General features: G+C 45.2%; 58 protein-coding genes, 4 tRNA genes, 5 rRNA genes and 1 pseudogene (2 of these 68 only partly in view). 9 read left to right on the top strand and 59 right to left on the bottom strand.

Annotated elements, in window-relative coordinates; genetic code table 11:
* A protein-coding gene (locus SWP_RS09155) for a YceB family lipoprotein (protein ID WP_020912170.1) crosses the window boundary here: on the top strand, nt 1-348 show its 3' portion. 195 nt of this gene lie to the left of the window's left edge; the window shows 348 of its 543 coding nt (coding positions 196-543); its start codon lies off the left edge, out of view; its stop codon occupies nt 346-348.
* A gap of 69 nt (nt 349-417) precedes the next feature.
* Here SWP_RS09155 and SWP_RS09150 read toward each other — a convergent pair whose 3' ends face one another.
* From SWP_RS09150 to SWP_RS09115, 8 genes are all read right to left on the bottom strand, one after another.
* Nucleotides 418-1,692, bottom strand: coding sequence for a CinA family nicotinamide mononucleotide deamidase-related protein (locus tag SWP_RS09150; RefSeq protein WP_020912169.1), 1,275 nt, complete (start codon nt 1,690-1,692; stop codon nt 418-420).
* 297 nt (nt 1,693-1,989) lie between these two features.
* Nucleotides 1,990-2,105 (bottom strand): 5S ribosomal RNA (gene rrf, locus SWP_RS09145).
* A gap of 202 nt (nt 2,106-2,307) precedes the next feature.
* Nucleotides 2,308-5,202, bottom strand: a 23S ribosomal RNA gene (locus SWP_RS09140).
* 371 nt (nt 5,203-5,573) lie between these two features.
* Nucleotides 5,574-7,116 (bottom strand): 16S ribosomal RNA (locus SWP_RS09135).
* Together the 16S, 23S and 5S rRNA genes form the textbook arrangement of a ribosomal RNA operon.
* A 632-nt stretch (nt 7,117-7,748) precedes the next feature.
* Nucleotides 7,749-8,315 (bottom strand): TlpA disulfide reductase family protein, encoded by a 567-nt coding sequence (locus tag SWP_RS09130; RefSeq protein ID WP_020912168.1) that lies wholly within the window; start codon nt 8,313-8,315, stop codon nt 7,749-7,751.
* Nucleotides 8,312-8,794, bottom strand: coding sequence for a heme lyase NrfEFG subunit NrfF (nrfF, locus tag SWP_RS09125; protein WP_020912167.1), 483 nt, complete (start codon nt 8,792-8,794; stop codon nt 8,312-8,314). The genes SWP_RS09130 and nrfF overlap by 4 nt, the downstream gene beginning before the upstream one ends.
* Entirely contained in the window at nt 8,791-9,345 is a 555-nt protein-coding gene (locus SWP_RS09120; RefSeq protein WP_020912166.1) for a DsbE family thiol:disulfide interchange protein, read from the bottom strand. The genes nrfF and SWP_RS09120 overlap by 4 nt, the downstream gene beginning before the upstream one ends.
* Before the next feature lie 15 nt (nt 9,346-9,360).
* Entirely contained in the window at nt 9,361-11,340 is a 1,980-nt protein-coding gene (locus SWP_RS09115) for a heme lyase CcmF/NrfE family subunit (RefSeq protein ID WP_020912165.1), read from the bottom strand.
* Nucleotides 11,341-11,772: 432 nt separating this feature from the next.
* Between SWP_RS09115 and ccmI the strand changes: the two genes are divergently transcribed.
* Entirely contained in the window at nt 11,773-13,026 is a 1,254-nt protein-coding gene (gene ccmI, locus SWP_RS09110) for a c-type cytochrome biogenesis protein CcmI (RefSeq protein ID WP_020912164.1), read from the top strand.
* A gap of 62 nt (nt 13,027-13,088) precedes the next feature.
* Here the strand turns inward: ccmI and SWP_RS09105 are convergent, their stop codons facing one another.
* Nucleotides 13,089-13,382 (bottom strand): c-type cytochrome, encoded by a 294-nt coding sequence (locus tag SWP_RS09105; protein ID WP_020912163.1) that lies wholly within the window; start codon nt 13,380-13,382, stop codon nt 13,089-13,091.
* 321 nt (nt 13,383-13,703) lie between these two features.
* Between SWP_RS09105 and ccmA the strand changes: the two genes are divergently transcribed.
* From ccmA to SWP_RS24145, 6 genes are all read left to right on the top strand, one after another.
* Nucleotides 13,704-14,354: a cytochrome c biogenesis heme-transporting ATPase CcmA gene (gene ccmA, locus SWP_RS09100; protein ID WP_020912162.1), complete on the top strand. Its 651-nt coding sequence runs from the start codon at nt 13,704-13,706 to the stop codon at nt 14,352-14,354.
* A 9-nt stretch (nt 14,355-14,363) separates the two neighbouring features.
* On the top strand, nt 14,364-15,050 hold the full coding sequence (gene ccmB / locus SWP_RS09095; protein WP_020912161.1) for a heme exporter protein CcmB: 687 nt from the start codon (nt 14,364-14,366) through the stop codon (nt 15,048-15,050).
* 1 nt (nt 15,051) lies between these two features.
* Nucleotides 15,052-15,798, top strand: a complete 747-nt coding sequence (locus SWP_RS09090; RefSeq protein ID WP_020912160.1) for a heme ABC transporter permease — start codon at nt 15,052-15,054, stop codon at nt 15,796-15,798.
* On the top strand, nt 15,798-15,995 hold the full coding sequence (ccmD, locus tag SWP_RS09085; RefSeq protein ID WP_020912159.1) for a heme exporter protein CcmD: 198 nt from the start codon (nt 15,798-15,800) through the stop codon (nt 15,993-15,995). The genes SWP_RS09090 and ccmD overlap by 1 nt, the downstream gene beginning before the upstream one ends.
* Nucleotides 15,995-16,489: a cytochrome c maturation protein CcmE gene (gene ccmE, locus SWP_RS09080; protein WP_020912158.1), complete on the top strand. Its 495-nt coding sequence runs from the start codon at nt 15,995-15,997 to the stop codon at nt 16,487-16,489. Before ccmD ends, ccmE begins: the two co-directional genes overlap by 1 nt.
* 666 nt (nt 16,490-17,155) lie before the next feature.
* Nucleotides 17,156-17,311, top strand: coding sequence for a hypothetical protein (locus SWP_RS24145; protein ID WP_187148544.1), 156 nt, complete (start codon nt 17,156-17,158; stop codon nt 17,309-17,311).
* 49 nt (nt 17,312-17,360) lie between these two features.
* Here SWP_RS24145 and rplQ read toward each other — a convergent pair whose 3' ends face one another.
* The 44 genes and pseudogenes from rplQ to SWP_RS08865 all read right to left on the bottom strand — a co-directional run bounded on the left by rplQ (nt 17,361) and on the right by SWP_RS08865 (nt 49,794).
* A complete protein-coding gene (gene rplQ / locus SWP_RS09075) occupies nt 17,361-17,753 on the bottom strand; it encodes a 50S ribosomal protein L17 (protein ID WP_012153479.1) in 393 nt (130 codons plus the stop codon).
* Nucleotides 17,754-17,792: 39 nt separating this feature from the next.
* Nucleotides 17,793-18,782, bottom strand: a complete 990-nt coding sequence (locus SWP_RS09070; RefSeq protein ID WP_020912156.1) for a DNA-directed RNA polymerase subunit alpha — start codon at nt 18,780-18,782, stop codon at nt 17,793-17,795.
* 24 nt (nt 18,783-18,806) lie between these two features.
* The gene (gene rpsD, locus SWP_RS09065; RefSeq protein ID WP_012153477.1) at nt 18,807-19,427 is read right to left on the bottom strand and encodes a 30S ribosomal protein S4; all 621 of its coding nucleotides are present in this window, start codon (nt 19,425-19,427) and stop codon (nt 18,807-18,809) included.
* A 36-nt stretch (nt 19,428-19,463) separates the two neighbouring features.
* Nucleotides 19,464-19,856: a 30S ribosomal protein S11 gene (gene rpsK, locus SWP_RS09060; protein WP_012153476.1), complete on the bottom strand. Its 393-nt coding sequence runs from the start codon at nt 19,854-19,856 to the stop codon at nt 19,464-19,466.
* A 14-nt stretch (nt 19,857-19,870) separates the two neighbouring features.
* Nucleotides 19,871-20,227: a 30S ribosomal protein S13 gene (gene rpsM / locus SWP_RS09055; protein ID WP_012153475.1), complete on the bottom strand. Its 357-nt coding sequence runs from the start codon at nt 20,225-20,227 to the stop codon at nt 19,871-19,873.
* Nucleotides 20,228-20,342: 115 nt separating this feature from the next.
* Complete coding sequence (gene rpmJ / locus SWP_RS23435; RefSeq protein ID WP_006083579.1) at nt 20,343-20,456, bottom strand: 50S ribosomal protein L36; 114 nt, start codon at nt 20,454-20,456, stop codon at nt 20,343-20,345.
* Nucleotides 20,457-20,479: 23 nt separating this feature from the next.
* On the bottom strand, nt 20,480-21,820 hold the full coding sequence (gene secY, locus SWP_RS09050) for a preprotein translocase subunit SecY (RefSeq protein ID WP_020912155.1): 1,341 nt from the start codon (nt 21,818-21,820) through the stop codon (nt 20,480-20,482).
* Nucleotides 21,821-21,827: 7 nt separating this feature from the next.
* A complete protein-coding gene (gene rplO, locus SWP_RS09045) occupies nt 21,828-22,262 on the bottom strand; it encodes a 50S ribosomal protein L15 (RefSeq protein ID WP_020912154.1) in 435 nt (144 codons plus the stop codon).
* A 1-nt stretch (nt 22,263) separates the two neighbouring features.
* On the bottom strand, nt 22,264-22,449 hold the full coding sequence (rpmD, locus tag SWP_RS09040) for a 50S ribosomal protein L30 (RefSeq protein ID WP_020912153.1): 186 nt from the start codon (nt 22,447-22,449) through the stop codon (nt 22,264-22,266).
* A gap of 6 nt (nt 22,450-22,455) precedes the next feature.
* Complete coding sequence (gene rpsE, locus SWP_RS09035) at nt 22,456-22,959, bottom strand: 30S ribosomal protein S5 (RefSeq protein ID WP_020912152.1); 504 nt, start codon at nt 22,957-22,959, stop codon at nt 22,456-22,458.
* 13 nt (nt 22,960-22,972) lie between these two features.
* Entirely contained in the window at nt 22,973-23,323 is a 351-nt protein-coding gene (gene rplR, locus SWP_RS09030; RefSeq protein WP_020912151.1) for a 50S ribosomal protein L18, read from the bottom strand.
* Nucleotides 23,324-23,333: 10 nt separating this feature from the next.
* Entirely contained in the window at nt 23,334-23,864 is a 531-nt protein-coding gene (gene rplF / locus SWP_RS09025) for a 50S ribosomal protein L6 (protein WP_020912150.1), read from the bottom strand.
* A 10-nt stretch (nt 23,865-23,874) separates the two neighbouring features.
* Entirely contained in the window at nt 23,875-24,267 is a 393-nt protein-coding gene (gene rpsH / locus SWP_RS09020; protein WP_020912149.1) for a 30S ribosomal protein S8, read from the bottom strand.
* A gap of 24 nt (nt 24,268-24,291) precedes the next feature.
* Nucleotides 24,292-24,597 carry a 30S ribosomal protein S14 gene (rpsN, locus tag SWP_RS09015; RefSeq protein WP_020912148.1) on the bottom strand — a complete coding sequence of 102 codons (306 nt, stop codon included), beginning with the start codon at nt 24,595-24,597 and terminating at the stop codon, nt 24,292-24,294.
* A gap of 10 nt (nt 24,598-24,607) precedes the next feature.
* On the bottom strand, nt 24,608-25,147 hold the full coding sequence (gene rplE / locus SWP_RS09010) for a 50S ribosomal protein L5 (protein WP_020912147.1): 540 nt from the start codon (nt 25,145-25,147) through the stop codon (nt 24,608-24,610).
* A 12-nt stretch (nt 25,148-25,159) separates the two neighbouring features.
* Nucleotides 25,160-25,474 carry a 50S ribosomal protein L24 gene (gene rplX / locus SWP_RS09005; RefSeq protein ID WP_020912146.1) on the bottom strand — a complete coding sequence of 105 codons (315 nt, stop codon included), beginning with the start codon at nt 25,472-25,474 and terminating at the stop codon, nt 25,160-25,162.
* Nucleotides 25,475-25,485: 11 nt separating this feature from the next.
* Nucleotides 25,486-25,854 carry a 50S ribosomal protein L14 gene (gene rplN, locus SWP_RS09000; protein WP_011863976.1) on the bottom strand — a complete coding sequence of 123 codons (369 nt, stop codon included), beginning with the start codon at nt 25,852-25,854 and terminating at the stop codon, nt 25,486-25,488.
* A gap of 181 nt (nt 25,855-26,035) precedes the next feature.
* Nucleotides 26,036-26,284, bottom strand: a complete 249-nt coding sequence (gene rpsQ / locus SWP_RS08995) for a 30S ribosomal protein S17 (protein ID WP_020912145.1) — start codon at nt 26,282-26,284, stop codon at nt 26,036-26,038.
* Nucleotides 26,284-26,475, bottom strand: coding sequence for a 50S ribosomal protein L29 (gene rpmC, locus SWP_RS08990; RefSeq protein ID WP_012144642.1), 192 nt, complete (start codon nt 26,473-26,475; stop codon nt 26,284-26,286). Before rpmC ends, rpsQ begins: the two co-directional genes overlap by 1 nt.
* Nucleotides 26,475-26,885, bottom strand: a complete 411-nt coding sequence (gene rplP, locus SWP_RS08985; protein ID WP_020912144.1) for a 50S ribosomal protein L16 — start codon at nt 26,883-26,885, stop codon at nt 26,475-26,477. Before rplP ends, rpmC begins: the two co-directional genes overlap by 1 nt.
* 11 nt (nt 26,886-26,896) lie before the next feature.
* Nucleotides 26,897-27,586 carry a 30S ribosomal protein S3 gene (gene rpsC / locus SWP_RS08980; protein WP_020912143.1) on the bottom strand — a complete coding sequence of 230 codons (690 nt, stop codon included), beginning with the start codon at nt 27,584-27,586 and terminating at the stop codon, nt 26,897-26,899.
* Nucleotides 27,587-27,595: 9 nt separating this feature from the next.
* Entirely contained in the window at nt 27,596-27,928 is a 333-nt protein-coding gene (gene rplV, locus SWP_RS08975) for a 50S ribosomal protein L22 (RefSeq protein WP_012144645.1), read from the bottom strand.
* 15 nt (nt 27,929-27,943) lie between these two features.
* Nucleotides 27,944-28,222, bottom strand: coding sequence for a 30S ribosomal protein S19 (gene rpsS, locus SWP_RS08970; protein WP_006083596.1), 279 nt, complete (start codon nt 28,220-28,222; stop codon nt 27,944-27,946).
* Nucleotides 28,223-28,233: 11 nt separating this feature from the next.
* A complete protein-coding gene (gene rplB / locus SWP_RS08965) occupies nt 28,234-29,061 on the bottom strand; it encodes a 50S ribosomal protein L2 (protein WP_020912142.1) in 828 nt (275 codons plus the stop codon).
* A 16-nt stretch (nt 29,062-29,077) separates the two neighbouring features.
* Nucleotides 29,078-29,380: a 50S ribosomal protein L23 gene (gene rplW, locus SWP_RS08960; RefSeq protein ID WP_020912141.1), complete on the bottom strand. Its 303-nt coding sequence runs from the start codon at nt 29,378-29,380 to the stop codon at nt 29,078-29,080.
* Nucleotides 29,377-29,982, bottom strand: coding sequence for a 50S ribosomal protein L4 (rplD, locus tag SWP_RS08955; RefSeq protein ID WP_020912140.1), 606 nt, complete (start codon nt 29,980-29,982; stop codon nt 29,377-29,379). Before rplD ends, rplW begins: the two co-directional genes overlap by 4 nt.
* 17 nt (nt 29,983-29,999) lie before the next feature.
* Nucleotides 30,000-30,638: a 50S ribosomal protein L3 gene (gene rplC / locus SWP_RS08950; protein WP_020912139.1), complete on the bottom strand. Its 639-nt coding sequence runs from the start codon at nt 30,636-30,638 to the stop codon at nt 30,000-30,002.
* 24 nt (nt 30,639-30,662) lie between these two features.
* Nucleotides 30,663-30,973 (bottom strand): annotated as a pseudogene (rpsJ, locus tag SWP_RS08945) (30S ribosomal protein S10).
* Nucleotides 30,974-31,333: 360 nt separating this feature from the next.
* Complete coding sequence (gene tuf, locus SWP_RS08940) at nt 31,334-32,518, bottom strand: elongation factor Tu (RefSeq protein WP_020912136.1); 1,185 nt, start codon at nt 32,516-32,518, stop codon at nt 31,334-31,336.
* Between the two features lie 85 nt (nt 32,519-32,603).
* Nucleotides 32,604-34,700 (bottom strand): elongation factor G, encoded by a 2,097-nt coding sequence (gene fusA, locus SWP_RS08935; protein WP_020912135.1) that lies wholly within the window; start codon nt 34,698-34,700, stop codon nt 32,604-32,606.
* 75 nt (nt 34,701-34,775) lie between these two features.
* Nucleotides 34,776-35,246 carry a 30S ribosomal protein S7 gene (rpsG, locus tag SWP_RS08930; RefSeq protein ID WP_020912134.1) on the bottom strand — a complete coding sequence of 157 codons (471 nt, stop codon included), beginning with the start codon at nt 35,244-35,246 and terminating at the stop codon, nt 34,776-34,778.
* A gap of 81 nt (nt 35,247-35,327) precedes the next feature.
* On the bottom strand, nt 35,328-35,702 hold the full coding sequence (gene rpsL, locus SWP_RS08925; RefSeq protein ID WP_012327264.1) for a 30S ribosomal protein S12: 375 nt from the start codon (nt 35,700-35,702) through the stop codon (nt 35,328-35,330).
* A gap of 189 nt (nt 35,703-35,891) precedes the next feature.
* A complete protein-coding gene (gene rpoC, locus SWP_RS08920) occupies nt 35,892-40,106 on the bottom strand; it encodes a DNA-directed RNA polymerase subunit beta' (protein ID WP_020912133.1) in 4,215 nt (1,404 codons plus the stop codon).
* 85 nt (nt 40,107-40,191) lie between these two features.
* Nucleotides 40,192-44,223 carry a DNA-directed RNA polymerase subunit beta gene (gene rpoB, locus SWP_RS08915; protein ID WP_020912132.1) on the bottom strand — a complete coding sequence of 1,344 codons (4,032 nt, stop codon included), beginning with the start codon at nt 44,221-44,223 and terminating at the stop codon, nt 40,192-40,194.
* A gap of 240 nt (nt 44,224-44,463) precedes the next feature.
* A complete protein-coding gene (gene rplL, locus SWP_RS08910) occupies nt 44,464-44,829 on the bottom strand; it encodes a 50S ribosomal protein L7/L12 (protein ID WP_020912131.1) in 366 nt (121 codons plus the stop codon).
* Nucleotides 44,830-44,885: 56 nt separating this feature from the next.
* Entirely contained in the window at nt 44,886-45,383 is a 498-nt protein-coding gene (gene rplJ / locus SWP_RS08905; RefSeq protein WP_020912130.1) for a 50S ribosomal protein L10, read from the bottom strand.
* A gap of 270 nt (nt 45,384-45,653) precedes the next feature.
* Nucleotides 45,654-46,355 carry a 50S ribosomal protein L1 gene (gene rplA, locus SWP_RS08900; RefSeq protein ID WP_020912129.1) on the bottom strand — a complete coding sequence of 234 codons (702 nt, stop codon included), beginning with the start codon at nt 46,353-46,355 and terminating at the stop codon, nt 45,654-45,656.
* Nucleotides 46,356-46,359: 4 nt separating this feature from the next.
* Nucleotides 46,360-46,788, bottom strand: coding sequence for a 50S ribosomal protein L11 (gene rplK, locus SWP_RS08895; RefSeq protein ID WP_020912128.1), 429 nt, complete (start codon nt 46,786-46,788; stop codon nt 46,360-46,362).
* A 126-nt stretch (nt 46,789-46,914) separates the two neighbouring features.
* Nucleotides 46,915-47,466: a transcription termination/antitermination protein NusG gene (gene nusG / locus SWP_RS08890; protein ID WP_020912127.1), complete on the bottom strand. Its 552-nt coding sequence runs from the start codon at nt 47,464-47,466 to the stop codon at nt 46,915-46,917.
* Nucleotides 47,467-47,475: 9 nt separating this feature from the next.
* Nucleotides 47,476-47,847, bottom strand: a complete 372-nt coding sequence (gene secE, locus SWP_RS08885) for a preprotein translocase subunit SecE (RefSeq protein ID WP_020912126.1) — start codon at nt 47,845-47,847, stop codon at nt 47,476-47,478.
* A 290-nt stretch (nt 47,848-48,137) separates the two neighbouring features.
* Entirely contained in the window at nt 48,138-49,322 is a 1,185-nt protein-coding gene (gene tuf, locus SWP_RS08880; protein WP_020912125.1) for an elongation factor Tu, read from the bottom strand.
* A gap of 195 nt (nt 49,323-49,517) precedes the next feature.
* Nucleotides 49,518-49,591: transfer RNA gene (locus tag SWP_RS08875), tRNA-Gly, on the bottom strand.
* A 35-nt stretch (nt 49,592-49,626) separates the two neighbouring features.
* A tRNA-Tyr gene (locus tag SWP_RS08870) sits at nt 49,627-49,711 on the bottom strand.
* Between the two features lie 7 nt (nt 49,712-49,718).
* A tRNA-Thr gene (locus tag SWP_RS08865) sits at nt 49,719-49,794 on the bottom strand.
* Nucleotides 49,795-50,028: 234 nt separating this feature from the next.
* Here SWP_RS08865 and coaA point away from each other — a divergent pair.
* Nucleotides 50,029-50,979, top strand: coding sequence for a type I pantothenate kinase (coaA, locus tag SWP_RS08860; protein ID WP_020912124.1), 951 nt, complete (start codon nt 50,029-50,031; stop codon nt 50,977-50,979).
* Between the two features lie 6 nt (nt 50,980-50,985).
* Here coaA and birA read toward each other — a convergent pair whose 3' ends face one another.
* The 6 genes from birA to SWP_RS08825 all read right to left on the bottom strand — a co-directional run.
* The gene (gene birA / locus SWP_RS08855) at nt 50,986-51,948 is read right to left on the bottom strand and encodes a bifunctional biotin--[acetyl-CoA-carboxylase] ligase/biotin operon repressor BirA (RefSeq protein WP_020912123.1); all 963 of its coding nucleotides are present in this window, start codon (nt 51,946-51,948) and stop codon (nt 50,986-50,988) included.
* Between the two features lies 1 nt (nt 51,949).
* Nucleotides 51,950-52,969, bottom strand: a complete 1,020-nt coding sequence (gene murB / locus SWP_RS08850) for a UDP-N-acetylmuramate dehydrogenase (protein WP_020912122.1) — start codon at nt 52,967-52,969, stop codon at nt 51,950-51,952.
* Between the two features lie 94 nt (nt 52,970-53,063).
* The gene (locus SWP_RS08845) at nt 53,064-54,647 is read right to left on the bottom strand and encodes a methyl-accepting chemotaxis protein (RefSeq protein ID WP_020912121.1); all 1,584 of its coding nucleotides are present in this window, start codon (nt 54,645-54,647) and stop codon (nt 53,064-53,066) included.
* 1,382 nt (nt 54,648-56,029) lie between these two features.
* Nucleotides 56,030-56,106 (bottom strand) — tRNA-Asp (locus tag SWP_RS08835).
* Nucleotides 56,107-56,205: 99 nt separating this feature from the next.
* A 5S ribosomal RNA gene (rrf, locus tag SWP_RS08830) occupies nt 56,206-56,321 on the bottom strand.
* A gap of 204 nt (nt 56,322-56,525) precedes the next feature.
* Nucleotides 56,526-57,291, bottom strand: a 23S ribosomal RNA gene (locus SWP_RS08825); it runs 2,129 nt beyond the window's last position.

Raw genomic sequence — 57,291 nt, 5'->3', positions numbered from 1 at the left:
AATACCATGTCCGTAATGGCGTCCACCCTGGTAAAAGTGCGCAACCCGATGCTACCTATCAGTGCTGACTTGACTGCCGAGTTCGAAGCGGAGCCTTGGTATGATGCTAGTAATCAGAGTGTGTATCTGCGTAATCTTAATTTGGTAAAAGTAGAGTCTAAGCCAAAGGATATCGAGAAAGCGATTGGCTCTATTGCACCGCAGCTTATGGGGTTTCTAACACAGTTTTTAGAAACTCAACCTGTGTATGTGCTCGATACAAAGGAGTCTAATCAAGCATTAATCGCCGAAATGACCAAGCGTATTGAAGTAAAGCCAGGCAAATTGGTGCTAGTGTTTGACGAGTAAAAGCTGATCTAAACCACCAAACATAAGGCAGTAATGAACATTTCATTACTGCCTTTTTATTAAACTTAGTTATTTTTGAAAACGTTTAATCGATCCATAATCGACTATTACGGCTTCATCAAGTAATTCTCGACGCAGCATATCAAATGCTACAGCAGTACTTAAACTACGCACTAAATCCCGAGAGCGACGTGGTAACTTAATCATTTGGCTATAAACTCCGCTCTTAGTTGCCAGTGCTATCGCGACAGTACCAACAGGCTTATCCTCTGTTCCGCCTGTAGGGCCAGCAATACCGCTTGTCGCTAATGCATAATCACTATTTAAAATAGCTCTAGCACCTGACGCCATCTCCTCGACAGTTGCTATAGATACCGCACCATGATCATCTAAGGTTTCTGGTTTAACCCCTAGTACTTTAACCTTTGATTCGTTACTGTAAGTAACGAGTCCTTGATCTAAGTAAGCTGAACTTCCAGCATGTGAAATCAATTGACTTGCAATCATGCCGCCAGTACATGACTCTGCCGCACTCAAGGTCTTCCCTGAATCAATCAACAACGCATGGATCTCTTCAGCTAGACTCTTTTTATTATTTGCTACTATCGCAGTGCCTAACAGGAAACGGATCTGCGCTTCAATCTTATCCATCTCACTTATTGCTGCTTTACCACGTGCAAACAACTTAATTTCAATATGTGGCATTGAGCTGCGGTAACCAATGGTGATCCCCTCAGGTAATACAATGGTTTCTAATGCATCAGCTAGAGACGATTCGCCTTGTCCTAATGTCAGATATTTACGCAATGCAACATCACCCGCTATTTCAAACCTTTCATTAATGAAAGGAATGAATTGCTCTTTAATCATCTGTTTAAACTCAAAAGGCACCCCTGGAGTAAAAAACAACCAAGCCCGATTTAGTTTTACGGCAAATCCACAGGCTGTACCTACAGGGTTATCTATCATGATGGCTGATTCTGGTATTAGTGCTTGCTTAAGATTACTCTCTGCCATCACTCGTCCATTACGAGTAAACCAATCATCTAAGCGATCTCGCCAGATTTTATTCTCCACCAAAGGCTCACCTTTTGCTAATGCCATTGCTTCTGAGGATAAATCATCACTGGTAGGGCCTAAGCCACCATTAACGACAATGACATCGGCCTCAGTGCTTCGCTCTTGAAAAACAGCGACCAGATCTTCAAGCCTATCACCAACGGTAATTCTCCGTTGGCACTCGACTCCATGCTCCATTAGCATATTGGCAAACCATGCTGCATTAGTATCAACTATCTGACCTGCTAATACTTCTTCGCCTGTACAAATCATTTCTAGCTTCATTGGGCAATCCCTAGCAATTAATTGCTGTTAAATTAGGAGAGCTAAGCGCTAATAGCAATAACCAATTGCCATTATGTTCTCAATTCATGTGAAGTAGTGTTTACGCATCATCGACATGCTTGGATTCAAAGTGCCCGAAGCAGTCTAAAAAACCTAATCTCTAACAGGTAAGGAGAGACAAAAGCAGAAAAAGTAGACGAGTAAAGTAGTAAAGAAACGGCTAATTCGCAAATTGCAGACGTAAAAAGGCCCGTTGCGTTAGCAACGGGCTTAATACTCTCTGACGAGAAATTAGGCGCCTGGAAATGACCTACTCTCACATGGGGAAACCCCACACTACCATCGGCGATACTGTGTTTCACTTCTGAGTTCGGAATGGGATCAGGTGGGACCACAGCTCTATGGTTTCCAGACAAATTTGGCAAATTTAGAAAGCTGTTACTCGCTACGGCAAGTAATATTAAATTATTGAGTTCGACACCACATTAAGTGTCACTCTTTTCAGAGTAGTTCTAACTTCGATGAGGTAAAAACATCAGTCTCATACACCCTCCATGGATGGAGGAAGTGCCTTAAATGCATGGAGCATTTTTGGCCAAAACCCATCAGGGTTGTATGGTTAAGCCTCACGAGTCATTAGTATCAGTTAGCTCAACGCCTCACAACGCTTACACACCTGACCTATCAACGTCCTAGTCTCGAACGGCTCTTTAGAGGAATTAAATTCCTAGGGATGACTCATCTTAGGACTCGCTTCCCGCTTAGATGCTTTCAGCGGTTATCGATTCCGAACGTAGCTACCGGGCAATGCTATTGGCATAACAACCCGAACACCAGCGGTTCGTCCACTCCGGTCCTCTCGTACTAGGAGCAGCTTCCTTCAATCATCCAACGCCCACGGCAGATAGGGACCGAACTGTCTCACGACGTTCTGAACCCAGCTCGCGTACCACTTTAAATGGCGAACAGCCATACCCTTGGGACCGACTTCAGCCCCAGGATGTGATGAGCCGACATCGAGGTGCCAAACACCGCCGTCGATATGAACTCTTGGGCGGTATCAGCCTGTTATCCCCGGCGTACCTTTTATCCGTTGAGCGATGGCCCTTCCATACAGAACCACCGGATCACTATGACCTACTTTCGTACCTGCTCGACGTGTATGTCTCGCAGTTAAGCTGGCTTATGCCATTGCACTAACCGTACGATGTCCGACCGTACTTAGCCAACCTTCGTGCTCCTCCGTTACTCTTTGGGAGGAGACCGCCCCAGTCAAACTACCCACCAGGCACTGTCCCGAACCCCGATTCAGGGGCCGCGGTTAGAACATCAAAACTACAAGGGTGGTATTTCAAGGTTGACTCCACTCCATCTAGCGACGAAGCTTCAAAGTCTCCCACCTATCCTACACATGTAGGTTCAATGTTCAGTGCCAAGCTATAGTAAAGGTGCACGGGGTCTTTCCGTCTAGCCGCGGGTATACGGCATCTTCACCGCAATTTCAACTTCACTGAGTCTCGGCTGGAGACAGCGTGGCCATCATTACGCCATTCGTGCAGGTCGGAACTTACCCGACAAGGAATTTCGCTACCTTAGGACCGTTATAGTTACGGCCGCCGTTTACCGGGGCTTCGATCATGAGCTTCTCCGAAGATAACCCAATCAATTAACCTTCCGGCACCGGGCAGGCGTCATACCGTATACTTCCTCTTGCGAGTTTGCACAGTACTGTGTTTTTGATAAACAGTTGCAGCCACCTGGTATCTGCGACTGCCAGCAGCTTAGAGAGCAAGTCTCATCACCGCCGGCAGCGTACCTTCTCCCGAAGTTACGGTACCATTTTGCCTAGTTCCTTCAGCCGAGTTCTCTCAAGCGCCTTGGTATTCTCTACCCAACCACCTGTGTCGGTTTGGGGTACGATTCCTACTAACCTGAAGCTTAGAAGATTTTCCTGGAAGCATGGCATCAACTACTTCAGTCCCTTAGGACCTCGTCATCAACTCTCAGCCTAGTGTGTACCCGGATTTGCCTAAGTACACAGCCTACAGCCTTAAACGCGGACAACCAACGCCGCGCTAGCCTAGCCTTCTCCGTCTCTCCATCGCAGTTAGCAGAAGTACAGGAATATTAACCTGTTTCCCATCGACTACGCCTTTCGGCCTCGCCTTAGGGGTCGACTCACCCTGCCCTGATTAACATTGGACAGGAACCCTTGGTCTTTCGGCGAGGGAGTTTTTCACTCCCTTTATCGTTACTCATGTCAGCATTCGCACTTCTGATACCTCCAGTGTGGGTTACCCCTTCACCTTCAACGGCTTACAGAACGCTCCTCTACCGCACTAGTGTAAACACTAGTACCCATAGCTTCGGTGTATTGCTTAGCCCCGTTAAATCTTCCGCGCAGGCCGACTCGACTAGTGAGCTATTACGCTTTCTTTAAATGATGGCTGCTTCTAAGCCAACATCCTAGCTGTCTAAGCCTTCCCACATCGTTTCCCACTTAGCAATAACTTTGGGACCTTAGCTGATGGTCTGGGTTGTTTCCCTTTTCACGACGGACGTTAGCACCCGCCGTGTGTCTCCCGTATAGTACTCATTGGTATTCGGAGTTTGCAAAGGGTTGGTAAGTCGGGATGACCCCCTAGCCTTAACAGTGCTCTACCCCCAATGGTATTCGTACGAGGCGCTACCTAAATAGCTTTCGAGGAGAACCAGATATCTCCCGGTTTGATTGGCCTTTCACCCCCAGCCACAAGTCATCCGCTCATTTTTCAACATAAGTCGGTTCGGTCCTCCAGTTGATGTTACTCAACCTTCAACCTGCCCATGGCTAGATCACCGGGTTTCGGGTCTACACCTTGCAACTAAACGCGCAGTTAACACTCGGTTTCCCTACGGCTCCGCTATTCGCTTAACCTCGCTACAAAATGTAAGTCGCTGACCCATTATACAAAAGGTACGCAGTCACAGTCTCAAGAACCGCTCCCACTGCTTGTACGTATACGGTTTCAGGTTCTATTTCACTCCCCTCACAGGGGTTCTTTTCGCCTTTCCCTCACGGTACTGGTTCACTATCGGTCAGTCAGGAGTATTTAGCCTTGGAGGATGGTCCCCCCATGTTCAGACAAGATGTCACGTGTCCCGTCCTACTCGTTTTCACGTAAAGTTAGTTTTCATGTACGGGGCTATCACCCTGTGCCGCTGTGCTTTCCAACACATTCCACTAACACCCTCTACGCTTAAGGGCTAATCCCCGTTCGCTCGCCGCTACTAGGGGAATCTCGGTTGATTTCTTTTCCTCCGGGTACTTAGATGTTTCAGTTCCCCGGGTTTGCCTCTTTAACCTATGAATTCAGTTAAAGATACATGCTTATGCATGTGGGTTTCCCCATTCGGACATCGTTAGCTCAAATGCTTGTTACTAGCTCGCCAACGCTTTTCGCAAGTTACTACGTCCTTCATCGCCTCTGACTGCCAAGGCATCCACCATATACGCTTAGTCACTTAACCATACAACCCAAATAAGTCTCTATGAGAGATATCCGTTGTTTTAAGCGGGTAAGCTCAAAACAGTCGTATCGTAACTAATGGTTTCTACTTTCGCCAAAATTAGAATTTTTAACTCGTAACCGTTAAGTCACAAGCCAAGACACTTAATGTTTAAGTGTTTAGAACTCAATTTTTTAATTTCGCGTTAATCCTATAAATAACAATACGATAAATCGTAGTTGTTATCCCTTTCAGATTAACACTATCAGCTTTCCAAATTTTTAAAGAACGATATCACTGCAACAAGGCAGGATATGTTTGCTCATTAACAAGCAATCTGTGTGAACACTCAACGTAATTTCTTACTAACAGATGTGAGTTAGTCGTATAGGTAAGGAGGTGATCCAGCCCCAGGTTCCCCTAGGGCTACCTTGTTACGACTTCACCCCAGTCATGAACCACACCGTGGTAAACGCCCTCCCGAAGGTTAAGCTATCTACTTCTGGTGCAGCCCACTCCCATGGTGTGACGGGCGGTGTGTACAAGGCCCGGGAACGTATTCACCGTAGCATTCTGATCTACGATTACTAGCGATTCCGACTTCATGGAGTCGAGTTGCAGACTCCAATCCGGACTACGACCGGCTTTGTGAGATTAGCTCCACCTCGCGGCTTTGCAACCCTCTGTACCGACCATTGTAGCACGTGTGTAGCCCTACTCGTAAGGGCCATGATGACTTGACGTCGTCCCCACCTTCCTCCGGTTTATCACCGGCAGTCTCCCTAAAGTTCCCACCATTACGTGCTGGCAAATAAGGATAAGGGTTGCGCTCGTTGCGGGACTTAACCCAACATTTCACAACACGAGCTGACGACAGCCATGCAGCACCTGTCTCAGAGTTCCCGAAGGCACTAATCCATCTCTGGAAAATTCTCTGGATGTCAAGAGTAGGTAAGGTTCTTCGCGTTGCATCGAATTAAACCACATGCTCCACCGCTTGTGCGGGCCCCCGTCAATTCATTTGAGTTTTAACCTTGCGGCCGTACTCCCCAGGCGGTCTACTTAATGCGTTAGCTTGAGAACCCAGTGTTCAAGGCACCAAATTCCGAGTAGACATCGTTTACGGCGTGGACTACCAGGGTATCTAATCCTGTTTGCTCCCCACGCTTTCGTACCTGAGCGTCAGTCTTTGTCCAGGGGGCCGCCTTCGCCACCGGTATTCCTTCAGATCTCTACGCATTTCACCGCTACACCTGAAATTCTACCCCCCTCTACAAGACTCTAGTTTGCCAGTTCGAAATGCAGTTCCCAGGTTGAGCCCGGGGCTTTCACATCTCGCTTAACAAACCGCCTGCGTACGCTTTACGCCCAGTAATTCCGATTAACGCTTGCACCCCTCGTATTACCGCGGCTGCTGGCACGAAGTTAGCCGGTGCTTCTTCTGCGAGTAACGTCACAGCTGTTGGTTATTAACCAACAACCTTTCCTCCTCGCTGAAAGTACTTTACAACCCGAAGGCCTTCTTCATACACGCGGCATGGCTGCATCAGGCTTTCGCCCATTGTGCAATATTCCCCACTGCTGCCTCCCGTAGGAGTCTGGACCGTGTCTCAGTTCCAGTGTGGCTGATCATCCTCTCAGACCAGCTAGGGATCGTTGCCTAGGTGAGCCATTACCCCACCTACTAGCTAATCCCACCTAGGTTCATCCAATCGCGAAAGGCCCGAAGGTCCCCTCCTTTCCCCCGTAGGGCGTATGCGGTATTAGCAGTCGTTTCCAACTGTTATCCCCCTCGACTGGGCAGATACCTAGGCATTACTCACCCGTCCGCCGCTCGTCACCTCAGGAGCAAGCTCCCTTGTGTTTCCGCTCGACTTGCATGTGTTAGGCCTGCCGCCAGCGTTCAATCTGAGCCATGATCAAACTCTTCAATTAAAGTTTTTTTTGCCCCACTCGGTTAAGAGTGAAACGGCTCAATGAATTATACTGTTTTTCAAATATCCGAAGATATTCGAAGTTTACATATTGCTATGGTCACTCAGTGGTTCATTGAGAAATATTTTTGATTGCATCTAAGATGCAATTTCGAATAACTCAACACCTGTGAGTGCCCACACAGATTTGCTTGTCATATTGTTAAAGAGCGTGAAGTCATCTTTCATACTTCGCCGAAGACGCTAGGTCGTTGGCTTGAGGAGGCGTATTCTACACTCTCCAGTGTCGGCGTCAAGCGCTTATTTTAAGAAGTTTTCTAAGCGTTGATTTCTTAATCACTCTCGTGAAATCCATCATCACCCGAAGCCTTAAAAGCGATTGTCACCTGAGGCTAATTTCCGAAGAAGTTAACTTCTCTAACACTGCTGCAAGTCCCGTACTACCTAAGTAGTTGGGCTGCTGTGCCGTGTCAGTGGATGCGCATTATAGGGAAATCTAACAAGAGCACAAGGGGCTAAATGAGAAAAAATGAAATAATATGGTTAAGCGGACACTTCTCAAACGATACGCGCAAAAAAGGGGCTAAAAGCCCCTTCTTAACTGTCTATTAAAGCTTACTCAGTCATTTACAGCTACTGCGTTTGCTCTAAGAAACCTTTTATCAGTGTAACGGCCTTATCATCGTCCCAGTCTACGAAGGTACGAACAAATGCGATTAACTCGCCTTCTCTATTAAGTATAAAGGTGGCAGGAATGGTATCCAAAGGGAATACATCACTTAAGCTCTGCTCTTTATCGTAATAAGTAGTGAAGTTCTCCATCCCTAATGTTTTAAGGAATGGTTCTACTTGTTTGTTACCATCAAGATCTATTGATACAGGAAGGACTTCGAACTCTTCTGAACCAATTTTGTCAGAGAATCGACTAATAGCCGGTAACTCTCTCACACATGGGGGACACCAAGTGGCCCACATGTTGACCATGATAACTTTTCCTTTGTACTGACTAAAATCGACAGGTTTACCCTGACTGTCTTTAAATGGAACAGCTTCTATTGGAAATGGCTTAGGCAGAACACTAATTTGATCAACACTTGATTGGATCTCCTTTTCGCCTTGCTTTTGCATACCTGGGTAAGCTTGTGCTTGCCCGGCAAACATTAGCGTGACGGCAAAGAGCCCAAATACTATGTTTTTCATTTAGTATCTCGCTTTAACAGGCGATCGAGTTCTTGCTGATCTTCTGACGTTAATTCATCAGTATTAGTTTCTGCAATACGCTGTTTGCGTATAAATAGAAAACCAATAAAACCACCGAAGATTAATAAACCGATAGGGCCTAACCAAAGCACATAAGTCTTGGCTTCCATTCTTGGTTTATAAAGCACGAATTCACCGTAACGGCTTGTCATAAACTCTATGATTTCGTCGTCATTCTTCCCTTCATCAACCATTTCGAATACTTCTAAACGAAGATCTTGGGCAACTGGTGAATTAGAATCAATCAAATTTTGATTCTGGCACTGCGGGCAACGTAATGAATGTGCCAAAGATAATCCACGCTTCTGGTTTTCCGGAGATTTAAACTCATAAGTATCAACCGGAGTCGCATTTACTACCGAAGCCATGCTTAATAGTAATACCAGCGCAGAAAAGCTCTTAATTAGTATTTTAATCATGATGCTCCATCCTTAGCAGCTTCCGCTTGTAACTCTTGAACCATTGGATAAAGGGTCTCTTTCCACACACGCGAGTCTATTGGACCTGCATAGCGGTAACGAATAATCCCTTTATGGTCAACAAGGAAGCTTTCTGGTGCACCGTAAACCCCCAAGTCTAAACCTAAACGACCATTATGATCGTAAATGTTAATAGCGTAAGGGTTGCCTTCGCGACTTAATTCACGAATGGCTAATGCCCGCTCATCACGATAGTTAATACCGTAAATAGGCAAAACATCTTTGCGCGCCAACGTCATTAAGAAAGGATGCTCATACTTACATGAAGGACACCATGTCGCCCACACGTTTAGCAGAGAAACTTTCCCCTTGAGTGTCTCATTAGTCAAAGTCTCCCCTGACTTTTCCAGAATCTCTAACTCGAAAGTCGGGATCGGCTTTCCTTCTAGAGCTGAATCGAGTTTTTGAGGGTTTAGGAAGAGTCCCTTATAAAGGAACACCCCCAAACCTAAAAACACAACCAGTGGAAGAAATAAAACTAGCTTTTTCATACTCACCCTATTCCATTATGCCGTTGCTAATTTGTCACTGTTGTCTGAAGCTTTCTTATCAGCGCTCTTTGCTTTGATTCTGTAACGCTTATCAGAAGCAGCAAAGAAACCACCAACCATCATAAAGATCGATCCAAACCATAACCAGCGTACGAATGGCTTATAGTTAAGACGAACAGCAAACTCGGTACGGCTGATAGGGTCACCCATTGTGACATAAAGGTCACGGAATAATCCCCAATCAATTCCCGCTTCGGTCATATCCATAGTACGTACATTATATTGGCGACGATCAGGTCTTAACAATGTGACGTATTCGTCATCTTGATAAACTTCTATCTGACCTTGCTGCGCAGTGTAGTTAGGACCCACTACGTTTTTGGTCTCAACATATTTGAAGGTATAACCCGCTAGCTCTTGAGAAACACCAGGGCCCATTCGAACACTCTTCTCAAGCGAGTAGTTAGAGACCATAGTGGCACCAACAACTGACACAGCAATACCTAAGTGCGCAATAATCATACCGAGCTGGCTTCGACCAAGGCGAGTCATATCGACAGGGCCTTCTTTGGTCTTAACCATATTATAAGCAGCTCGGAATGTCATAATTGTCACCCAAGTTGCGGTACCAATACCAAATGCAACCCAGATATTAAATTCGCCACCGGCAAGAAACGGTGCTGCAAGTCCGACGACTGACGCAATAACTGCTGGGATCAGTAGTTGACGTTTCAACTCACCATCTTTTGATTTCTTCCAGCGGATCACAGGACCAATACCCATGAAGCCAAATAACACAAGGACAATTGGAACAAATACTGCGTTGAAGTATGGAGGTCCTACAGATATTTTACCCATACCTAAAGCATCAATTAGCAGTGGGTAGAGTGTCCCAAGTAGAACGGTACCACAGGCTACAGTTAGCAACAGGTTACACACTAGCAGCATGGTCTCTTTAGACTTAAGCTGGAAGCGCGCAGGACTCTTCATCTCACTGGCTCGGAAAGCAAATAGGGTCAGCGAACCACCGACAGCTAAACCGAGTAAGAGGAGAATGAACATTCCTCGACTTGGGTCAGCAGCAAATGAATGCACAGATGTCAGTACGCCTGAACGCACGATAAAGGTACCTAACAAACTTAACGAGAAGGCGAAGATTGACAACAAAACGGTCCAGTTACGGAATGCGCCACGCTTCTCAGTTACGATAAGAGAGTGAACAAGCGCCGTACCAATCAACCACGGCATAAATGATGCGTTCTCTACTGGATCCCAGAACCACCAACCGCCCCAGCCAAGTTCGTAATAAGCCCACCATGAACCAAGTGCGATACCACCAGTTAGGAATACCCAAGCTGCCAACGTCCAAGGACGGCTCCAACGAGCCCAAGCTGAGTCTAGTCGGCCACTCATTAACGCTGCGATAGCGAACGCAAAGCTAACAGAGAAACCAACATAACCTAGATATAGCATAGGAGGATGGAAGATTAAGCCAACATCTTGCAACATTGGGTTAAGATCACGCCCTTCCATAGGTATTGGGAATAGACGTTCGAACGGACTAGATGTCAACAACATGAATAGTGAGAAGCCAATTAGAATCATGGCTAACACAGCTAGAACACGCGCAGTAAAGACCTCTTCTAAACCTTTACTAAACAATGCTACTGCGGCTGCCCATGCTGATAATGAGAAAACCCAAAATAGCAGTGAACCTTCATGACCACCCCAGACTGCTGCAATCTTGAAAAAGATCGGCAATTCAGAGTTCGAATGATGCGCTACATAAGCGACAGAAAAATCGTCGACGGCAAAGCTATAACCGAGCGCGACAACGGAGAACAGAATAAAAAAGAACATTCCGTATGTTAATGGCCAAGCATAGCGCACCAAATATTGGTCTTTGCGAGCTACACCTACTAAAGGGACGATGGCTAAAAGCATGGCGAATGCCACACCAATAATCAGCGAAAAGTGTCCTAATTCTGGGATCATGGGTTTTCCTCAGTCCTAAATCATGTATTGATAAGCATACGCTAATATCATTACACACGAGTCCGTAGTTAACACTACTAAAAAGGGTACAAATTTAGCTCAGTTTAGTATTTGCTATTGTTCCTGTCTGCCTATTTCATACAAATATGGGTGACTTGTCTCATTCTTTCCCTATCTTAGTACGGGCAACACATAAACAAATGTTCAAAAATACCACCATAAACTGAGCACATTTAGTGGGATTTTTAAGTCTGACTCAAGAAGTTCCCGTAAGTTTCGAGTTATTTTGCAAATAAAATCAATCTGTGAACAAGTACGCAACTATGACGATTTCAGGTTATATTACTGTTCAATGAATAATCTTTACGTATAATCTTATCCCTAGTTCAGCGGTGAATCCGCTTTTTCGCAAACTAAAGTGAAATAGACATAATGACCACATTCTGGATCTTGATAGCCTTATTTGTGTTGGTCAGCCTAGCGCTGATTTGGTTCCCACATATTCGTCAGCAAAAAATGCTGCAGACGGAAGAAGCCGGTGTTCGTAAAAGCACCAACTTAGAATTATTTAATGAGCGTCTCTCTGTTTTAGAGAAAGAAGTCAGCGAAGAGTTACTTGATCAAGCTGAATTTGATGCGCTTAAGAAAGAACTCGAAATAAGCCTACTTCAAGATATGAAGCAGGGTGATGATGAGTCTCTTGTTAATAAAGTAAAACCTAAAAGTGTGGCATGGCCAGCTTTGATGTCTGCAATCATTCTCGGGATTTCAGGCTACATGTACTCAACACTGGGCGCATATGAAAACTTAGACAAGCCGATGACAGCAAATGAAGCGCATTCAGGTATGGATGCAGCGCAAATGATGTCACAGCGAGTGCAGATGATGGAAGCTCAAGCTCAAGCTGAACCTGAAAACAGTCAGTTATGGTTTAGTCTTGGTCATACCTATATTTCAGCTAATCGTTATGACGATGCCATCATGGCCTTCGACAAAACAATGGAGTTAGTTGGTGTACATGCTGAGCTACTAGGCCCTAAGGCTACAGCCTTATACTACCGCTCAAACCAACAAATGACGCCAGCGGTTCAGGCTCTGATTGATCAATCACTCGCACTTGACCCTTCTGATCCTTCTACTTTATTACTTGTAGGTATGGACTCATTCTTCTCTGCTGAATATCAAACAGCTATCGATGCATGGCAGCTGATTTTAGATAGTGAGCGCAAAGATGTTGATCGCAGTGCGATTATCAATGCTATCGACAGCGCAAAAATGAGAATGAATGCTGAAGGCGAAATGCCAAATGATGATGCACATAAAAATGTTAAGCCAAAAGCCACAGCAAAAACAGTAACTGTAGAGGTTTCAATCTCTCCAGAACTGCAAGCTCAGGTTGCTAGCACTGATATGCTATTCATCTTTGCTCGCTCGACTGAAGGCCCTAAAGTACCGCTTGCAGCGACTAAAGTGTCTGCAGAATCACTACCATTATCGATTACACTGGATGACAGCACCAATATGGGTGGCAACGTTAAGCTAAGCGATGCGAAGACCGTAGAAGTGATTGCAGTACTATCAAAGCATGGCAGTGTTAAACCACAAGCAGGTGATATCCAAGGTAAACTAGCGATGATTAAAGTTGGTGATACAGGGCAACTGGTTCTCGATACCCAAGTTCAGTAACGTCAAATTACATTCATAAAAAAACCGGCTATTAGCCGGTTTTTTTATGTCCACAATAGAGTTTACTTTGACATATACTCAATTGCTTTCTTGTAGTCTTCATCTGAACAATCAGTACACATACCACCTGGTGGCATTGCGTTTAGGCCTGATTTAACACTTGATACTAGTGCGTCAGCGCCTTTCGCTAAGCGAGACTCCCATGCTGCAGCGTCATGTGCTTTTGGTGCGCCAGCAACGCCCATGCTGTGACAAACTTGACAAGCTTTATCGTAAACAGCTTTGCCATCTTGAGCAAAAGCACTTGTAGACAAAGTTAATGCAGCAGCTGCAGTCAGTGCTAATAATTTTTTCATTTTATAGGTTCCTAATGCAAATTCTAACAAAGCTCACGCTGCCCTTATAGAATGCGGCAGACTTATTATCGCTGCGCTAGGTTACTACAAACTTCACCAAATGGCATCTATTTGTGATTTAAATCGCGTTAAAAGGTGTTTAGCAAGACATAGTTCTCAAAAACGTTAATATATTAGCAAATGTTTAAAAAGTTCCTAAAAAGTTCCTAATATTCGAACTACATCAAATTGCTGACACTTAGCACTACACGAAACTAAACGCTTGAAAGTCTATGTGTTAGTATCACTTGTGTTTTTAGATGGCATGATATAGAGGGCTCAGTGGTAGAACAATCAAAAGCAACAACACTGGTATCGGCTAGTAACCTAACTTGTATTAGAGAAGAGCGTATTCTTTTTGACGAACTGAGCTTTGAAATCACCGAAGGCGAGATTGTTCAGATTGAAGGCCCTAATGGTGCAGGAAAAACCAGTCTTTTGCGGATCATCGCAGGATTATCTCGACCATACGCAGGCCACATCAACTTCAAAGGTGAAGACATCAATCGATGTCGAGATGAGTATAACGATGAGTTATTGTACCTTGGCCATTTGGCGGGGGTAAAAAGTGAACTTACAGCAGAAGAGAATCTTAACTTCAATTTAAGACTCAGCGGGTATGATGACTTTAATACACGCGAAATCCTTGCAAAAGTCAATTTATCAGGTTTTGAAGAAGCGTTAGCAGGCCATCTCTCAGCAGGACAACATCGCCGTACTGCACTAGCGAGACTTTGGCATACAAACTGTAAAATTTGGCTACTTGATGAACCTTTTACTGCGATAGATAAAAAAGGCGTAGAAGAGCTTGAACACCTCTTTTTAGCTCATGCTGAACGTGGCGGTTGTGTCATCTTAACGACCCATCAGGATATGGGCGTAATCGGTGATGACATCTTGCGTAAAATTCGCCTTGATTATCGCTTTGTTTAGGAATTAACAATGAAAAAAGGTATCAGTTATACCCAAGCATTCGGTACGTTACTCAAACGAGATCTACAGATTGCAGTCCGTCATCGCGGTGATATTTTTAATCCGTTATTATTTTTTGTATTGGTAGTCACTCTGTTTCCATTAGGGATCGGGCCTGAGCCGCAAGTATTAACACGAGTCGCACCTGGCATTATTTGGGTAGCTGCACTCCTTGCATCTATGTTGTCATTAGAGCGTTTATTCAAAGCTGATTATGTCGATGGTAGTCTTGAGCAAATGCTGCTAAGCCCACAACCTCTGCCATTAATGGTTTTGGCAAAAGTACTGGCACATTGGATATTAACAGGTGTACCTTTAATTTTAGTGGCACCTTTATTAGCAGTTCTATTGCACCTTGATACTAATAGCTACGGTGCACTAATCGCTACTTTAGCGCTAGGAACGCCTGTATTAAGTCTACTAGGAGCCATTGGTGTGGCATTGACTGTCGGATTGCGTAAGGGTGGCGTGCTATTGAGCTTGCTCATATTACCGCTTTATATCCCGGTGTTAATTTTTGCTACCAGCGCTATTGATGCTGCTGGAATGAATTTACCTTATGATGGTCAACTCGCTATAATTGGCGCTATGTTGATCGGTTCATTAACGTTAGCACCATTCGCTATTGGTGCTTCCTTACGAGTGAGTACTAACTAAAATGTGGAAATGGTTACATTCATACGCGGATCCAGAACGCGCTTACAAGCTTTCAAGCACGCTATTGCCATGGTTTGCTACCTTAGCAATTGCTTTTATCGGTATTGGCACTATTTGGGGCTTAGGATTTGCTCCAACCGATTATCAGCAGGGTGACAGCTACCGTATTATCTTTATTCATGTACCGGCAGCTTCAATGTCTATGGCCGCTTACATGGGCATGGCCACATGTTCATTCATTGGTCTTGTTTGGCAAATAAAATCTGCCGATTGGGCTGCTGCATCAATCGCACCTATTGGCGCTGTCATTACCTTTATTGCTCTTGTTACAGGCGCAACTTGGGGTAAGCCTATGTGGGGCACATGGTGGGTTTGGGATGCACGCCTAACGTCTGAATTGGTGCTACTGTTCCTTTACCTAGGTGTGATTTCTCTCTACGCATCATTTGAAGATAAAGTGCTGGCAGCCAGGGCTGCAGGGATCCTAGCCATTGTAGGCGTAATTAATATCCCAATTATTAAGTATTCTGTTGACTGGTGGAGCTCACTACATCAACCGTCTACCATCCGTATTACTGAAAAATCGACGATGTCGACTGATATGTTATATCCATTGTTAATTAACATATTTGGTTTCGGTCTTATGATCGCAGCAATTACATTAGTGAGATTTAGATCAGAAATTTTAGCACGAAATGGAATGCGTCCATGGGTGCGTGAACTTGCTAAAGCAGAAGGGGTCAAATAATGCAATTCGACTCAATTAGTGAATTTTTTAATATGGGCGGCTATGCTTTTTATGTATGGCTTGCCTACGGTGTAACCTTCTTCTCTCTCGGAACGCTAGTCGTTATGAGTGTTAGACAGAAACGTAAAGTGTTAGTCGAAATCGCGAAGAAAATTCAGCGAGAAGAACGCTTAAAAGAAACTCGGAGTACTAAATAGTGAATCCAAGAAGAAAAAAACGCTTAACCCTAGCTGTCGCTCTTATAGGTGGTGTGGCAGCAATCGCATCGTTACTATTATATGCACTAAATTCAAACTTGAATCTTTTCTTTACACCTACTGAAATTGTTCAAGGTAAGAAAGATACCGGTGTAATGCCTGAAATTGGGCAACGCATCCGCGTTGGTGGCATGGTAACAATCGGTTCTATGGTTCGTGACCCTGACAGTCTTCATGTCGAATTTGCGGTACATGATGCAGCTGGCGGCGAAATTATCGTAACTTATGACGACCTGCTGCCAGATTTATTCCGTGAGGGCCAAGGCATCGTTGCTCAAGGCGTTTTATCAGCCCCAGGTAAGCTTGAGGCTACAGAAGTTCTAGCTAAGCATGACGAGAACTACATGCCACCTGAAGTTGCTGAGGCTATGGGTCAGAGTCATGAAAAACTAGATTACAGCGAAGACCAATCAAAGGCTGGCGGTTATAAATAGTCACTCATAACCTATAACTCTAAAAGCCTTCATCTATTGAAGGCTTTTTTGTGTAAAACTCAAAACTCTTTGGCTCCCCAACCACTAACTTAATAGCCTAGCTAGGTTATAGCAATCATCCCCCTCATTCATCAAATCAAAATATATAGCGAAACTGAATTACTGTCTAAGCTTCTTTCATCGGATGTATCCTACTGGGTACAATTATCCTTCTCTAGCCGATTACAGTGAGAGCACTTAAACAAACCCATAAACTCTGATATGCCCACCCTACTGTCAGGCCTCAACAAAAGCTTGTATATCTTTATTCTTAGTCCTAATTGAGCCGCAAGCCCTAGAACGATTTGTCATTAACGGCTACTGCCGTAGTACATTCAGTCAGATCAGCATAGACACCAATGCGCAGTGCTAGAGCACGCACCTGGCATGAGGATCCCCATTAGTAACATCTATAAGGAATTAACTATCTAGCGGTATAGGTAAGACGAGAACAAAAATACACTTTGCCCTTTCACAGTACTAATATCTACCAATGTGCTTATGATGGATTCAGTCAGCTATAACAGACAACCTACTTTGGTGTTCAGAGTTCCCCCTTCAACCTACAATTAATACCCTTGATAAAAACGAGCATCGATCAGCCCCTCTCTATTTATGGCTGTGGCTGTGGCTGTGGCTGTGGCTGTGGCTGTGGCTGTGGCTGTGGCTGTGGCTGTGGCTGTGGCTGTGGCTGTGGCTGTGGCTGTGGCTGTGGCTGTGGCTGTGGCTGTGGCTGTGCAGAATACTGAGGCGAAACAAAAAACTAGTGAAATTAAAAAATAGGCATAAAAAAGGCCGAACAATTTGTTCGGCCTTTTAAACTAAGACTTATTTACTCTGCAGTGTCTTCAACAGCTTCAGCTGCTTCTGGACGACCTACTAGTTCAATGTACGCCATAGGCGCTTTATCACCAGTACGTAGACCGCACTTAAGAATACGGGTGTAACCGCCAGGACGTTCCTGGAAGCGTGGACCCAATTCAGTAAATAACTTACCAACGACTTCAGCGTCGCGAGTACGTGCAAATGCCAAACGGCGGTTTGCTACACTATCACTCTTAGCAAGTGTTATCAGAGGTTCAACTACGCGACGCAGTTCTTTCGCTTTAGCTACAGTAGTTTTGATCACTTCGTGACGAACTATTGAGCATGCCATGTTACGAAACATAGCTTGACGATGACTGCTGTTACGGTTTAGTTGACGACCACTCTTACGATGGCGCATGACCTAATCCTTATTACCTATATCTGTACTAATCTGGACTTAAAGGTCGTCTGCTAAACTAGCTGGAGGCCAGTTTTCTAGACGCATACCTAACGACAGTCCGCGAGATGCAAGAACATCCTTAATTTCAGTAAGAGATTTCTTACCCAAGTTAGGAGTTTTCAACAACTCTACTTCAGTGCGTTGTACCAGATCGCCGATGTAATGAATCGCTTCAGCCTTCAAACAGTTGGCTGAACGTACAGTTAGCTCTAAATCGTCGACAGGACGCAACAATATCGGATCGAACTCCGGCTTTTCTTCTACTGGTGCAGCCTCAGTCACATCACGTAACTCAACAAACGCATCTAGCTGTTCAGCAAGAATTGTTGCAGAGCGACGAATAGCTTCCTCAGGATCAATAGTACCGTTTGTGGTCATATCGATAACGAGTTTATCTAAGTCTGTACGCTGTTCTACACGAGCAGCTTCTACATTGTATGCAATGCGAGCAACTGGTGAGAACGAAGAATCAACCAACAAGCGGCCGATAGGGCGATCATCGTCTTCAGTTTGTGCACGGGCAGAAGCCGGTACATAACCACGACCACGCTCTACGCGGATACGCATGCTGACTTCATTGTTACCTGTTAAATGACAGATAACATGGTCAGGATTCATAACGGTAACATCACCGTCATGCGTGATATCTGCTGCAGTAACAGGGCCTGCGCCTGACTTACTAAGCGTAAGCATAGCTTCGTCTTTCCCTTCGATAACAACTGCTAAACCTTTAAGGTTTAACAATATCTCAAGGATATCTTCTTGCACGCCTTCCTTGCTACTGTATTCATGCAGTACACCATCGATCTCTACTTCGGTAACCGCGCAGCCTGGCATAGACGACAATAGGATACGACGCAACGCGTTACCTAAAGTGTGACCAAAACCACGCTCTAGCGGCTCCAGTGTAACCTTGGCACGTGTTGGATTAACCTGCTCGATATCAACGAGACGCGGCTTAAGAAATTCTGTAACAGAACCCTGCATTGTGTCCTCTCTTTTGTTTTAACTTTACTTAGAGTAAAGTTCGACGATCAGCTGTTCGTTAATTTCCGCAGACAAATCACTACGCTCAGGAATACGCTTGAAAGCACCTTCCATCTTAGTGTTGTCAACTTCAACCCATGTTGGCTTTTCGCGTTGAGCCGACACTTCTAAAGCCGCTTTAATACGAGCTTGAGTACGTGACTTCTCGCGAACGCTCACTACATCATTCGCAGACACTTTGAATGATGGAATGTTAACGACGCTACCATTAACCATAATTGACTTATGGCTAACTAGCTGACGTGATTCAGCGCGTGTTGCACCGAAGCCCATACGATAAACTACGTTATCAAGACGGGTTTCTAAAAGAGTAAGTAGGTTTTCACCAGTGTTACCTTTTGTACGTGCAGCATCTTTGTAGTAGTTACGGAATTGCTTTTCTAGCACACCGTAAATACGACGAACTTTTTGTTTCTCGCGTAGCTGAACGCCATACTCAGACAAACGGGTCTTACGAGCGCCGTGTTGTCCAGGTGCAGTTTCAAGCTTACACTTCGAATCGATTGCTCTCACGCCGCTTTTTAGGAAAAGGTCTGTACCTTCTCTGCGGCTGAGCTTGAGCTTTGGACCCAAGTATCTTGCCATGTTCTTTCTCCAACTATCCTATTTAAAAACGACGTGTTAAACGCGACGTTTCTTAGGAGGACGACAACCATTATGAGGGATAGGCGTCACATCGGTAATATTGGTTATCTTGTAACCAACCGAGTTTAGTGCACGAATCGCTGATTCGCGTCCTGGACCTGGACCCTTCACAAACACTTCTAGGTTTTTAACACCGTAGTCCTGAGCGGCAGTACCTGCGCGTTCAGCAGCAACCTGTGCAGCAAATGGGGTAGATTTACGTGAACCACGGAAACCTGAACCACCAGAAGTTGCCCAAGATAGTGCATTACCTTGACGATCTGTAATGGTAATAATAGTGTTGTTGAAAGACGCATGGATATGCGCCATACCATCAGCAACCTGTTTACGTACACGCTTACGCGGAGAACGTGACGGAACTTTAGCCATTGTGGATTACCCCGTTACTTTCTAATTGGTTTACGTGGACCTTTACGCGTACGCGCATTGGTCTTAGTACGTTGCCCACGAAGGGGAAGGCTACGACGATGGCGAAGGCCACGGTAACAACCAAGGTCCATAAGACGCTTGATGTTCATGGAAACTTCACGACGTAAATCACCTTCTACAATGTAGTTGGCAACTTCTTCGCGTAGAGTATCTATTTGAGCTTCGCTCAATTCCTTGATCTTAGCGTCTTCAGCAATTGAAGTAGCCGCGCAAATAGCTTGTGCGCGAGTACGACCAATGCCGTAGATAGCAGTCAATGCAATGACTGTGTGCTTTTGATCAGGAATGTTAATGCCAGCGATACGGGCCACTATGCACTCCTCAAGTTAAAGGTCATCTGTGAAAAGCCCGGTAGGATACTCGACAGACGACAATTTAGCAAATAATATTTTGACCAGCCCCGACTGGGCTGGTCAAATCTTTCTTTTAGCCTTGACGCTGTTTGTGTTTAGGTTCAACACAAATCACGCGAACAACGCCACTACGCTTTACGATCTTGCAGTTACGGCAGATCTTCTTCACGGAAGCTCGAACTTTCATTTCATCACTCCGAGATTACTATCTTAGCGACCAAAGCGATCTAAATTCGCTTTGTTTACCAAGTTAGCTTTCTTCATTACAGACTCATACTGATGAGACATCATATGGGTCTGAACTTGAGCCATGAAGTCCATGATTACGACTACCATAATTAGTAGTGAAGTACCGCCAAAATAGAACTGTACTTGCCACGCAATTAACATGAACTCCGGAATTAAGCAGATAAAAGTAATATATAACGCGCCAGCTAATGTTAGGCGGGTCATTACTTTATCAATGTAACGCGAAGTCTGTTCTCCAGGACGAATCCCGGGAATAAACGCACCACTCTTCTTCAAGTTATCTGCTGTTTCGCGAGGGTTAAACACCAACGCAGTATAGAAGAAACAGAAAAAGATAATCGCTGTTGCATATAACAATGAGTACAGCGGTTGTCCTGGTGACACAGCAAGTGAAAAATCACTTAACCATGACATAGACTCATTTTGACCAAACCACTGAGCCAGTGTGCCTGGGAACAAAATTATGCTGGACGCAAAAATAGGCGGGATAACACCAGCCATATTTATCTTAAGCGGTAAATGTGTGCTTTGCGCTGCGAAGACCTTACGGCCCTGTTGACGCTTAGCATAGTTGACAACGATACGACGTTGCCCACGCTCTACAAATACCACAAAATATGTGACAGCAAAAACAATTACTGCCAGCAACAACAATACTAGTACACTTATGTCGCCTTGACGCGCCTGCTCGGCCGTTTGACCGATAGCAGATGGCAGACCTGCAACAATACCTGCGAAAATCAATATCGAGATACCGTTACCAATGCCTCTTTCGGTAATTTGCTCACCTAACCACATTAGGAACATTGTTCCTGTGACTAAGCTGACAACTGCAACAAAGTAGAATCCGAATCCTAGGTTTACTACTAAACCTGGAACTAAGTTCGGAAGACCTGTTGCGATACCGATAGCCTGGAATGTACCCAGGACCAACGTGCCGTATCGAGTATATTGACTAATCTTCTTCCTTCCCGACTCGCCTTCCTTTTTCAATTCAGCGAGCGCAGGATGAACGACTGTCAATAACTGCATAATGATCGATGCCGAAATATACGGCATGATACCTAATGCAAAAATAGAGGCACGTTCAAGGGCGCCACCAGAGAACATGTTAAACATGCCTAAGATGGTACCCTTTTGCTGATTAAACAGCTCTGCTAGTACAGCAGCGTCAATACCAGGAATTGGTACAAACGAACCGGCTCTAAAGACGATAATTGCACCAATCACGAACAGGAGACGGGTTTTCAATTCTGATAAACCGCCTTTCGCGCTTTTTAAATCAAGTCCTGGTTTTGCCATCGACGTATTATTCCTCGATCTTGCCACCGGCAGCTTCAATAGCTGCACGTGCACCTTTGGTTACCTTCAGACCTTTAACGGTCACAGGGCGCTCAATGGTACCTGAAAGAACGATTTTAGCAAACTGTATGTTGCGAGTAACTAGATTCGCATCTTTCAGCGCATTTAGGTCGATAACATCACCGTTAACTTTAGCTAGTTCGCTAATGCGAACTTCAGCTGATACCAACGCACGACGCGAGGTAAAACCGAATTTAGGTAGACGGATCTTAAGTGGCATTTGACCACCCTCGAAACCTACGCGAACACCGCCGCCAGAACGAGACTTCTGACCTTTGTGACCACGACCTGCAGTTTTACCTAGGCCTGAACCGATACCGCGACCTACACGCTTAGCTGCTGATTTAGCACCTGCAGCAGGTGATAGAGTATTTAGACGCATCTTATACTTCCTCCACCGAAACCATGTAGTAAACCTTGTTAATCATACCGCGAACAGAAGGAGTATCTTCTAGTTCAACAGTGTGATTAATGCGGCGTAGACCTAGACCAGTCAAAGTTGCACGATGCTTAGGCAAACGTCCAATTGAACTCTTGGTCTGAGTTACTTTAAGTGTTTTAGTAGCCATGGTGCATTAACCTCGAATTTCATCAACATTCAGGCCACGCTTAGCTGCAATTTGTGATGGTGACTTCATGTGCACCAACGCATCTACAGTTGCGCGAACGATGTTGATCGGGTTAGTAGAACCGTATGCTTTTGACAGAACGTTATGAACGCCTGCTACTTCCAATACGGCACGCATTGCGCCACCGGCAATAATACCGGTACCGTCAGAGGCTGGCTGCATGTAAACACGAGAACCAGTGTGACGACCCTTTACAGGGTGGTGTAAAGTACCGTTGTTCAATTCAACGTTTACAATGTTACGGCGAGCCTTTTCCATTGCTTTCTGAATTGCTGCTGGTACTTCACGCGCTTTACCATAGCCATAACCGACTTTACCATTACCATCACCGACTACAGTTAGTGCAGTGAAGCTAAAGATACGTCCGCCTTTAACTACTTTAGAAACACGATTAACTGCAACTAATTTCTCTTGCAGATCGTCTTTTTGTTGAGCTTCAAATTTAGCCATTTTTCATCATTCCTTAGAACTTGAGGCCAGCTTCACGAGCAGCGTCTGCTAATGCAGCAACGCGTCCGTGATACTTGAAGCCGGAACGATCGAATGCAACTACAGCTACGCCTTTTTCGATAGCGCGCTCTGCAACGGTTTTACCCACTGCTTTAGCTGCATCTACGTTACCTGTGTACTTTAGCTGCTCTGATACCGCTTTTTCAGCAGTAGAAGCTGCCGCCAACACTACGTTTGCAGGACTAATGACCTGAGCGTATGTGTGACGTGGTGTACGATGTACAACCAGACGGTTAACGCCCAGCTCTTGGATCTTCTTACGGGCGCGAGTCGCGCGGCGTAAGCGAGATGTTTTCTTATCCATATCGCGTTACCTACTTCTTCTTAGCCTCTTTACGGCGTACTTGTTCATCAGCGTAACGAACACCTTTACCTTTGTAAGGCTCTGGTGGACGGTAGCCGCGAATCTCAGCAGCAACCTGACCAATTAACTGCTTATCAGTACCCTTAAGTACGATTTCAGTTTGGCTAGGACACTCTGCTGTTACGCCGTCAGGAAGTTCGTGTACCAGTGGGTGAGAGAAACCTAGAGTTAAATCAACGCCTTTACCAGCGATTTTCGCACGGTAACCGACACCAATTAACTGAAGTTTCTTTTCAAAACCAGCAGTAACACCAACAACCATATTGTTGATTAGAGCTCGAGCAGTACCCGCTTGAGCGGCAGTTTTCACGCCCTCAACCGAACTACACTTAATTTCGTTGTCTTCTACAACAACAGAAACGTCAGCGTTAATTACTCGAGTCAAACTACCTTTAGTACCTTTTACGGTGATAGTTTGTTCGTTTAAAGTCACTTCTACGCCTGCAGGGATAGCGACTGGTGCTTTTGCGACACGAGACATTGCTAGCTCCTTATGCTACGTAGCAGATAACTTCCCCACCCATGCCATTTTGGCGGGCAGTACGATCAGTCATCAAACCTTTAGAAGTGGACACGATAGCGACACCCAGTCCGCCCATAACCTTTGGTAGTTCGTTTTTACCTTTGTAAATACGAAGACCAGGACGGCTAACGCGCTGGATAGTCTCAACGACTGGCTGACCTTGGAAATACTTAAGAGTAACTTCCAGTTCAGGCTTGGCTTCATCTGCTACGGCGTAGTCAGTGATATAACCTTCTTCTTTAAGCACTTTCGCGATAGCGATTTTTAGCTTAGCAGAAGGCATCTTCACAGATACGTGTTTAGCAGCTTGGCCGTTACGAATACGTGTTAACATATCCGCAATAGGATCTTGCATGCTCATATTAGCTTACTCCGTGACAAGTGCTTACCAGCTGGCCTTGCGTAGGCCAGGAACTTCACCGCGCATAGTTGCTTCACGTAATTTAATACGGCTAAGGCCGAATTTACGTAGGAAACCATGTGGGCGACCAGTTTGACTACAGCGATTGCGCTGACGCGCAGAGCTAGAGTCACGTGGTAGAGCTTGTAACTTAAGTACTGCATCCCAACGATCTTCATCAGAAGTTGTTGGACTGCTAATGATAGCTTTAAGAGCTAGACGCTTTTCAGCGAACTTAGCTACGAGCTTGGCACGTTTTGCTTCACGTGCTTTCATTGAACTTTTTGCCATTACGCTACCCTTATTTCTTGAATGGGAAGTTAAAGCCTTCGAGCAAAGCTCGGCCTTCTTCGTCATTCTTCGCAGAAGTAGTGATTACAATATCCATGCCGCGGATCTTATCGATTTTATCGTATTCGATCTCTGGGAAGATAATTTGCTCACGTACACCCATCGCATAGTTACCACGACCGTCGAATGATTTAACACTCATACCACGGAAATCGCGGATACGCGGGATTGCGATATCTACTAAACGCTCTAAGAATTCCCACATACGCTCACCGCGCAGTGTAACCTTACAGCCTATTGGGTAGCCTTCACGGATTTTAAAACCAGCAACTGACTTACGAGCTACAGTCACTACTGGCTTCTGACCAGCGATAGCAGTCATGTCACGAAGCGCATGCTCCATAACTTTCTTATCTGCTACTGCTTCGCCAACACCCATATTAAGGGTGATCTTTTCAATCCGAGGGACTTGCATGACACTGGTAAAACCAAACTTTTTGACAAGTTCAGGACTAACAGTCTCTTGATATTTATCATGCAGTTTCGCCATCGTTTACTCCAATTACTTAACGAGTTCACTGTTCGACTTAAAGAAACGGACTTTTTTGCCGTCTTCAAATCGGAAACCAACGCGATCAGCTTTGCCAGTGGCAGAGTTGAAAATCGCTACGTTTGATGCTTGTATCGGTGCTTCTTGCTCAACAATACCGCCAGCTACGCCCAATTGTGGGTTTGGCTTTTGGTGTTTCTTGACAAGGTTAATACCTTCTACAATTAATTTACCAGTAGTTAGAACCTGAGAAACCTTACCGCGTTTACCCTGGTCTTTACCTGCTAGTACAATTACTTCGTCTTGACGACGTATTTTTGCTGCCATTTTGAAGCTCCTTACAGTACTTCTGGTGCCAGCGAGACAATTTTCATGAATTGCTCTGTACGCAATTCACGTGTCACTGGTCCAAAGATACGAGTACCAATCGGTGCAAGGTTTGCGTTAAGCAATACCGCTGCGTTCCGATCGAAGCGAATGACAGAACCGTCTGGACGACGTACGCCTTTCTTAGTACGGACTACCACCGCGTTATATACATCACCTTTCTTCGCTTTACCGCGAGGAATTGCTTCTTTTACAGAAACCTTGATGACGTCGCCGATACCGGCATAACGACGATGAGAGCCACCCAAGACCTTAATACACTGAACTCTACGAGCGCCACTGTTACAGGCGACTTCTAGAGTCGATTGCATTTGGATCATTTTAAGTGCTCCGCTATCGTTACTTCACAATCCCACTTAGGGGTACATTTATTGCCCGATTTTCGACTTTAATTTAGTCAAAAATGGCGCGCAAGTGTAACACCTAAAAACAGGAATAGATAGTACTAAAAATACAAACGGCTCCGAAAATCGGAGCCGTTTAACTAAATGCCTAATAAACTTAGGCTTTTGATACTACTTCAACCAGAGTCCAAGACTTAGTCTTAGACAGCGGACGGCATTCGCGAATAGTCACGACATCGCCAGCATTACACTGATTTTGTTCGTCATGTGCATGGATCTTAGTAGTACGCTTAAGGAACTTCCCGTATAAAGGATGTTTAACCTTACGCTCAATAGCTACAGTGATAGACTTGTCCATCTTGTTGCTAAGTACTCGACCCTGCAAAGTACGGATATTATCAGACATTATGCACCCGCCTTAGAAGTAATAATGGTCTTAACGCGCGCAATGTTGCGACGCACGATTTTAAGCTGATGAGTCTGAGTCAACTGACCAGTGGCGTGTTGCATACGCAGATTAAACTGCTCACGCAGCAGACCAAGCAGTTCAGCGTTCAGTTCTTCAACGCTCTTTTCTGTTAGTTCGCTCGCTTTCATTACATCACCGTCTTAGTTACGAAGGTAGTCTTCAGAGGTAATTTTGCAGCAGCAAGAGCAAAGGCTTCACGAGCCAACTCTTCTGATACGCCATTCATCTCATAAAGAACCTTACCTGGTTGAATCTGGCAAACCCAGTATTCAACGTTACCCTTACCTTTACCCATACGCACTTCAAGAGGCTTAGAGGTAATTGGCTTATCAGGGAAAACGCGGATCCAGATTTGACCTTGACGTTTAATGTGACGTGTCATAGCACGACGCGCAGATTCAATTTGACGAGCAGTAAGACGACCACGTCCTACAGCTTTCAAACCGAACTCACCGAAGCTAACTTCAGTGCCGTTCGCTAGACCACGGTTGCGGCCCTTGAACATTTTGCGAAACTTCATTCTTTTTGGTTGCAGCATTGCCAGCTCTCCTATTTACCGCGAGGCTTACGCTTCGGCTGCTGTTTCGGCTCTTCATGCTGAGGAACGATACCGTCTAGAACTTCACCTTTGAAGACCCAAACTTTAACGCCAATCACACCGTATTGAGTGTGACTCTCAGAAGTAGAATAGTCGATATCAGCACGAAGAGTATGCAAAGGTACACGACCTTCACGATACCATTCCGAACGCGCAATCTCAGCGCCGCCTAGACGGCCGCTAACTTCAACTTTGATACCTTTAGCACCAAGACGCATTGCGTTTTGAACTGCGCGCTTCATAGCACGACGGAACATAACACGACGCTCTAGCTGCGAAGCGATGCCATCGGCAACAAGCTTAGCATCTAGCTCAGGTTTACGGATCTCAGCGATGTTAATTTGAGCTGGAGTACCAGTCAATTTAGCAACTGCATTGCGTAGCTTTTCTACGTCTTCGCCTTTCTTACCAATCACAACACCTGGACGGGCTGTGTGGATAGTAACACGAACACTTTTAGCTGGACGCTCGATAACAATCTTAGAAACTGATGCTTGCTTAAGTTTCTTTTCAAGAAACTTACGCACTTCCCAGTCACTACTCAAGTTATTGGCATAGTCTGACTTGTCAGCGTACCATGTCGAGATCCAAGGCTTAGTGATACCCAGACGGATACCATTAGGATGTACTTTCTGTCCCATTGCTAACTCCTAGCGATCTGATACAACCACAGTAATGTGGCTGGTACGCTTGATTATGCGATCAGCACGGCCTTTAGCACGTGGCATGATACGCTTCATAGTTGGACCTTCATCGATCATAATCGCTCCAACTCTTAATTCGTCAATGTCAGCACCTTCATTGTGCTCAGCATTAGCGATTGCAGAGTCCAGTACTTTTTTAACAAGTACTGCAGCTTTCTTAGGGCTGAAAGTTAGAATTTCGAGAGCCTTAGCAACAGGCAGTCCACGGATTTGATCTGCAACCAAACGACACTTTTGAGGCGACGTACGGGCAAAACGATGTTTAGCTAAAACTTCCATCTTATTCCTCCCGTATTAACGCTTCTTCGCTTTCTTATCTGCAGCATGGCCGCGATAAGTGCGAGTTGGTGAAAATTCACCAAGCTTGTGGCCGATCATTTCGTCAGTTACGAACACAGGTACGTGCTGACGACCATTATGGACAGCGATGGTCAACCCAATCATATTAGGGATGATCATAGAGCGACGAGACCAAGTCTTAATAGGCTTCTTGTCTCCCGCTTCCATCGCTTTCTCTACCTTCTTCAGCAAGTGTAGGTCAATGAATGGACCTTTCTTGAGAGAACGTGGCATGGCGAATCCTCTTACTTTTTATTGCGACGACGTACAATGTACTTGTCGGTGCGTTTGTTACTACGAGTCTTATAACCCTTAGTAGGCTGACCCCATGGAGATACAGGGTGACGACCACCAGATGTACGGCCTTCACCACCACCATGTGGATGATCTACTGGGTTCATTGCAACACCACGAACTGTCGGGCGTACGCCTCTCCAGCGTTTAGCACCTGCTTTACCTAACTGGCGTAGCATATGCTCGGCGTTACCAACTTCACCCAATGTCGCGCGGCAATCAACAGGCACTTTACGCATTTCGCCAGAGCGAAGACGTAGAGTGGCGTATGCGCCATCACGAGCAATAACTTGTACATAAGCACCAGCAGAACGCGCGATTTGAGCACCTTTACCAGGCTTCATTTCGACTGCGTGTACTACGCTACCCACAGGGATATTACGTAGAGGCATTGCGTTACCGCTCTTGATCTCTGCATCGATACCAGACTGGATTGAATCACCAGCTTTCATGCCTTTAGCGGCAATGATGTAACGACGCTCACCGTCAGCGTAAAGTACCAATGCGATGTTAGCTGTACGGTTTGGATCATATTCCAAACGTTCAACCTTCGCAGGGATACCGTCTTTGTTACGCTTAAAGTCGATTAGACGATAATGTTGCTTATGTCCGCCACCAATGTGACGTGAAGTGATGCGACCAGTATTGTTACGGCCACCACTTTTCGATTTTTTCGCCAACAGGCCTGCAAAAGGTTTACCCTTATGCAAATCGCTGTTCACCACTTTAACTACGTGGCGACGACCTGGAGAGGTTGGCTTACACTTAATAACTGCCATGATAATTCTCCTTTGCTTATTCAGCGCCGCCGACGAAATCGATGTCAGCACCTTCAGCTAGAGTAACATAGGCTTTTTTCCAATCGCTACGACGGCCAGTACGGGCACCGTGACGCTTAGTTTTACCTTTGTTAACCAAAGTGCGAACTGAATCGACTTCAACTTCGAATAGCTGTGCTACTGCAGCTTTAACTTCAGCTTTAGTTGCATCGATAGCTACACGGAAAACAACTGTATTGTTTTTCTCTGCATTCACAGTGCTCTTTTCAGAGATATGTGGAGCAAGAATAACTTTTAACAAACGTTCTTCGCTTATCATCCCAGCATCTCCTCGATTTGCTTAATAGCTTCAGCAGTTACGAGTACTTTGTTGAATGCGATAAGGCTAACTGGATCAATACCAGCAACATCACGAACGTCAACTTTGTACAAGTTACGAGCAGCTAAGAACAAGTTCTCGTCAACTTCTGGAGTAACAATCAACACGTCTTCAAGTTGCATTTCGTTCAATTTAGCTTTCAGCTCTTTAGTTTTCGGAGCTTCAACACCAAACGACTCAACTACTACTAGACGGTCTTGACGTACCAATTCAGAGAATATGCTTTTCAGCGCTCCGCGGTACATCTTCTTGTTAACTTTTTGGCTGTGATCTTGTGCTTTAGCAGCGAATGTTACGCCACCGCCACGCCAGATTGGGCCTTTAACAGTACCAGCACGTGCGCGGCCAGTACCTTTTTGGCGCCATGGCTTCTTGCCAGAGCCAACTACTTCTGCGCGAGTCTTTTGAGCACGAGTGCCCTGACGCGCGTTTGCAGCGTAAGCTACAACTACCTGATGAACCAGTGCTTCATTAAAGTCACGGCCGAAGGTAGTTTCGGAAACTTCAAGAGCACTCTGTGCGTCTTTCAATACCAATTCCATTACTATCTCCTCAGACCTTAAGCTTTAACAGCTGGTTTGATGATCAGGTCGCCATTAGTAGCGCCTGGAACTGCACCCTTAACCAGTAGCAAGTTACGCTCAGCATCTACACGTACAATGTCTAGATTCTGCGTAGTAACACGCTCTGCACCCATGTGGCCTGACATTTTCTTACCTTTGAAAACGCGACCAGGTGTCTGGTTTTGACCGATAGAACCGTTAGATCTATGTGCCAAAGAGTTACCATGTGTCATATCTTGGGCATGGAAGTTCCAACGCTTAATACCGCCTTGGAAGCCTTTACCTTTTGATTGACCAGTTACATCAACTTTCGCTATGTCAGCGAAGATATCTACATTTAGCTCAGCACCTACTTCGATGCCTTCACCATCACCATCTGCCAAACGCAATTCCCACAAACCACGACCGGCTTCAACGCCTGCCTTAGCAAAGTGACCTGCTTCTGGTTTAGTGATGCGATTAGCTTTTTTGGTACCAGTAGTAACTTGAAGTGCACGGTAACCGTCTGTATCCAAAGTTTTCACTTGGGTTACACGGTTAGCAGCAATTTCAATTACTGTTACAGGTACCGACGCGCCATCTTCATTGAAGATACGTGTCATACCTACTTTACGACCGATAAGACCGATAGCCATCTCTCAAACCTCTTCTAAGCTCAATTAACCCAAGCTAATCTGAACGTCAACACCCGCCGCAAGATCTAGACGCATAAGTGCGTCAACAGTCTTTTCAGTCGGCTCTACGATGTCAACAAGACGTTTGTGAGTACGAAGTTCGTACTGATCACGCGCATCTTTATAACGTGTGGAGAAGTCAAAATGGTATAACGTTCTTTACGCGTTGGAAGTGGAATTGGACCACGAACCTGTGCGCCTGTACGCTTAGCAGTTTCAACGATTTCCGCAGTAGACTGATCAATCAAACGATGATCAAATCCTTTTAAGCGGATACGGATTCTTTGGTTCTGCATTGACCAGAGCTCCTAAAATGTACACATAAAAAATCACCCTCTAGCTTCTTCCATTTGGAAAAGCAGAGCGAGATGATTTAACCGTTCGACTCACAATTGGAGTCGCTGTTTTTTTACGTCAACCTCAAGGGTAGACCAATTTAAATTCGCCTAATGGTTAAGGCGAGGGGCTATTATACTGATTTTAAGTCTCAGATCAACCCCACTGTTTGAAATACCGTCAAATAGACCATATTCAACAAAGTGGCGGCTATTATACCCAGCCAGATCGAGATTGCCAGTACTTAGATACATTTCTTAAGGCAATAAAAAAGGCAGCCTAAGCTGCCTTTTTCAGTATTGCGCTAAGATAAGTCGCTATTAAGCAACGATCTCTGCAACAACACCAGCACCAACTGTACGTCCACCTTCACGGATTGCGAAGCGTAAACCTTCGTCCATCGCGATTGGGCAGATTAGTGTTACTGTCATAGCAACGTTGTCACCAGGCATTACCATCTCTACGCCTTCTGGCAATTCGATAGTACCGGTTACGTCAGTTGTACGGAAGTAGAACTGTGGACGGTAGCCTTTGAAGAATGGAGTATGACGTCCACCTTCTTCTTTAGACAGAACGTAGATTTCTGACTTGAAAGTTGTGTGTGGAGTGATTGAACCAGGAGCAGCAAGAACCTGACCACGCTCAACATCTTCACGCTTAGTACCACGTAGAAGAACACCACAGTTCTCGCCAGCACGACCTTCGTCAAGAAGCTTACGGAACATTTCAACACCAGTACAAGTTGTCTTAGTTGTATCTTTGATACCAACGATTTCTACTTCTTCACCAACTTTGATGATACCGCGCTCTACACGACCTGTTACTACTGTACCACGGCCTGAGATTGAGAATACATCTTCAATTTGAAGAATGAATGCACCATCGATTGCACGCTCTGGCTCTGGGATGTAAGTATCTAGAGCTTGTGCTAGTTCAATGATTTTTGCTTCCCACTCTGGCTCGCCTTCAAGGGCTTTAAGCGCAGAACCTTGGATAACTGGTAGGTCATCACCTGGGAATTCATATTCGCTAAGAAGTTCACGAACTTCCATTTCTACAAGCTCAAGAAGCTCTTCATCGTCAACCATGTCACACTTGTTCATGAATACGATGATGAATGGTACGCCAACCTGACGTGAAAGCAGGATGTGCTCACGTGTTTGTGGCATTGGACCATCTGTAGAAGCAACTACTAGAATCGCGCCGTCCATTTGAGCAGCACCAGTAATCATGTTTTTAACATAATCGGCGTGACCAGGACAATCTACGTGTGCGTAGTGACGTGATGGAGTGTCATATTCGATGTGAGAAGTATTAATTGTAATACCACGCTCGCGCTCTTCTGGAGCGTTATCGATTTGTGCGAAATCTTTAACTTCACCACCGTATGTTTTAGTCAAAACAGCAGAGATAGCAGCAGTTAGTGTTGTTTTACCATGGTCGACGTGTCCAATGGTACCAACGTTAACATGCGGTTTACTACGTTCAAATTTTTCTTTAGCCACGATATATTCCTTTCTTTTCAGAAAATGCTCGGCGTTATTTACCGAGCAATAGCAATTAATTATATCAATAAAAGAGTGAGACTGTTTAGCCTCGAGCTTCCATTATTGCTTTAGTAACATTTTGCGGTGCATCGGAGTACTTCAAAAACTCCATAGAGTATGAAGCACGACCCTGAGTCGCAGAGCGCAAATCGGTTGCATAACCGAACATTTCAGATAATGGTACTGTTGCATGCACAAGTTTAACACCTGCGATACCATCGTCCATGCCTTCAATAAGACCACGACGACGGTTTAAGTCTCCAACCACATCACCCATATAGTCTTCAGGTGTTGTAACTTCAACTTTCATACAAGGTTCAAGCAAGGCAGGGTCTGCTTCAAGAGCACCCTTTTTAAAGCCCATTGAACCGGCAACTTTAAAGGCCATTTCGTTAGAGTCCACATCATGATATGAACCATCGAACAGAGTAACCTTTACGTCTAGAACAGGGAAGCCGGCTAAAACGCCACTCTTCATCTGCTCTTGAATACCTTTATCTACTGCTGGGATGAATTCCTTAGGAACCGCACCACCAACAATTTCGCTGACAAATTCGTAACCAAAACCCTCTTCTTGAGGTTCTAGTTTCAACCAAACATGACCGAATTGACCTCGACCACCTGATTGTCGAACGAATTTACCTTCAACTTCCACACTTGCGCGGATAGTCTCACGATATGCAACTTGAGGTTTACCTACATTACAGTCAACACCGAATTCGCGACGCATACGGTCTACGATGATATCTAAGTGTAGCTCACCCATACCAGAGATCAGTGTTTGACCCGATTCTTCATCAGTTTCAACACGGAACGATGGATCTTCAGCAGCTAACTTTTGTAGCGCGATCCCCATCTTATCTTGGTCTGCCTTGGTTCTTGGCTCAACGGCAATAGTAATTACAGGCTCTGGAAACTCCATTCGCTCTAGAATTACTTTATGGTCGCTATCGCATAATGTATCACCAGTAGTCACGTCTTTAAGACCAATAGCGGCAGCGATATCGCCAGCTCGCACTTCTTTGATCTCTTGACGGTCATTGGCGTGCATCTGCACCATACGACCAATACGTTCACGTTTTTGCTTAACAGAGTTATATACGCCAGCACCTGTTTCTAATACGCCTGAATAAACACGCATAAAGGTTAAGGTACCCACAAATGGGTCTGTAGCAATCTTAAATGCCAACGCTGCGAAAGGCGCGTTATCGTCCGCTGGACGATCGGTCTCTTTCTCATTCTCGTCAATGCCCCTGATAGCAGGAACTTCAACTGGTGATGGTAGAAAATCTACCACAGCATCGAGAACCGCTTGTACACCTTTGTTCTTAAAAGCAGAACCACAAGTTGCCAAAACGATTTCGTTATTTAAGGTACGTTTACGCAGTGCTTCTTTGATCTCAACTTCTGAAAGCTCGCCTTCTTCAAGGTATTTTTCCATCAGTTCGTCTGAAGCTTCCGCTGCACTTTCCACCAAGTATTCACGCATTTCTGCAGCTTTATCGGTTAGGTCAGCAGGAATATCTTCATAGGTGAAAGTCATTCCCTGATCTTCTTCAGACCAGTTAATCGCTTTCATCTTAATCAAATCAACAACACCTTTGAACTCTTCTTCTGCACCGATATTCATTTGAATCGGTACACAAGTCGCTCCAAGACGGTTACGGATCTGCTCGACTACGCTATCAAAGTCTGCGCCTGCACGGTCCATCTTATTGACGAAAACCATACGAGGAACATGATACTTATCAGCCTGACGCCAAACAGTTTCAGATTGGGGTTCTACCCCTGATGAACCACAGAAAACAACAACAGCGCCATCAAGTACTCGTAGAGAACGTTCAACTTCAATAGTGAAGTCTACGTGTCCAGGAGTATCAATGATGTTAATACGGTGCTCAGTAAACTGTGCTTCCATTCCGCGCCAGAAAGTAGTCGTTGCGGCTGAAGTGATGGTAATCCCACGCTCCTGCTCTTGCTCCATCCAATCCATAGTGGCTGCGCCATCATGAACTTCACCGATCTTATGAGACATACCGGTGTAGAATAGAACACGTTCAGTTGTGGTGGTTTTGCCAGCATCAACATGAGCGACAATACCGATATTACGATAACGCTCAATTGGGGTTGTACGAGCCACGATTTATACCCTCTTAGCTAAAACCTGAGTGTTAGCAATGCAAGTAAGGCGCAGGCAAAAGCCTGCGCCAAGATATTACCAGCGGTAATGAGCAAACGCTTTGTTTGCTTCTGCCATACGATGCACGTCTTCGCGCTTCTTAACAGCAGTACCTTTGTTTTCTGATGCGTCTAGCATTTCACCGGCTAGACGTAACGCCATAGATTTTTCACCACGCTTACGTGCAGCTTCAACCAACCAGCGCATCGCTAGTGCGTTACGACGCACTGGACGAACTTCACATGGTACCTGGTAAGTAGAACCACCAACACGACGAGATTTAACCTCGACTGATGGACGTACATTGTCCAGGGCTGCTTCAAGGATTACTAAATGGTCTTCGCCTTTCTTTTCAGACGCAGTATCTAGTGCCTTGTAAATAATTTTTTCTGCAGTCGACTTTTTGCCGTCCTGCATAATGACGTTGATGAACTTAGCCAGCAACTCACTGTTGAACTTTGGATCTGGTAGGATTTTACGTTGTCCTACAACGCGACGTCTTGGCATAACAATTTCTCCGTATGCTTCAGGGACCCCAAAACTGGAATCTCAATATATCTCTAGCTTGGCCTTACTTAACGGAAAACGTTAAGACTTAGGACGCTTAGCACCGTACTTTGAACGACCTTGACGACGTTCGCTTACGCCAGCACAATCTAAAGCGCCACGTACAGTGTGGTAACGCACACCCGGTAAGTCTTTAACACGACCGCCACGGATTAGAATTACGCTGTGTTCCTGCAAGTTGTGGCCTTCACCGCCGATGTACGAAGTAACTTCGAAACCGTTAGTAAGACGCACACGAGCTACTTTACGTAGTGCAGAGTTAGGTTTTTTTGGTGTGGTTGTGTATACGCGAGTACAAACACCACGTTTTTGTGGACACGCATTCAACGCAGGCACATTAGTCTTGTCGACTTTTGGCGCGCGAGGCTTACGTACCAACTGGTTTACAGTTGCCATGTATAGCTCCGAATCAGTTGATTTAATCAACAGTAAGGTGTGAAAAATCTATATCCCACAGGTGTGGGACGCGAAATTTTAGAAGTGTATGGCGTGTGTGTCAAGAAATAGACAACTTTTAACCGATTTAAAGTAAAAAAAAGGCGCCAAAGGCGCCTTTTTTACAATCTATTTACTTTTCAGACTGAATTAATCAGAACTTCCAGCAAGATTTAGTAGATCAGCAAGGTTCTGCTCAGCTTCGCTCGCGCTAATTGCTGGTGCTTCTTCAGCAGCTGGTTTAACAGCCGCTTCAGCACGCTTCTGGTGGTAAGAGTAACCTGTACCAGCAGGGATCAAACGACCCACAATTACGTTCTCTTTCAGACCGCGTAGCTTATCGCTCTTACCGCCAACAGCTGCTTCAGTAAGAACACGAGTGGTCTCCTGGAACGATGCTGCAGAGATGAACGATTCAGTCGCAAGAGACGCCTTGGTAATACCAAGAAGTTCACGCTCGAATGTCGCTGGCTGCTTACCTTGTGCTTCAAGTTCGCGGTTAGCGATCTTCACACGTGATACTTCAGCTTGCTCACCCGCTAGGAATTCACTGTCACCAGCGTTAGCGATCTCACACTTACGCAGCATCTGGCGAATAATCACCTCAATGTGCTTATCGTTGATCTTCACGCCCTGTAGACGGTAAACATCCTGTACTTCATTCACGATGTAGTTAGCCACATTGTGGATACCACGTAGTCGTAGAATGTCGTGCGCTGCTTCTGGACCATCAGCAATAACTTCACCGCGTTCAACTTTTTCACCTTCGAACACGTTAAGGTTACGCCACTTAGGAATCATCTCTTCGTAATGATCACCACCTTCAGCAGGTGTAATCACTAGACGACGCTTACCTTTGGTTTCCTTACCGAACGAGATAGTACCCGATACTTCAGCAAGAATAGCAGGCTCTTTTGGCTTACGCGCTTCGAATAAGTCAGCAACGCGTGGCAGACCACCGGTAATATCGCGAGTCTTAGAAGATTCTTGAGGAATACGTGCTAATGCATCACCAACGTTAATTGGAGCGTTATCGTCAAGGTTAACAATCGCGTTGCCAGGCAAGAAGTATTGCGCTGGTACTTCAGTACCAGGAATCATCAAGTCACCGCCATCAGCAGCAACAAGACGGATCATAGGACGCATCTCTTTACCCGCTGTTGGACGTTGTGCAACATCTAATACTACGATAGATGAAAGACCCGTTAGTTCGTCCGTTTGACGTGTCATAGTGACACCTTCAATCATATCTACGAACTTAGTACTACCCGCCACTTCAGTGATAATCGGGTGAGTATGAGGATCCCAGTTAGCGATAATCTCACCAGCAGCTACAGGTGCGTCTTCTAGTTTTTCTAGAACCGTACCGTAAGGAACCTTATAACGCTCTTTTTCACGACCTAACTCATCGATGATGGCTAGCTCAGATGAACGAGATACGATAACCAGTTTACCTTCGCTGTTGGTTACATGCTTAGCATTGTGTAGCTTAAGAGTGCCCGCGTTCTTAACTTGAACGTTGTTCTCAGCTGACGCTCGAGATGCCGCACCACCAATGTGGAAGGTACGCATCGTAAGCTGTGTACCTGGCTCACCAATTGACTGAGCAGCTACAACACCAATCGCTTCACCTTGGTTGATGATATGACCACGAGCCAAATCACGACCATAACAAGCAGCACACACACCAAAGTCTGTGTCACAGCTAATTACTGAGCGAACAATCATCTCATCGATAGAGTTATCTTCTACCGTGTCACACCATGCTTCATCAAGCAGAGTGTTACGTGGGATAAGCACTTCTTCAGTACCAGGCTTGAATACGTCTTGTGCAACCACACGACCAAGAACACGTTCACGTAACGGCTCAACAACATCACCACCTTCAATAAGCGGTTTCATTGTTAGACCTTCAAACGTGCCACAGTCTTCTTCAATCACAACTAAATCTTGTGCAACGTCAACTAGACGACGAGTCAGGTAACCAGAGTTAGCTGTCTTCAATGCCGTATCCGCAAGACCTTTACGCGCACCGTGAGTAGAAATAAAGTACTGAGATACGTTTAGACCTTCACGGAAGTTAGCGGTAATTGGCGTTTCGATGATTGAGCCATCTGGCTTAGCCATCAGACCACGCATACCCGCTAGCTGACGAATCTGTGCCGCACTACCACGAGCGCCCGAATCGGCCATCATGTAGATACTGTTGAATGACTCTTGCTTCTCTTCTTCTCCATCACGGTTAATGACAGTTTCTGAAGACAAGTTGTCCATCATCGCTTTAGACACTTTTTCGTTGGCGCTTGCCCAGATATCGATGACCTTGTTGTAACGCTCACCAGCTGTTACTAGACCTGACTGGAACTGCTCTTGAATTTCAAGAACTTCCGCTTCAGCATCAGCAACTAGCGTGTATTTCTCATCTGGAATAACCATGTCGTTGATACCAACAGAGGCACCTGACACAGTTGCAAAATGGAAACCGGTGTACATCAATTGGTCAGCAAAGATAACGGTATCTTTAAGACCTAGTTGACGGTAACAAGTGTTCAATAGCTTAGAGATCTGCTTCTTACCCATGTTCTGGTTAACCAGATCAAACGATAAGCCTTTTGGCAGGATCAATGACAATAATGCACGACCAACTGTAGTATCTACGATACGACGAGTCTTAACTTTTTCGCCTGCTTCGTCAGTCTTGGTTTCGGTAATACGAACCTTAACGCGAGCATGCAATTCGGCAGCACCAGTACGGTAAGCTTTTTCAGCTTCCGCGACTGATTCAAATGCCATGCCTTCACCCTTGCCGTTTACACATTCGCGGCTAGTGTAGTAAAGACCCAATACAACGTCCTGAGAAGGTGTAATCACCGGTTCACCGTTTGCAGGTGAAAGGATGTTGTTGGTAGACATCATTAGTGAACGTGCTTCTAGCTGAGCTTCCAGCGTTAGCGGCACGTGAACAGCCATTTGGTCACCATCGAAGTCGGCGTTGTATGCCGCACAAACCAATGGATGAAGCTGAATCGCTTTACCTTCGATTAGTACTGGCTCAAATGCCTGGATACCTAGTCTGTGCAGTGTTGGTGCACGGTTAAGCATCACTGGGTGTTCACGAATAACATCGTCAAGAACGTCCCATACTTCAGGAACTTCACGCTCAACCATCTTCTTAGCGGCTTTAATAGTTGTCGCTAAACCACGACCTTCTAGTTTGCCGTAGATGAATGGTTTAAATAGCTCAAGTGCCATCTTCTTAGGAAGACCACACTGATGTAAGCGAAGCGTAGGACCTACGGTAATAACCGAACGACCAGAGTAATCAACACGCTTACCTAGCAAGTTCTGACGGAAACGACCTTGCTTACCTTTGATCATATCGGCCAAAGATTTAAGCGGACGCTTGTTAGAACCGGTAATAGCACGACCACGACGACCGTTATCCAATAGCGCATCAACAGATTCTTGCAGCATACGCTTTTCGTTACGTACGATGATATCTGGAGCAGCTAGGTCTAACAGACGCTTTAGACGGTTGTTACGGTTGATCACACGACGGTAAAGGTCGTTCAAATCAGACGTAGCAAAACGTCCGCCATCTAGTGGTACTAGAGGACGTAGATCAGGTGGCAGAACCGGTAGCACTTTAAGGATCATCCACTCAGGCTTGTTGCCTGATTGGAAGAATGCCTCAATAAGCTTAAGACGCTTAGTGATCTTCTTACGACGAGTCTCAGAATTGATAGATGGCAATTCTTCGCGCATCATTTCAATTTCTTTCTCAAGCTCGATAGCACGTAGCAATTCAAGAACTGCTTCTGCACCCATCTTAGCTTCGAATTCATCACCGTACTCTTCCAATGCATCCAGATAGTTTTCTTCTGTCAACATTTGGCCGCGTTCAAGACTGGTCATGCCAGGCTCGATCACCACGAAAGATTCGAAGTAAAGAACACGTTCGATATCACGTAGAGTCATGTCTAGCATCAAACCGATACGAGACGGCAGTGACTTCAAGAACCAGATGTGTGCTACTGGGCTTGCAAGATCAATGTGACCCATACGCTCACGACGTACTTTAGTCTGTGTAACTTCAACGCCACACTTTTCACAGATCACACCACGGTGCTTAAGACGCTTATACTTACCGCATAAACATTCGTAATCTTTTACTGGACCAAAAATACGCGCACAGAACAGACCTTCACGTTCAGGTTTGAATGTACGGTAGTTAATGGTTTCTGGCTTCTTAACTTCACCAAAAGACCAAGAGCGGATCAAGTCAGGCGACGCTAGGCCGATCTTGATACCTTCAAATTCTTCAGTCTTGCTTTGCTGTTTCAGAAACTTTAATAAGTCTTTCACGTTTCTCTCCTGAAGGAGTTAAACCGGGTGCCCTGCACAATGCAGAGCACCAATTTCTTTGCCAATTAGAGGCAGTAACCAAGTGTTACTTTTGATCCAACTCGATATTAATACCGAGTGAACGGATCTCTTTCAACAATACGTTGAAAGATTCAGGCATACCTGGTTGCATCTGATGGTTACCGTCGACGATGTTCTTATACATCTGAGTACGACCGTTCACATCATCTGACTTAACAGTTAGCATTTCCTGAAGGGTATATGCAGCACCGTATGCTTCTAGTGCCCATACTTCCATCTCACCGAAACGCTGACCACCGAACTGTGCTTTACCACCCAATGGCTGCTGAGTAACAAGACTGTACGAACCAGTAGAACGGGCGTGCATCTTATCGTCAACCAAGTGGTTAAGCTTGAGCATGTACATGTAACCAACGGTTACTTGACGCTCAAATTCGTTACCAGTACGACCATCACACAGCGTTAGCTGACCTGAAGTCGGTAAACCTGCAAGAGCAAGCATCTGCTTGATCTCTTTCTCTTTGGCACCATCAAACGCAGGTGTAGCTGTTGGTACACCGCCTTTAAGGTTTTTAGCAAGACGCAGTACTTCATCATCAGTAAATGAATCGATATCGACGCGCTGTTGCACTTCGTCACCTAACTCATAAACTTCTTTGATGTAGCCGCGAAGTTCTGCCAATTCGCGCTGCTCTTCAAGCATCTCAGTAATACGATTACCGATACCCTTAGCTGCAGCACCCATATGAACTTCAAGTACCTGACCGATGTTCATACGTGACGGTACACCTAGTGGGTTCAATACGATATCCACTGGGTTACCTTTTTCATCGTAAGGCATGTCTTCAACAGGACAAATCTTAGAGATTACACCCTTGTTACCATGACGACCCGCCATCTTATCACCAGGCTGAATAGTACGTTTAACTGCTAAGTAAACCTTAACAATCTTCAGTACGCCAGGTGCTAAATCATCACCTTGAGTGATCTTACGACGCTTAACTTCGAACTTCTTATCGAAATCTGCTTTTAGCTCTTCCGCTTGCTCAGCTAACTGCTCTAGCTCAGTTTGCTTCGCTTCGTCATCGATAGTTTGCATCAACAACTGCGAGCGTGGAATTGCATCAAGTTGGGCTTCATCGAAACCAGCACCTAGTAGTAGGTTGCGAGCACGACCAAGAACACCATCTTCAAGAATTTGGAACTCTTCAGTCAAATCCTTCTTCGCCTGAGCGATATGCATCTCTTCGATTTCAACAGCACGCTTATCTTTATCAACGCCGTCACGAGTAAATACTTGTACGTCGATGATAGTACCTTTAACAGAGTTAGGTACACGTAGTGAGCTATCTTTAACGTCAGATGCTTTTTCGCCGAAGATTGCACGGAGAAGTTTTTCCTCTGGAGTAAGCTGTGTTTCACCCTTAGGTGTCACTTTACCTACTAGGATGTCGCCACCCTTAACTTCTGCACCGATATAAACGATACCTGATTCATCTAGCTTAGAAAGCGCAGACTCACCAACGTTTGGAATATCAGCAGTGATCTCTTCGCTACCCAACTTAGTATCACGAGCGATACAAGAAAGCTCCTGAATGTGGATAGTCGTGAAGCGGTCTTCCTGAGCTACACGCTCAGAGATAAGGATTGAATCCTCAAAGTTGTAACCGTTCCAAGGCATGAACGCGATACGCATGTTCTGACCAAGTGCCAAATCACCTAAATCGGTAGATGGGCCATCGGCGAGTACGTCACCACGAACAACTGGATCGCCAACACTACAACAAGGACGTTGGTTAATACATGTGTTCTGGTTAGAACGCGTGTATTTAGTCAAGTTGTAGATGTCAATGCCCGCTTCGCCTGGAGTCAACTCAGCTTCGTCAACTTTCACTACGATGCGGCTTGCGTCAACATAATCAACGTAACCACCACGCTTCGCAGCAACAACAACACCAGAGTCAACAGCAAGCGTACGCTCAATACCGGTACCAACTAGTGGCTTATCAGCCTTAAGTGTAGGTACGGCTTGACGTTGCATGTTTGCACCCATCAATGCACGGTTCGCATCATCGTGTTCTAGGAACGGAATGAGCGATGCCGCCACAGAAATAATCTGTTGTGGCGAAACGTCCATGTATTGGATGTCTGCTGCGCCCATAAAGGTAGAATCACCTTTATGACGACAAGCAATAAGCTCATCCATCATGCGGTTGTTTTCGTCTAACTCAACGATAGCCTGTGCGATAACATAGCGACCTTCTTCGATTGCTGAAAGGTAATCGACCTCATCAGTAACCACACCATCAATAACCTTACGGTAAGGTGTTTCAAGGAAACCATAGTTGTTAGTACGCGCAAAGGTTGACAACGAGTTGATCAAACCAATGTTTGGACCTTCAGGAGTTTCGATTGGACATAGACGACCATAGTGAGTCGGATGTACATCTCGAACCTCAAAACCAGCACGTTCACGAGTCAAACCACCTGGGCCAAGCGCAGAAATACGACGCTTATGCGTCACTTCTGAAAGCGGGTTGTTTTGATCCATGAATTGCGAAAGCTGTGAAGAGCCAAAGAATTCTTTAACAGCTGCAGAGATTGGCTTAGCGTTGATCAAATCCTGAGGCATTAGCTCATTGAGATCGCCAAGGCTTAAACGCTCACGTACGGCACGTTCTACACGAACTAGACCAACACGGAACTGGTTTTCAGCCATTTCGCCAACACTACGGATACGACGGTTACCAAGGTGATCGATATCATCAACTTCGTCCAAACCATTACGGATGGCGATGATGTTCTTCATCACGGCAACGATATCTTCTTTAGAAAGGATACCCGTACCTTCGTCGTCATCAATGCTTAGACGACGGTTGAACTTCATACGACCCACTTTAGACAGGTCATAGCGTTCTTCGCTGAAGAAAAGGTTATTAAATAACGCTTCTGCAGCATCTTTGGTTGGTGGCTCGCCTGGACGCATCATACGGTAGATTTCAACAAGCGCTTCTAAGCGGTTAGTTGTAGAATCAATACGTAGCGTGTCAGAGATGTAAGCGCCGTTATCAAGTTCGTTGATATACAGTGTGCTTACTTCCTTGATGCCTGCCAAAGAAAGCTTAGCAAGATCTTCTAGGCCGATTTCTGCGTTAGCAGAAACTAATACTTCGCCAGTATCTGGATCGATGTAATCTTGACCAGAAATCTTACCAGCAATGTACTCAACTGGTACTTCAAGTTCAGTAGTATTAGTCTTTTCAAGCTGACGAATATGACGCGCAGTAATACGACGTCCCTTTTCGACAAGAACAGTGCCTTCAGCATCTTTAATATCGTAACTTGCCGTTTCGCCACGTAGACGATCAGCAACTAGATCCATGACTAGTGAATCTTGCTTGATCTTAAAGTTTACGCGATCGAAGAACAGGTCAAGAATGTCTTGAGTCGAATAATCTAATGCGCGAAGAATGATCGATGCAGCCAGCTTACGACGGCGGTCAATACGAACAAACAATGCATCTTTAGGATCGAATTCAAAGTCTAACCAAGAACCACGGTAAGGAATAATACGTGCGTTATACAGCACCTTACCTGAAGAGTGGGTTTTACCACGGTCATGATCGAAGAATACGCCCGGGCTACGGTGTAGCTGAGATACGATAACACGCTCAGTACCATTAATTACAAAGGTACCGTTGTCAGTCATAAGAGGGATATCCCCCATATAAACTTCTTGTTCTTTAATGTCTTTTACAGTGCCAGGTGCAGCTTCACGGTCATAAAGAACCATACGCAATTTAACGCGCAGTGGTGCAGAATATGTAATACCGCGGATTTGACACTCTTTCACATCAAAAACTGGCTCGCCTAGTTTGTAGCTGACGTATTGCAGCTCCGAATTACCAGAAAAGCTCTTGATGGGAAAAACGCTACGGAAAGCGGCTTCAAAACCACGCTCACCTGTAGGATCTTGATCGGTGAACTTCTTAAAAGAGTCCAACTGGATTGACAATAGGTAAGGGATATCCAGAACTTTCTGGCGTTTACCGAAGTCTTTGCGAATACGCTTCTTTTCAGAATAGGAGTAAACCATGGGTTTCCTCTGATTGCGAGATGTGACCAAGACTGAAACAATCATCATGATTGAAACAGCGCGTTTGCCCATCACCGTTGATAGCAAGAACCCAACCAGTAATCTCTGTTAGGAACTGCGAAATCTGGCGACAAACGGTGAAAAAAAAATCGCCTACGCTTACAGCGCAAAAAAGGCCGACGGTTAAAAAACCGCCAGCCTCCGCCCGATTACTCGGGTGGTAGTAAGTTAAAGTATAACTTACTTGATCTCTACTGCAGCACCAGCTGCTTCAAGGTCAGTTTTTAGAGCTTCAGCTTCTTCTTTAGTGATAGCTTCTTTAACTGCTACTGGAGCAGATTCAGCCATACCTTTAGCTTCTTTCAGGCCAAGACCTGTAGCAGCGCGAAGTGCTTTAATAGTTGCAACTTTGTTGTCGCCGTGTGAAGTAAGAATTACGTCGAATTCTGTTTGCTCTTCAGCAGCGCCAGCATCTGCGCCACCTGAAACAACTGCAGCTGCAGCAGATACGCCGAACTTCTCTTCCATTGCTTCGATTAGTTCAACAACTTCCATTACAGACATTTCTGCAAGGGCTTCTAAGATTTGGTCTTTAGTGATAGACATAACAAAAAATTCCTAATTGTACTGAATTCAATTTAATTAAGCGGCTAATAAAATTATTAAGCAGCTTCTTTCTGATCGCGTAGAGCGGCCAATGTACGAACCAACTTGCCAGCAGATGCTTCTTTTAGAGTCATCATGAACTGAGCTAGTGCTTCTTCGTATGTTGGTAGTTTTGCTAAACGATCAATGTTATCTGCAGGGATTAATTCCCCTTCAAAGGCTGCTGCTTTGATTTCAAACTTCTCTTGTTCCTTCGCGAAATCTTTAAGAAGACGCGCGGCTGCACCTGGGTGCTCGTTAGAGAATGCAATCAAAGTAGGACCAGTGAACGTATCTGCTAGGCACTCAAAATCAGTACCAGCGACAGCGCGTTTTACTAGTGTGTTACGTACAACTTTTACGTATACACCAGCTTCACGAGCTGCTTTACGAAGACCGGTCATATCACCTACAGTTACACCGCGTGAATCGGCAACAACTGCAGATAAAGCACCTTTGGCAGCTTCGTTGACTTCAGCAACAATCGCTTTTTTGTCTTCGAGTCCTAATGCCATTGGCTTTACTCCTGGATTCTATCTAGGGAAAACTCCCTAGCAATTACCATGCTAAACATCTAATGATATTTAGCGACTTACGGCGCGAAAAGATCCAGCAGAATAAAATCTATCTGGGGTCCGACACCGTCTACGTAGGAAATTAAGATGATTACTTGAACCAACACCTACGGTCTTGGACGGAGACCAATCTTTAACCTAAAAGGTTAAATCATAGCCTCAACCCTACAAAGTGCGCGCATTATAGACTAATGCGCGAGCTTTGTAAATTTACTTAACGTCTTCCAGAGTACTCTGGTCAACCGCAACACCTGCACCCATAGTGGTAGAGATGCTTACTTTCTTAAGGAAAACACCTTTAGCAGCTGCTGGCTTGGCTTTTTTAAGAGCAGCAAGTAGAGCTTCTAAGTTTTCTTTAAGTTGAGCTGTTTCAAAATCCACTTTACCGATAGTAGTGTGGATGATGCCGTTCTTGTCGTTACGGTAACGAACTTGACCAGCTTTAGCGTTCTTAACTGCTTCAGCAACGTTTGGCGTTACAGTACCAGTTTTTGGGTTAGGCATTAGACCACGTGGGCCTAAGATTTGACCTAACTGACCAACAACGCGCATCGCATCTGGAGATGCGATAACTACGTCAAAGTTCATTTCGCCAGCTTTAACTTGTGCAGCAAGCTCGTCCATACCGACTAGCTCAGCACCAGCTGCAGTAGCAGCTTCAGCGTTAGCGCCTTGAGTGAACACAGCTACACGTACTTCACGACCAGTACCGTGTGGTAGCACAGTTGCGCCACGAACGTTTTGGTCTGATTTACGTGGATCAACACCAAGGTTTACAGCAACGTCAACACTTTCAACGAACTTAGCAGTTGCTAGTTCTTTTAATAGTGCTACAGCTTCATTGATGTCGTAGTTCTTAGTCACTTCAACTTTTTCGCGGATCAAACGAGCGCGTTTAGTTAGCTTTGCCATTATATTAGTCCTCTACTACCAAACCCATTGAACGCGCAGTACCTTCAATAGAGCGCATCATAGCGTCCATATCAGCACCAGTCATATCAGCGGCTTTAGTCTCAGCAATTTCCTGGACAGCGCTACGCTTGATAGTTCCCACTTTGTCAGTGTTAGGACGGCCAGAACCAGACTTCAGACCAGCTGCTTTAAGCAGTAGGAAAGATGCAGGTGGCGTCTTAGTTTCAAAAGTGAAAGAGCGATCAGTGTAAACAGTGATAACTACAGGAATTGGCATACCTTTGTCGAACTTTTCAGTACGAGCGTTGAATGCTTTACAGAATTCCATGATGTTAACACCTTTCTGACCCAATGCTGGGCCAACTGGTGGCGACGGGTTTGCAGCACCGGCTGCTACTTGTAGTTTGATGTAACCATCAACTTTCTTTGCCATGAGACATTTCCTCAAGTTTGGGTTCAAACGCCATCAACACTATGCTGAAAAGCTCCCCGAAAAATATGGGTGCGAATTATATATAAATTCGCACCCATTTCCAATTAGTATTTGCGCTTTATTTAATCAGCTTTTTTCAATCTGACTAAAATCAAGCTCTACTGGCGTTGAGCGACCGAAGATCATGACAGAAACCTTAACGCGGTTCTTCTCATAATCAACTTCTTCAACAGTACCGTTAAAGTCAGCGAAAGGTCCGTCAGTAACACGAACAACTTCACCAGCTTCAAACATAACGCGATGCGTTGGAGACTCAGTAGTGTCTTGAAGACGCTGAAGAATTGCATCAGCTTCTTTATCTGAAATAGGGGCTGGACGATCTGATGTACCACCAATGAAGCCCATCACACGAGGGATGCTTTTCACTAAGTGCCAGCTCTCGTCATTCATTTCCATCTGGACTAATACGTAGCCAGGGAAGAATTTGCGTTCGCTCTTACGACGTTGGCCCGCACGCATTTCAACCACTTCTTCTGTAGGTACTAAAACCTCACCGAAGTAATCTTCCATGCTGTGCATTTTGATATGTTCATTCAAAGATTTACAAACGCGGCCTTCATAGCCTGAAAACGCTTGTACTACATACCATCTTTTTTTAGCTTCAGTTGCTTCAGTCATTCGAGATGCCTATACGCCTGTAATAAAATTAACAATTCTAAGCAATACTGCGTCTAAACCCCATAGGATTAATCCTAAAACGGCGGTAGCAGCTAATACAATAAAAGTTGTATTTAGTGCTTCTTGACGCGTAGGCCATACCACTTTACGAACTTCAATCTGTGCTTCACGAGCAAACGTTAATGCTTGCTTGCCTTTTTCTGTTTGCGACGCAATAAGACCAGCAATAGCAAAGGCGATTACAACCCCAAAAGCGCGCGCAACAACACTTGCTTCAGCGAAATAATGATTGCCAATAATAGCAGCAGCCAAGAAGATTACGACTAGGCCCCACTTTACGATATCCAGAGAGTTACCCTGGCTTTCAGTATTTGTTGTCATCGGTTAATTCCGTTACTCACTACGTTCTGAGATTATATATGCTACAAAATAGCACTTTGCTCAGTAAAAAAATCAGCCAGACTCAAGTCTAAACTGACGACTGCTCAACACACTCACTAAAAAGTATATCCAGCGAGTCAAAAATCGGCCATAGATTGTATTCTTATTCCGCGTATATGGCAAGAATACAAAGCTAAGCTTAGTGAACAAAATCAGTATTAGCTTTCGATTAAAATCAAAAAAGGCAGCCTAAGCTGCCTTTTTTAGTATTGCGCTAAGATTAGTCGCTATTAAGCAACGATCTCTGCAACAACACCAGCACCAACTGTACGTCCACCTTCACGGATTGCGAAGCGTAAACCTTCGTCCATCGCGATTGGGCAGATTAGTGTTACTGTCATAGCAACGTTGTCACCAGGCATTACCATCTCTACGCCTTCTGGCAATTCGATAGTACCGGTTACGTCAGTTGTACGGAAGTAGAACTGTGGACGGTAGCCTTTGAAGAATGGAGTATGACGTCCACCTTCTTCTTTAGACAGAACGTAGATTTCTGACTTGAAAGTTGTGTGTGGAGTGATTGAACCAGGAGCAGCAAGAACCTGACCACGCTCAACATCTTCACGCTTAGTACCACGTAGAAGAACACCACAGTTCTCGCCAGCACGACCTTCGTCAAGAAGCTTACGGAACATTTCAACACCAGTACAAGTAGTCTTAGTTGTATCTTTGATACCAACGATTTCTACTTCTTCACCAACTTTGATGATACCGCGCTCTACACGACCTGTTACTACTGTACCACGGCCTGAGATTGAGAATACATCTTCAATTGGAAGAATGAATGCACCATCGATTGCACGCTCTGGCTCTGGGATGTAAGTATCTAGAGCTTCTGCTAGTTCAATGATTTTTGCTTCCCACTCTGGCTCGCCTTCAAGGGCTTTAAGCGCAGAACCTTGGATAACTGGTAGGTCATCACCTGGGAATTCATATTCGCTAAGAAGTTCACGAACTTCCATTTCTACAAGCTCAAGAAGCTCTTCATCGTCAACCATGTCACACTTGTTCATGAATACGATGATGAATGGTACGCCAACCTGACGTGAAAGCAGGATGTGCTCACGTGTTTGTGGCATTGGACCATCTGTAGAAGCAACTACTAGAATCGCGCCGTCCATTTGAGCAGCACCAGTAATCATGTTTTTAACATAATCGGCGTGACCAGGACAATCTACGTGTGCGTAGTGACGTGATGGAGTGTCATATTCGATGTGAGAAGTATTAATTGTAATACCACGCTCGCGCTCTTCTGGAGCGTTATCGATTTGTGCGAAATCTTTAACTTCACCACCGTATGTTTTAGTCAAAACAGCAGAGATAGCAGCTGTTAGTGTTGTTTTACCATGGTCGACGTGTCCAATGGTACCAACGTTAACATGCGGTTTACTACGTTCAAATTTTTCTTTAGCCATGGTATTGCCCCAATCCAAAGTACTGGTGATGAAACTGCATATAGCAAAAAATCCGATGCATAAATGTCATCGAATCAGTTAGTAAGATAGTTGAGGTGCATATGAAGCAGGAGGCGTGCTGACAGGTAGTCTTAAACTGGAAAAAGCACTCGTTATCGAGTGCTTTCTACTGATTAAGTATTATCAGCAAGAATTTGGAGCGGATGGCGGGAATCGAACCCGCGTTATCAGCTTGGAAGGCTGGAGTAATACCATTATACGACATCCGCGCAACCTACTTCAGGTTACCTAACTACCTAGAAAATGGTGGAGGGAGAAGGATTCGAACCTTCGAAGGCTGAGCCGTCAGATTTACAATCTGATCCCTTTGGCCACTCGGGAACCCCTCCAGGGAAATGGTGCCGGCACCAAGAGTCGAACTCGGGACCTACTGATTACAAGTCAGTTGCTCTACCAACTGAGCTATGCCGGCGTGTCATTTCGGTAGCGGATATTATGGAAATGTGAGCACAAGTGCAATAGTAAAATGGATTTTTTTATAAAAAAAAGCTCAAACGACGCTTTTTTATGCTTACTTTAGCCATAACGGATACTTTTGCAGCGATTAATCTTATTTACCTAACCGTTGGCTGTTCGCCTAATCCCATAGCGGTTGTCGATAATAAATTCATAGTGTAATGTGCCCTCCTTAATGGAGAACTTCGCAATGACGCCAACCAATCAAATTCATAATGCACTCTACTTACCTTTTCAGCGCGAACAGTGGGCTGAATTACGCGAATCAGTGCCTTTGACGCTCAGTGAAAATGATCTGGCAGACCTGCGCGGTATTAATGAAAAAATATCGTTATCTGAAGTTACCGATATTTATCTTCCGTTAAGCCGACTTCTAAACTTAAATGTCGGTGCAAAGCAGCAAAGGGGATTGGCACTCAATGAATTCCTTGGCCGCGTTCCCCCAAAAAGGCCCTATATAATCAGTATTGCAGGTAGTGTGGCGGTAGGTAAAAGTACTACTGCGCGTATCTTGCAAGCATTATTGAGCCATTGGCCAGAACATCCTAAAGTTGATCTGATTACAACAGATGGATTCTTGCACCCACTCGCAGAGCTTAAACGTCGAGGCTTGATGCAGCGCAAGGGATTCCCTGAAAGCTATGATATGAAGGGCTTAGTTGACTTTATCTCTGCGATAAAAGCGGGTGAAGCTGCGGTGAGCGCGCCAATATACTCACACATTACTTATGACCGAGTGCCCGACCAATTTCAGTGGATCCGTCAACCTGATATCCTCATCATCGAGGGCTTAAATGTGCTGCAAACAGGACAAGACTCAGCCGTTGACACTAAGCGCCCTTTTGTATCTGATTTTGTGGATTTTAGTATCTATGTCGACGCAGAAGAAGAGCTGTTGAAAAAGTGGTACATCGAGCGCTTTTTACAATTTAGAACCGGCGCGTTTAGCGAAGAAAGTTCCTACTTCCATCATTACTCACAGCTAACAGATCATGAAGCTACAGGCATTGCATCTAAAATCTGGGATAGCATTAATGGCCCAAACTTAACCTTAAATATTCAGCCAACCCGAGAACGTGCGCACCTTATCTTGCAAAAAGGACAAGATCACCTAATGGATCAAGTCCTTCTAAGAAAGTGATATCGATTAATCGGCCTTACGTAGGCTGATTTCACCACCAATAAAGCTCTTTACGCCATCATCAGTTTCTAACAGCACCGCTCCTTGTTTATCTATCCCTCTGCAAATGCCGTGGACCTCATCTGTTCCAATAAGCAATTTTATTTGCTGATCAATAAAGAGATCTGCCTCTTCCCATCTCGACTGGAAAGGCGTGAGTCCACTTTCTTGAAACAGTGAAAGATCTTGCTGGAGCTGTTTTTGTAATAAAGTCAGCAATTCAGTTTTGTTCGGCATACTCTTAAGGGAAGTCAAATCACTCCATGCTTGGTCGATTGACTTGCCATGCTGTTCACTCATCGCCATGTTAAGCCCTACACCAATAACAAGATTACATTCATTATCTGTTTGGCCACTCATCTCAATAAGTACACCCGCCAATTTCTTACCCGCTAGGTAGATATCGTTTGGCCATTTAACCCCGATCTCGTCGACATTAAGTTGCTTAAGCACTTTTACAATCGAACAGGCAACCACTAAACTCAAGCCCATGGCTTGCGCCATTCCTTGTGGAAATTGCCAATACATCGAAAAATACAGATGACAGCCATAGGGAGACACCCAAGTTCGCCCACGTCTACCTCGTCCAGCAGATTGATACTCAGCCACACAAATGTCACCAGAGTCTAGCTCCTCAGCATGCTTTAGAATGAAGCCATTCGTGCTTTCAATCTCATCAAAATAGAAGCATCGCTGACCAATAGCCCCCTTTAACACAGTTTCATCGACTAAAGAGATGGGATGACTTAACTTGTAACCTTTGCCTTTTACACAGAAAATATCCACGCCGTAGTCTTCCAATGCTGATATATGATTAGCAACTGCAGTACGTGAAACAGCTAACTTTTCAGCAAGCACTTCACCGGAGACAAAACCACCAGTGGCTAACTCTGCTAATATGTTTCTTTTGCGATTCCATTGCTCTGCCATGCTATAAACTCCTTTCTCCAGTAGTGGCTATCATTCTCGGTTCATGCTCCAAAGTAATCCCAAACTCCTTAAAGATACAATCGACAATATGCCTTGCTAAACCCAATACATCATCGCTGCTAGCATTATCTTTATTGATAAGCACAAGTGCTTGCTTATCATGTACTGCCGCGCCGCCAACCTGAAAACCTTTTAAACCCGCCGCTTCAATCAACCAACCCGCTGCAACTTTGGTGTGTCTACGCCCATGAGGATAACCTACAATATTCGGATAGCGGGCAACAAGAGTCTGAAACTGCTCATTTTCGATAATGGGATTTTTAAAAAAACTACCTGCATTACCAACGACAGCTGGATCAGGCAGCTTTTCCATACGCGTGGCACAGATACAATCAAACACTGCTTTTGGAGTAACATTAGGCCCCTTCAGCGCTTTGAGAGGTCCGTAATCAAGTCGTGGTAACCACACTTTAGGTACTTTAAAACCAACTCTTGTTATTAGGGCTTTGCCCGATAACTGCCGCTTAAAAGCCGAGTCTCTGTAGCCAAACTCACACTGTTCAACACTTAAGCGTATGCGTTCGCCACTCGCTAAATCTAGGTACTCCACCCACTCACAAATATCTTTAAACTCAATACCGTAAGCACCTATATTTTGAATCGGCGCAGCGCCCACTTTCCCAGGAATAAGGGCTAGATTTTCAAAGCCAGCAATACCTTTATCTAGGCAGTAGCAGACCAGCTCATGCCAATCTTCGCCCGCTTCAACAGCCAAACAGTAATCACTTTCTGTTGTCCTTAGCTCAATACCTTTGGTTTCAACGACAACGACAGTGCCTGCAAAGTCGTCACATAAAACAATATTACTGCCGCCACCCAAGATCAGCATTGGCTGATTAGAAAGATAGAGCTGTTGGCAAAATGTGCTAAGCTCTGGTGTTGTTTTGGCAATAAACAGAGCTCGACAACTGTGTTCAAGCCCAAAAGTATTATGTGCTTTAAGTGAGATAGAATCGGTCACGGAGCAGTCTTATTAATCATATAGGAATACTGCATTGTAACGTAAAGCCGTAACGCTCAGTAGCACTATCTAGAAAGTTAGAGTCGCAATTGCTTTAGTCATTGCGACTATTTCGGTTTATCGTTTGTTGCCAAAATTGTGTTGATAATAGCCTTGTTTTGTTGGCTAATCGATTCATCTGATCACACTTGATTTGAGCTTCTTCCGTGCGCGCCAAGTTAACATTTGATAGGTCATTAATAGCGACTATTGCCTGGCTTATCTCAGTAGCAACGGCTGTTTGTTGGTTCATTGCGACTGCATTTAATTCCGACATCTCATGAATCCTTCCTATCGAGTCGCGTAATTGATCAAATGCACTGTCGGCATTTTTTGCCAACTCAGCAGATTGATCTGCCTTCTTATGACTGACTTCCATAGCGTCTGCCGCAGTTTGAGTACTGCTCTGAAACTTAGTCACAATATTACTAATTTGCGCAGTAGACTCACTAGTACGAATTGAAAGCTGTCTCACTTCATCGGCTACGACTGCAAAACCACGACCAGTTTCCCCTGCCCTAGCAGCCTCTATCGCAGCATTTAGCGCAAGCAGGTTAGTCTGTTCAGCAATTCCCTTTATCTCACTAAGTACATTTGCAATCGCATGACTGTCCTGCTCAATTGAATCGACAACTTCAGAAAATTGTACGACCTCTTCTCTTAATTCGCCTATGGAAGTAACAACCTTAAGCAAATGTTCATGCCCTAAGTCTGCAGCTTTGAGGCTTGAATTTATTTCTTGGGCTGCCTGTTGAGTGTTGTCATTAACCTCTACAAAGCTTGCACTCATCTCTTCCACTGCCGCTGCAACCTGATTGGTCTGCAAGTTCTGGCTGTCTGCTCGGCCATGTGTGTCGACAATCGTTTGCATCAATGAGCCGGTCTCTTCACTGATAGAGGAAGCCGAGTCCGCCATTCTACCGACGACGCCCCCAGTTTCGGTGATTAAATAATTGAGTGCTGAATCCAGTTGACCAATTTCATCTTGGCGGCCACAGAATATACTACGTGCAATAGGATCATCATTTATAGCTGCAGCTTTAACAGCCAGCTCTCGTAATGGCTTAGTGATAATGTAACAGCCCAAGCCAGCGATAAATGCTCCAACAGCAGCAACTAAAGCAGCGGGTAATACAGTCGTCAGTAGTGCACAACTAAACGCAACAATGCTGCCCCACAAACTCAACTTGCCAGCGAAACTTACCAGTGGCTTCTCAAGTTCAGCTACATGATCGCTTTGGCTTAATTTCGAATATAGTTTTTCTGCAGCCTGCACCTGTTCAGTTGTCGGTTTACGCCTGATGGATTGGAACTCATGCAACTGACCTTTCTCATATACTGGTGAGACATAGGCACTAGTCCAGTAGTACTTACCAGTCACGGTTTGATTTTTAACTAGCCCCGTCCATGTTTTCCCCGCTTGTATACGACTCCACAGAGATTTAAACACAGCCTTTGGCATATCCGGGTGACGTACAATATTGTGTGACTGTCCCCGCAGCTCGCTCGCTGAACATTCTGACATATTGGCAAATACGTCATTGGCATACTTAATGTTACCTTTTAGATCTGTAGTAGACAGCAAAATACAGTCTTGCGTCATTGGCTGTTCAACATTTAATGTGGTCTGCGGATTCATGAGGGCGCCCTACTTTTTTATTAGAGCTGTATATTGACAGAACTAACAATGAGTTAGCTTGATTTAAATCAATCACACATAGGTCATTTTATCGCCAAATAACCAAAGTAGAGATAGTTAGCATTAGTCTGCTCAGAGATTTAGTCCTTCAGTCAGAGATTCGCACTTCGAAGATATGCTGCTTATTTGCTATAGAATGAATGACACTAACGCCATTTGTATAACTAGTGCGGGATCTAGTAACTCTATATAGGTTCTAGGTGTTCCTGAGTTCCTGAGTTCATGAGTTCATGAGTTCATGAGTTCATGAGTTCATGAATGATGAAATGGATACGCAAAGCAATGGATAAAACTCGAACTAAGGTACCTTAAGCACAGGTGACAAGCCGCTGTCTATTCATAGTGAGCCTAACCAACTTAACTTCCGCGCTGTCGTTGCGATTAACCGCTTTAAATCTTGAGCGTACAAACGAAAAAAGCCTCTGCATTTCTGCAGAGGCTTTCGTCTTTGTGTTGGCGGAACGGACGAGACTCGAACTCGCGATCCCGGTGTGACAGGCCGCAGTCTATTCATAGGGAGCCTAACCAACTGAACTTCCGCGCTGCAGTTGCGATTAACCGCTTTAACTCTTGAGCATGTAAACGAAAAAAGCCTCTGCATTTCTGCAGAGGCTTTCGTCTTTGTGTTGGCGGAACGGACGAGACTCGAACTCGCGACCCCCGGCGTGACAGGCCGCTGTCTATTCATAGTGAGCCTAACCAACTGAACTTCCGTGCTGCAGTTGCGATTAACCGCTTTAAATCTTCAGCATGTAAACGAAAAAAGCCTCTGCATTTCTGCAGAGGCTTTCGTCTTTGTGTTGGCGGAACGGACGAGACTCGAACTCGCGATCCCGGTGTGACAGGCCGCAGTCTATTCATAGGGAGCCTAACCAACTGAACTTCCGCGCTGCAGTTGCGATTAACCGCTTTAACTCTTGAGCATGTAAACGAAAAAAGCCTCTGCATTTCTGCAGAGGCTTTCGTCTTTGTGTTGGCGGAACGGACGAGACTCGAACTCGCGACGCCCGGCGTGACAGGCCGCTGTCTATTCATAGGGAGCCTAACCAACTGAACTTCAGCGCTGCAGTTGCGATTAACCGCTTTAACTCTTCTGCATGTAAACGAAAAAAGCCTCTGCATTTCTGCAGAGGCTTTCGTCTTTATGTTGGCGGAACGGACAAGACTCGAACTCGCGCCCCCCGGCGTGACAGGCCGCTGTCTATTCATAGTGAGCCTAACCAACTGAACTTCCGCGCTGCGGTTGCGATTAACCGCTTTAACTCTTCAGCATGTAAACGAAAAAAGCCTCTGCATTTCTGCAGAGGCTTTCGTCTTTGTGTTGGCGGAACGGACGAGACTCGAACTCGCGACCCCCGGCGTGACAGGCCGGTATTCTAACCAACTGAACTACCGCTCCTTTAGCAAATTGCCGAAGCATTTCACTAAATTCTTTTAAGTCACTAGCTTGTCAAGGCTAGGAGACTCGCTCGACTCTTATGAGTTAAGCTAATTAGGCGCCTGGAAATGACCTACTCTCACATGGGGAAACCCCACACTACCATCGGCGATACTGTGTTTCACTTCTGAGTTCGGAATGGGATCAGGTGGGACCACAGCTCTATGGTTTCCAGACAAATTTGGCAAATTTAGAAAGCTGTTACTCGCTGTCGCAAGTAAGTATTAAATTATTGAGTTCGACACCACATTAAGCGTCACTCTTTGCAGAGTAGTTCTAACTTCGATGAGGTAAAAACATCAGTCTCATACACCCTCCATGGATGGAGGAAGTGCCTTAAAATGCATGGAGCATTTTTGGCCAAAACCCATCAGGGTTGTATGGTTAAGCCTCACGAGTCATTAGTATCAGTTAGCTCAACGCCTCACAACGCTTACACACCTGACCTATCAACGTCCTAGTCTCGAACGGCTCTTTAGAGGAATTAAATTCCTAGGGATGACTCATCTTAGGACTCGCTTCCCGCTTAGATGCTTTCAGCGGTTATCGATTCCGAACGTAGCTACCGGGCAATGCTATTGGCATAACAACCCGAACACCAGCGGTTCGTCCACTCCGGTCCTCTCGTACTAGGAGCAGCTTCCTTCAATCATCCAACGCCCACGGCAGATAGGGACCGAACTGTCTCACGACGTTCTGAACCCAGCTCGCGTACCACTTTAAATGGCGAACAGCCATACCCTTGGGACCGACTTCAGCCCCAGGATGTGATGAGCCGACATCGAGGTGCCAAACACCGCCGTCGATATGAACTCTTGGGCGGTATCAGCCTGTTATCCCCGGCGTACCTTTTATCCGTTGAGCGATGGCCCTTCCATACAGAACCACCGGATCACTATGACCTACTTTCGTACCTGCTCGACGTGTATGTCTCGCAGTTAAGCTGGCTTATGCCATTGCACTAACCGTACGATGTCCGACCGTACTTAGCCAACCTTCGTGCTCCTCCGTTACTCTTTGGGAGGAGACCGCCCCAGTCAAACTACCCACCAGGCACTGTCCCGAACCCCGATTCAGGGGCCGCGGTTAGAACATCAAAACTACAAGGGTGGTATTTCAAGGTTGACTCCACTCCATCTAGCGACG

The sequence above is a fragment of the Shewanella piezotolerans WP3 genome, assembly GCF_000014885.1.
Taxonomy (GTDB): domain Bacteria; phylum Pseudomonadota; class Gammaproteobacteria; order Enterobacterales; family Shewanellaceae; genus Shewanella; species Shewanella piezotolerans.
Note: the sequence above shows the minus strand (reverse complement) of the source record. Positions and strands in the feature narration are given on the sequence as shown.

What these genes read in the sequence shown, in the direction of transcription:
- rplW (WP_020912141.1), bottom strand. Translation starts at nt 29,380, where the DNA reads ATGATAAGCGAAGAACGTTTGTTAAAAGTTATTCTTGCTCCACATATC.
- rplP (WP_020912144.1), bottom strand. Translation starts at nt 26,885, where the DNA reads ATGCTGCAACCAAAAAGAATGAAGTTTCGCAAAATGTTCAAGGGCCGC.
- SWP_RS09150 (WP_020912169.1), bottom strand. Translation starts at nt 1,692, where the DNA reads ATGAAGCTAGAAATGATTTGTACAGGCGAAGAAGTATTAGCAGGTCAG.
- rpmD (WP_020912153.1), bottom strand. Translation starts at nt 22,449, where the DNA reads ATGGCTACTAAAACACTTAAAGTAACTCAGACCAAGAGTTCAATTGGA.
- rplN (WP_011863976.1), bottom strand. Translation starts at nt 25,854, where the DNA reads ATGATCCAAATGCAATCGACTCTAGAAGTCGCCTGTAACAGTGGCGCT.
- rpsE (WP_020912152.1), bottom strand. Translation starts at nt 22,959, where the DNA reads ATGGCTAAATTTGAAGCTCAACAAAAAGACGATCTGCAAGAGAAATTA.
- rplC (WP_020912139.1), bottom strand. Translation starts at nt 30,638, where the DNA reads ATGGCTATCGGTCTTATCGGTCGTAAAGTAGGTATGACACGTATCTTC.
- secY (WP_020912155.1), bottom strand. Translation starts at nt 21,820, where the DNA reads ATGGCAAAACCAGGACTTGATTTAAAAAGCGCGAAAGGCGGTTTATCA.
- rplE (WP_020912147.1), bottom strand. Translation starts at nt 25,147, where the DNA reads ATGGCGAAACTGCATGATAAATATCAAGAGACTGTTAGTCCTGAACTT.
- rpmC (WP_012144642.1), bottom strand. Translation starts at nt 26,475, where the DNA reads ATGAAAGCGAGCGAACTAACAGAAAAGAGCGTTGAAGAACTGAACGCT.
- rplD (WP_020912140.1), bottom strand. Translation starts at nt 29,982, where the DNA reads ATGGAATTGGTATTGAAAGACGCACAGAGTGCTCTTGAAGTTTCCGAA.
- rpsG (WP_020912134.1), bottom strand. Translation starts at nt 35,246, where the DNA reads ATGCCAAGACGTCGCGTTGTAGGACAACGTAAAATCCTACCAGATCCA.
- SWP_RS09120 (WP_020912166.1), bottom strand. Translation starts at nt 9,345, where the DNA reads ATGAAAAAGCTAGTTTTATTTCTTCCACTGGTTGTGTTTTTAGGTTTG.
- rpsQ (WP_020912145.1), bottom strand. Translation starts at nt 26,284, where the DNA reads ATGTCTGATAATATCCGTACTTTGCAGGGTCGAGTACTTAGCAACAAG.
- nusG (WP_020912127.1), bottom strand. Translation starts at nt 47,466, where the DNA reads ATGACTGAAGCAACTGAAGCTAAAAAAAGATGGTATGTAGTACAAGCG.
- rplV (WP_012144645.1), bottom strand. Translation starts at nt 27,928, where the DNA reads ATGGAAGTTTTAGCTAAACATCGTTTTGCCCGTACGTCGCCTCAAAAG.
- rpsS (WP_006083596.1), bottom strand. Translation starts at nt 28,222, where the DNA reads ATGCCACGTTCTCTCAAGAAAGGTCCATTCATTGACCTACACTTGCTG.
- birA (WP_020912123.1), bottom strand. Translation starts at nt 51,948, where the DNA reads ATGGCAGAGCAATGGAATCGCAAAAGAAACATATTAGCAGAGTTAGCC.
- rpoB (WP_020912132.1), bottom strand. Translation starts at nt 44,223, where the DNA reads ATGGTTTACTCCTATTCTGAAAAGAAGCGTATTCGCAAAGACTTCGGT.
- ccmI (WP_020912164.1), top strand. Translation starts at nt 11,773, where the DNA reads ATGACCACATTCTGGATCTTGATAGCCTTATTTGTGTTGGTCAGCCTA.
- ccmD (WP_020912159.1), top strand. Translation starts at nt 15,798, where the DNA reads ATGCAATTCGACTCAATTAGTGAATTTTTTAATATGGGCGGCTATGCT.
- coaA (WP_020912124.1), top strand. Translation starts at nt 50,029, where the DNA reads ATGACGCCAACCAATCAAATTCATAATGCACTCTACTTACCTTTTCAG.
- rpmJ (WP_006083579.1), bottom strand. Translation starts at nt 20,456, where the DNA reads ATGAAAGTTCGAGCTTCCGTGAAGAAGATCTGCCGTAACTGCAAGATC.
- rpsL (WP_012327264.1), bottom strand. Translation starts at nt 35,702, where the DNA reads ATGGCAACTGTAAACCAGTTGGTACGTAAGCCTCGCGCGCCAAAAGTC.
- rplL (WP_020912131.1), bottom strand. Translation starts at nt 44,829, where the DNA reads ATGTCTATCACTAAAGACCAAATCTTAGAAGCCCTTGCAGAAATGTCT.
- ccmB (WP_020912161.1), top strand. Translation starts at nt 14,364, where the DNA reads ATGAAAAAAGGTATCAGTTATACCCAAGCATTCGGTACGTTACTCAAA.
- rpsK (WP_012153476.1), bottom strand. Translation starts at nt 19,856, where the DNA reads ATGGCTAAAGTTCCGTCACGTTCTCCGCGTAAGCGTGTACGTAAACAG.
- rpsH (WP_020912149.1), bottom strand. Translation starts at nt 24,267, where the DNA reads ATGAGCATGCAAGATCCTATTGCGGATATGTTAACACGTATTCGTAAC.
- rplO (WP_020912154.1), bottom strand. Translation starts at nt 22,262, where the DNA reads ATGCGTCTAAATACTCTATCACCTGCTGCAGGTGCTAAATCAGCAGCT.
- nrfF (WP_020912167.1), bottom strand. Translation starts at nt 8,794, where the DNA reads ATGATTAAAATACTAATTAAGAGCTTTTCTGCGCTGGTATTACTATTA.
- rpsN (WP_020912148.1), bottom strand. Translation starts at nt 24,597, where the DNA reads ATGGCAAAAAGTTCAATGAAAGCACGTGAAGCAAAACGTGCCAAGCTC.
- rplR (WP_020912151.1), bottom strand. Translation starts at nt 23,323, where the DNA reads ATGGATAAGAAAACATCTCGCTTACGCCGCGCGACTCGCGCCCGTAAG.
- rplA (WP_020912129.1), bottom strand. Translation starts at nt 46,355, where the DNA reads ATGGCAAAGCTAACTAAACGCGCTCGTTTGATCCGCGAAAAAGTTGAA.
- rpsC (WP_020912143.1), bottom strand. Translation starts at nt 27,586, where the DNA reads ATGGGACAGAAAGTACATCCTAATGGTATCCGTCTGGGTATCACTAAG.
- SWP_RS09130 (WP_020912168.1), bottom strand. Translation starts at nt 8,315, where the DNA reads ATGAAAAACATAGTATTTGGGCTCTTTGCCGTCACGCTAATGTTTGCC.
- SWP_RS08845 (WP_020912121.1), bottom strand. Translation starts at nt 54,647, where the DNA reads ATGAATCCGCAGACCACATTAAATGTTGAACAGCCAATGACGCAAGAC.
- secE (WP_020912126.1), bottom strand. Translation starts at nt 47,847, where the DNA reads ATGACAACAAATACTGAAAGCCAGGGTAACTCTCTGGATATCGTAAAG.
- rpsD (WP_012153477.1), bottom strand. Translation starts at nt 19,427, where the DNA reads ATGGCAAGATACTTGGGTCCAAAGCTCAAGCTCAGCCGCAGAGAAGGT.
- rplJ (WP_020912130.1), bottom strand. Translation starts at nt 45,383, where the DNA reads ATGGCATTAGGACTCGAAGACAAAAAAGCGATTGTTGCTGAAGTCAAC.
- rplQ (WP_012153479.1), bottom strand. Translation starts at nt 17,753, where the DNA reads ATGCGCCATCGTAAGAGTGGTCGTCAACTAAACCGTAACAGCAGTCAT.
- SWP_RS09105 (WP_020912163.1), bottom strand. Translation starts at nt 13,382, where the DNA reads ATGAAAAAATTATTAGCACTGACTGCAGCTGCTGCATTAACTTTGTCT.
- rplX (WP_020912146.1), bottom strand. Translation starts at nt 25,474, where the DNA reads ATGGCAGCAAAAATACGTCGTCAAGACGAAGTAATTGTACTAGCAGGT.
- SWP_RS09070 (WP_020912156.1), bottom strand. Translation starts at nt 18,782, where the DNA reads ATGCAGGGTTCTGTTACAGAATTTCTTAAGCCGCGTCTCGTTGATATC.
- rplB (WP_020912142.1), bottom strand. Translation starts at nt 29,061, where the DNA reads ATGGCAGTTATTAAGTGTAAGCCAACCTCTCCAGGTCGTCGCCACGTA.
- rplK (WP_020912128.1), bottom strand. Translation starts at nt 46,788, where the DNA reads ATGGCAAAGAAAGTTGATGGTTACATCAAACTACAAGTAGCAGCCGGT.
- SWP_RS09115 (WP_020912165.1), bottom strand. Translation starts at nt 11,340, where the DNA reads ATGATCCCAGAATTAGGACACTTTTCGCTGATTATTGGTGTGGCATTC.
- rplF (WP_020912150.1), bottom strand. Translation starts at nt 23,864, where the DNA reads ATGTCTCGTGTCGCAAAAGCACCAGTCGCTATCCCTGCAGGCGTAGAA.
- SWP_RS09090 (WP_020912160.1), top strand. Translation starts at nt 15,052, where the DNA reads ATGTGGAAATGGTTACATTCATACGCGGATCCAGAACGCGCTTACAAG.
- tuf (WP_020912125.1), bottom strand. Translation starts at nt 49,322, where the DNA reads ATGGCTAAAGAAAAATTTGAACGTAGTAAACCGCATGTTAACGTTGGT.